This window comes from Streptomyces sp. 142MFCol3.1 (genome assembly GCF_000424945.1).
GTDB lineage: Bacteria > Actinomycetota > Actinomycetes > Streptomycetales > Streptomycetaceae > Streptomyces > Streptomyces siamensis.
The window spans coordinates 56,036-112,297 of the sequence record NZ_AUKV01000025.1 but is presented as its reverse complement, the minus strand read 5'-3'; the positions used below and the strand labels follow the sequence as shown (position 1 = coordinate 112,297).

The 56,262-nt window shown below is 69.2% G+C and carries 50 protein-coding genes and 6 pseudogenes (1 of these 56 running past the window's edge); 24 read left to right on the top strand and 32 right to left on the bottom strand.

Features of this window, described 5'->3' with window-relative positions; translation table 11 throughout:
* The 5 genes from H305_RS0131830 to H305_RS0131810 form a co-directional block, all read right to left on the bottom strand.
* On the bottom strand, positions 1 to 1,119 hold the 5' portion of the coding sequence (locus H305_RS0131830) for a glycoside hydrolase family 1 protein (protein ID WP_078629349.1). It extends 90 nt beyond the left edge of the window; only the first 1,119 of its 1,209 coding nucleotides appear in the window; the start codon lies at positions 1,117 to 1,119; its stop codon lies beyond the left edge, outside the window.
* A gap of 98 nt (positions 1,120 to 1,217) precedes the next feature.
* Positions 1,218 to 2,105 (bottom strand): carbohydrate ABC transporter permease, encoded by an 888-nt coding sequence (locus tag H305_RS0131825; RefSeq protein WP_234021177.1) that lies wholly within the window; start codon positions 2,103 to 2,105, stop codon positions 1,218 to 1,220.
* A 4-nt stretch (positions 2,106 to 2,109) separates the two neighbouring features.
* A complete protein-coding gene (locus H305_RS0131820) occupies positions 2,110 to 3,054 on the bottom strand; it encodes a carbohydrate ABC transporter permease (RefSeq protein WP_037765957.1) in 945 nt (314 codons plus the stop codon).
* 5 nt (positions 3,055 to 3,059) lie between these two features.
* Complete coding sequence (locus tag H305_RS0131815) at positions 3,060 to 4,325, bottom strand: sugar ABC transporter substrate-binding protein (RefSeq protein ID WP_028804001.1); 1,266 nt, start codon at positions 4,323 to 4,325, stop codon at positions 3,060 to 3,062.
* 429 nt (positions 4,326 to 4,754) lie between these two features.
* The gene (locus H305_RS0131810; RefSeq protein WP_028804000.1) at positions 4,755 to 5,870 is read right to left on the bottom strand and encodes a LacI family DNA-binding transcriptional regulator; all 1,116 of its coding nucleotides are present in this window, start codon (positions 5,868 to 5,870) and stop codon (positions 4,755 to 4,757) included.
* A 290-nt stretch (positions 5,871 to 6,160) separates the two neighbouring features.
* Here H305_RS0131810 and H305_RS0131805 point away from each other — a divergent pair, with 290 nt between their 5' ends.
* Positions 6,161 to 8,416 (top strand): hypothetical protein, encoded by a 2,256-nt coding sequence (locus H305_RS0131805; RefSeq protein WP_028803999.1) that lies wholly within the window; start codon positions 6,161 to 6,163, stop codon positions 8,414 to 8,416.
* Positions 8,417 to 8,517: 101 nt separating this feature from the next.
* The gene (locus tag H305_RS53600; RefSeq protein WP_158690606.1) at positions 8,518 to 8,937 is read left to right on the top strand and encodes a hypothetical protein; all 420 of its coding nucleotides are present in this window, start codon (positions 8,518 to 8,520) and stop codon (positions 8,935 to 8,937) included.
* 165 nt (positions 8,938 to 9,102) lie between these two features.
* Here H305_RS53600 and H305_RS0131800 read toward each other — a convergent pair whose 3' ends face one another.
* The 4 genes from H305_RS0131800 to H305_RS0131785 form a co-directional block, all read right to left on the bottom strand.
* Complete coding sequence (locus H305_RS0131800; protein ID WP_234021192.1) at positions 9,103 to 9,594, bottom strand: DUF1877 family protein; 492 nt, start codon at positions 9,592 to 9,594, stop codon at positions 9,103 to 9,105.
* A gap of 399 nt (positions 9,595 to 9,993) precedes the next feature.
* Complete coding sequence (locus tag H305_RS0131795) at positions 9,994 to 10,437, bottom strand: DUF2267 domain-containing protein (protein WP_028803997.1); 444 nt, start codon at positions 10,435 to 10,437, stop codon at positions 9,994 to 9,996.
* Between the two features lie 73 nt (positions 10,438 to 10,510).
* Complete coding sequence (locus H305_RS0131790; protein WP_028803996.1) at positions 10,511 to 10,906, bottom strand: DUF2267 domain-containing protein; 396 nt, start codon at positions 10,904 to 10,906, stop codon at positions 10,511 to 10,513.
* A gap of 100 nt (positions 10,907 to 11,006) precedes the next feature.
* A complete protein-coding gene (locus H305_RS0131785; protein ID WP_028803995.1) occupies positions 11,007 to 11,438 on the bottom strand; it encodes an Hsp20/alpha crystallin family protein in 432 nt (143 codons plus the stop codon).
* Positions 11,439 to 11,566: 128 nt separating this feature from the next.
* On the opposite strand from H305_RS0131785, the gene H305_RS0131780 reads away from it, so the two are divergent.
* From H305_RS0131780 to H305_RS0131775, 3 genes and pseudogenes are all read left to right on the top strand, one after another.
* The gene (locus H305_RS0131780; protein ID WP_028803994.1) at positions 11,567 to 12,199 is read left to right on the top strand and encodes a hypothetical protein; all 633 of its coding nucleotides are present in this window, start codon (positions 11,567 to 11,569) and stop codon (positions 12,197 to 12,199) included.
* Between the two features lie 185 nt (positions 12,200 to 12,384).
* A pseudogene (locus tag H305_RS55170) lies at positions 12,385 to 12,501 on the top strand (plasmid stabilization protein); the annotation flags it as partial.
* 102 nt (positions 12,502 to 12,603) lie between these two features.
* Entirely contained in the window at positions 12,604 to 14,118 is a 1,515-nt protein-coding gene (locus H305_RS0131775) for an FAD-dependent oxidoreductase (protein ID WP_028803993.1), read from the top strand.
* Positions 14,119 to 14,748: 630 nt separating this feature from the next.
* On the opposite strand, the gene H305_RS0131770 is transcribed toward H305_RS0131775, so the two are convergent.
* Positions 14,749 to 15,222 (bottom strand): carboxymuconolactone decarboxylase family protein, encoded by a 474-nt coding sequence (locus tag H305_RS0131770; protein ID WP_028803992.1) that lies wholly within the window; start codon positions 15,220 to 15,222, stop codon positions 14,749 to 14,751.
* 589 nt (positions 15,223 to 15,811) lie between these two features.
* Between H305_RS0131770 and aceE the strand changes: the two genes are divergently transcribed.
* Positions 15,812 to 18,499: a pyruvate dehydrogenase (acetyl-transferring), homodimeric type gene (gene aceE, locus H305_RS0131765; protein WP_028803991.1), complete on the top strand. Its 2,688-nt coding sequence runs from the start codon at positions 15,812 to 15,814 to the stop codon at positions 18,497 to 18,499.
* 378 nt (positions 18,500 to 18,877) lie between these two features.
* On the opposite strand, the gene H305_RS0131760 is transcribed toward aceE, so the two are convergent.
* Complete coding sequence (locus tag H305_RS0131760) at positions 18,878 to 20,092, bottom strand: serine hydrolase domain-containing protein (RefSeq protein WP_028803990.1); 1,215 nt, start codon at positions 20,090 to 20,092, stop codon at positions 18,878 to 18,880.
* Positions 20,093 to 20,370: 278 nt separating this feature from the next.
* Between H305_RS0131760 and H305_RS56475 the strand changes: the two are divergent.
* The 8 genes and pseudogenes from H305_RS56475 to H305_RS0131725 form a co-directional block, all read left to right on the top strand.
* A pseudogene (locus H305_RS56475) lies at positions 20,371 to 20,454 on the top strand (RNA polymerase subunit sigma-24); the annotation flags it as partial.
* Between the two features lie 4 nt (positions 20,455 to 20,458).
* Positions 20,459 to 20,737 carry an OsmC family protein gene (locus H305_RS56470; RefSeq protein ID WP_051371168.1) on the top strand — a complete coding sequence of 93 codons (279 nt, stop codon included), beginning with the start codon at positions 20,459 to 20,461 and terminating at the stop codon, positions 20,735 to 20,737.
* 454 nt (positions 20,738 to 21,191) lie between these two features.
* A pseudogene (locus H305_RS52765) lies at positions 21,192 to 21,424 on the top strand (FAD-binding protein); the annotation flags it as partial.
* Positions 21,425 to 21,558: 134 nt separating this feature from the next.
* Complete coding sequence (locus H305_RS47635) at positions 21,559 to 22,158, top strand: YceI family protein (RefSeq protein WP_051371166.1); 600 nt, start codon at positions 21,559 to 21,561, stop codon at positions 22,156 to 22,158.
* Between the two features lie 91 nt (positions 22,159 to 22,249).
* On the top strand, positions 22,250 to 22,483 hold the full coding sequence (locus tag H305_RS0131740) for a hypothetical protein (RefSeq protein ID WP_028803988.1): 234 nt from the start codon (positions 22,250 to 22,252) through the stop codon (positions 22,481 to 22,483).
* A 746-nt stretch (positions 22,484 to 23,229) separates the two neighbouring features.
* On the top strand, positions 23,230 to 24,123 hold the full coding sequence (locus H305_RS0131735; RefSeq protein WP_028803987.1) for an RNA polymerase sigma factor: 894 nt from the start codon (positions 23,230 to 23,232) through the stop codon (positions 24,121 to 24,123).
* Positions 24,124 to 24,477: 354 nt separating this feature from the next.
* Complete coding sequence (locus H305_RS47630; RefSeq protein WP_051371164.1) at positions 24,478 to 25,446, top strand: RNA polymerase sigma-70 factor; 969 nt, start codon at positions 24,478 to 24,480, stop codon at positions 25,444 to 25,446.
* Between the two features lie 175 nt (positions 25,447 to 25,621).
* Positions 25,622 to 26,212 carry a hypothetical protein gene (locus H305_RS0131725; RefSeq protein WP_028803986.1) on the top strand — a complete coding sequence of 197 codons (591 nt, stop codon included), beginning with the start codon at positions 25,622 to 25,624 and terminating at the stop codon, positions 26,210 to 26,212.
* Between the two features lie 290 nt (positions 26,213 to 26,502).
* Here the strand turns inward: H305_RS0131725 and H305_RS0131720 are convergent, their stop codons facing one another.
* The 5 genes from H305_RS0131720 to H305_RS0131695 form a co-directional block, all read right to left on the bottom strand.
* Positions 26,503 to 26,847 (bottom strand): hypothetical protein, encoded by a 345-nt coding sequence (locus H305_RS0131720; RefSeq protein ID WP_028803985.1) that lies wholly within the window; start codon positions 26,845 to 26,847, stop codon positions 26,503 to 26,505.
* A 541-nt stretch (positions 26,848 to 27,388) separates the two neighbouring features.
* On the bottom strand, positions 27,389 to 28,663 hold the full coding sequence (locus H305_RS0131715; RefSeq protein ID WP_037765953.1) for an MFS transporter: 1,275 nt from the start codon (positions 28,661 to 28,663) through the stop codon (positions 27,389 to 27,391).
* Between the two features lie 17 nt (positions 28,664 to 28,680).
* Positions 28,681 to 29,220, bottom strand: a complete 540-nt coding sequence (locus tag H305_RS0131710; RefSeq protein WP_028803983.1) for an ArsR/SmtB family transcription factor — start codon at positions 29,218 to 29,220, stop codon at positions 28,681 to 28,683.
* 245 nt (positions 29,221 to 29,465) lie between these two features.
* Entirely contained in the window at positions 29,466 to 30,128 is a 663-nt protein-coding gene (locus H305_RS0131700; protein ID WP_028803982.1) for a response regulator, read from the bottom strand.
* On the bottom strand, positions 30,125 to 31,249 hold the full coding sequence (locus H305_RS0131695) for a sensor histidine kinase (RefSeq protein WP_028803981.1): 1,125 nt from the start codon (positions 31,247 to 31,249) through the stop codon (positions 30,125 to 30,127). Before H305_RS0131695 ends, H305_RS0131700 begins: the two co-directional genes overlap by 4 nt.
* 218 nt (positions 31,250 to 31,467) lie before the next feature.
* On the opposite strand from H305_RS0131695, the gene H305_RS0131690 reads away from it, so the two are divergent.
* From H305_RS0131690 to H305_RS56135, 3 genes and pseudogenes are all read left to right on the top strand, one after another.
* Positions 31,468 to 31,872: a DUF6223 family protein gene (locus H305_RS0131690; RefSeq protein WP_037765950.1), complete on the top strand. Its 405-nt coding sequence runs from the start codon at positions 31,468 to 31,470 to the stop codon at positions 31,870 to 31,872.
* 476 nt (positions 31,873 to 32,348) lie between these two features.
* Positions 32,349 to 32,834 carry a GNAT family N-acetyltransferase gene (locus H305_RS0131685; RefSeq protein WP_028803979.1) on the top strand — a complete coding sequence of 162 codons (486 nt, stop codon included), beginning with the start codon at positions 32,349 to 32,351 and terminating at the stop codon, positions 32,832 to 32,834.
* 479 nt (positions 32,835 to 33,313) lie between these two features.
* Positions 33,314 to 33,565 (top strand): annotated as a pseudogene (locus H305_RS56135) (TetR/AcrR family transcriptional regulator); the annotation flags it as partial.
* A gap of 552 nt (positions 33,566 to 34,117) precedes the next feature.
* Here the strand turns inward: H305_RS56135 and H305_RS55840 are convergent.
* A complete protein-coding gene (locus tag H305_RS55840) occupies positions 34,118 to 34,543 on the bottom strand; it encodes a hypothetical protein (protein WP_028803977.1) in 426 nt (141 codons plus the stop codon).
* Between the two features lie 261 nt (positions 34,544 to 34,804).
* Positions 34,805 to 35,269, bottom strand: a complete 465-nt coding sequence (locus H305_RS0131655) for a MarR family winged helix-turn-helix transcriptional regulator (protein WP_028803976.1) — start codon at positions 35,267 to 35,269, stop codon at positions 34,805 to 34,807.
* 649 nt (positions 35,270 to 35,918) lie between these two features.
* Between H305_RS0131655 and H305_RS47620 the strand changes: the two genes are divergently transcribed.
* A complete protein-coding gene (locus H305_RS47620; RefSeq protein ID WP_078629347.1) occupies positions 35,919 to 36,617 on the top strand; it encodes a histidine phosphatase family protein in 699 nt (232 codons plus the stop codon).
* Positions 36,618 to 36,621: 4 nt separating this feature from the next.
* Here the strand turns inward: H305_RS47620 and H305_RS54135 are convergent, their stop codons facing one another.
* Entirely contained in the window at positions 36,622 to 36,855 is a 234-nt protein-coding gene (locus H305_RS54135) for a hypothetical protein (protein WP_028803975.1), read from the bottom strand.
* A 157-nt stretch (positions 36,856 to 37,012) separates the two neighbouring features.
* Positions 37,013 to 38,008 carry a DUF6215 domain-containing protein gene (locus H305_RS0131640; RefSeq protein ID WP_028803974.1) on the bottom strand — a complete coding sequence of 332 codons (996 nt, stop codon included), beginning with the start codon at positions 38,006 to 38,008 and terminating at the stop codon, positions 37,013 to 37,015.
* A gap of 1,218 nt (positions 38,009 to 39,226) precedes the next feature.
* Between H305_RS0131640 and H305_RS53595 the strand changes: the two genes are divergently transcribed.
* Positions 39,227 to 40,009, top strand: a complete 783-nt coding sequence (locus H305_RS53595) for a hypothetical protein (protein ID WP_028803972.1) — start codon at positions 39,227 to 39,229, stop codon at positions 40,007 to 40,009.
* Between the two features lie 4 nt (positions 40,010 to 40,013).
* Positions 40,014 to 41,018, top strand: a complete 1,005-nt coding sequence (locus H305_RS47615; RefSeq protein WP_037765947.1) for an SRPBCC family protein — start codon at positions 40,014 to 40,016, stop codon at positions 41,016 to 41,018.
* A 269-nt stretch (positions 41,019 to 41,287) separates the two neighbouring features.
* On the opposite strand, the pseudogene H305_RS55155 reads toward H305_RS47615, so the two are convergent.
* From H305_RS55155 to H305_RS53590, 6 genes and pseudogenes are all read right to left on the bottom strand, one after another.
* Positions 41,288 to 41,481 (bottom strand): annotated as a pseudogene (locus H305_RS55155) (cytoplasmic protein); the annotation flags it as partial.
* Between the two features lie 24 nt (positions 41,482 to 41,505).
* Entirely contained in the window at positions 41,506 to 42,387 is an 882-nt protein-coding gene (locus H305_RS0131620; protein WP_028803971.1) for an SDR family oxidoreductase, read from the bottom strand.
* Positions 42,388 to 42,461: 74 nt separating this feature from the next.
* Complete coding sequence (locus H305_RS0131615; protein WP_028803970.1) at positions 42,462 to 42,911, bottom strand: hypothetical protein; 450 nt, start codon at positions 42,909 to 42,911, stop codon at positions 42,462 to 42,464.
* A 44-nt stretch (positions 42,912 to 42,955) separates the two neighbouring features.
* Complete coding sequence (locus H305_RS0131610) at positions 42,956 to 44,560, bottom strand: phytoene desaturase family protein (RefSeq protein ID WP_028803969.1); 1,605 nt, start codon at positions 44,558 to 44,560, stop codon at positions 42,956 to 42,958.
* Positions 44,561 to 45,766: 1,206 nt separating this feature from the next.
* A complete protein-coding gene (locus H305_RS0131605; protein WP_158690604.1) occupies positions 45,767 to 47,008 on the bottom strand; it encodes a hypothetical protein in 1,242 nt (413 codons plus the stop codon).
* A gap of 229 nt (positions 47,009 to 47,237) precedes the next feature.
* Entirely contained in the window at positions 47,238 to 47,405 is a 168-nt protein-coding gene (locus H305_RS53590; protein WP_158690603.1) for a hypothetical protein, read from the bottom strand.
* Between the two features lie 115 nt (positions 47,406 to 47,520).
* On the opposite strand from H305_RS53590, the pseudogene H305_RS47610 reads away from it, so the two are divergent.
* Positions 47,521 to 47,778, top strand: a pseudogene (locus tag H305_RS47610) (IS630 family transposase); the annotation flags it as partial.
* Positions 47,779 to 47,784: 6 nt separating this feature from the next.
* On the opposite strand, the gene H305_RS0131590 reads toward H305_RS47610, so the two are convergent.
* A complete protein-coding gene (locus tag H305_RS0131590) occupies positions 47,785 to 48,549 on the bottom strand; it encodes an alpha/beta fold hydrolase (protein ID WP_028803967.1) in 765 nt (254 codons plus the stop codon).
* 168 nt (positions 48,550 to 48,717) lie between these two features.
* Between H305_RS0131590 and H305_RS51260 the strand changes: the two genes are divergently transcribed.
* Positions 48,718 to 49,077 carry a transposase gene (locus tag H305_RS51260; RefSeq protein WP_234021176.1) on the top strand — a complete coding sequence of 120 codons (360 nt, stop codon included), beginning with the start codon at positions 48,718 to 48,720 and terminating at the stop codon, positions 49,075 to 49,077.
* Positions 49,078 to 49,133: 56 nt separating this feature from the next.
* Here H305_RS51260 and H305_RS0131585 read toward each other — a convergent pair whose 3' ends face one another.
* From H305_RS0131585 to H305_RS52735, 4 genes are all read right to left on the bottom strand, one after another.
* The gene (locus tag H305_RS0131585) at positions 49,134 to 49,613 is read right to left on the bottom strand and encodes a hypothetical protein (RefSeq protein WP_028803966.1); all 480 of its coding nucleotides are present in this window, start codon (positions 49,611 to 49,613) and stop codon (positions 49,134 to 49,136) included.
* 316 nt (positions 49,614 to 49,929) lie between these two features.
* A complete protein-coding gene (locus H305_RS0131580; RefSeq protein WP_028803965.1) occupies positions 49,930 to 50,775 on the bottom strand; it encodes an MBL fold metallo-hydrolase in 846 nt (281 codons plus the stop codon).
* 8 nt (positions 50,776 to 50,783) lie between these two features.
* On the bottom strand, positions 50,784 to 50,927 hold the full coding sequence (locus H305_RS53585; protein ID WP_158690602.1) for a hypothetical protein: 144 nt from the start codon (positions 50,925 to 50,927) through the stop codon (positions 50,784 to 50,786).
* Between the two features lie 323 nt (positions 50,928 to 51,250).
* The gene (locus H305_RS52735; protein WP_028803964.1) at positions 51,251 to 51,484 is read right to left on the bottom strand and encodes an alpha/beta fold hydrolase; all 234 of its coding nucleotides are present in this window, start codon (positions 51,482 to 51,484) and stop codon (positions 51,251 to 51,253) included.
* 1,256 nt (positions 51,485 to 52,740) lie between these two features.
* On the opposite strand from H305_RS52735, the gene H305_RS0131560 reads away from it, so the two are divergent.
* Entirely contained in the window at positions 52,741 to 53,211 is a 471-nt protein-coding gene (locus H305_RS0131560; protein WP_028803963.1) for a winged helix-turn-helix transcriptional regulator, read from the top strand.
* Between the two features lie 604 nt (positions 53,212 to 53,815).
* On the opposite strand, the gene H305_RS0131555 is transcribed toward H305_RS0131560, so the two are convergent.
* Positions 53,816 to 54,715 carry an NmrA family NAD(P)-binding protein gene (locus tag H305_RS0131555; protein ID WP_028803962.1) on the bottom strand — a complete coding sequence of 300 codons (900 nt, stop codon included), beginning with the start codon at positions 54,713 to 54,715 and terminating at the stop codon, positions 53,816 to 53,818.
* Between the two features lie 123 nt (positions 54,716 to 54,838).
* On the opposite strand from H305_RS0131555, the gene H305_RS0131550 reads away from it, so the two are divergent.
* Entirely contained in the window at positions 54,839 to 55,747 is a 909-nt protein-coding gene (locus tag H305_RS0131550) for a LysR family transcriptional regulator (RefSeq protein WP_028803961.1), read from the top strand.
* Positions 55,748 to 56,262 lie beyond the last annotated feature (515 nt).

Sequence of the window (56,262 nt, the reverse complement as noted above, 5' to 3'; positions counted from 1 at the left end):
GAATGTGGTCCGGTCGACCGCGATGAGCCCGAAGGTGGGCGCGTAGCGACCCCATTCGTAGTTGTCGAGCGCGCTCCAGTGAAGGTAGCCGCGGACGTCCACGCCATCGACGATGGCCTCGTGGAGGTGCGTGAGGGCCTCCGCCGTGTAGTCGATGCGCCGGTCGTCGTCGGCGGTGGCGATGCCGTTCTCGGTGACGATCACCGGCACGTGCCCGGTGACCTTCCAGGCGTTGCGCACGCCGATCTCCAGCGCGGCGGGGAAGTATTCCCATCCGGTCAATGTCGTCTCCACTCCGTCGCGCGGCGGAAGAGCGCCGTCGGGCCCGACGAACGTACGGGTGTAGGCCTGCACGCCGACGAAGTCGTCGCCACGCGACGCCTCCAGGAAGAACTCCTCCAGCGGGTAGCTGTACGCTCGGGCGAGCTCCTCGCAGCCGGGCTCGGCGTGGATCGCCTGGGTGGCCACGGACCAGCCGGAGCGAATTCCCTCCGCCGAAAGGACCTCGCGGGAGAGATGGTGGGCCCGCACGAGCCCGTCGGAGACCTGTCGGCTGGGCCGGGCCAGGCCGTGGGCGACCAGGTTGGCCCCGCCCTCCTCGGCTCCGGCTCCGCAGGCGATGATGTTCGGCTCGTTGATGGTGCAGACCCAGGGCACCCCCTCCCGCACCACCGGCAGCACCGCCTCGGTGAACCGGGCGAAGTGCTCGGCCGCCCGTGGTGCGCGCCACCAGCCGTCCGCGTGCATCCAGCGCGGCACGGTGAAGTGGTTGAGGGTGACCATCGGCGTCAGACCGGCATCGTGACAGGCCTCGACCATCCGGCGGTAGTGGTCGATCGCGGCGCGCGACATCACACCTGGTTCAGGCTCGATGCGGCTCCATTCGAGGCTGAAGCGGTACGTGTCCAGGCCGGTGCTCGCCAGCAGGGCCATGTCCTCGCGGTAGCGGTGGTAGCTGTCGCAGGCGTCCCCACTGGGTTCCGGAACGGTGGTGCCCGGTGCGTACTCGCGCTGCCAGTAGTCGCTGTTGACGTTGTTTCCCTCGGTCTGGTGACCTGCGGTGGCGGCCCCCCAGAGGAAGCCGGCCGGGAAGGTGAGTGACTCGGGACGGTGCATCATGCTCCTGTTCGGTCGATGAGGGAGAAGGACATGGGCAGGCGGAGAGGAGGAATCGGCGGAGCGCTCGGCGGCGGGGCGGGTGTCGGCCGCGGCTCTGGCTACTTGATGCCGGTGGTGGCGATGCCCTGGACGAACCACCGCTGCAGCAGGACGAAGACCAGGACGATCGGCGTGATCACCATCACCGAACCGGCCAGCAGCAGGCCGTAGTTGGTGGCCTGCTCGCCCGTCGAGTACAGCGACAGGGCGACCGGGAGGGTGTACTTGTCCTGGCTCTGGGCCACCACGAGCGGCCACAGGAAGTTGTTCCAGGAACTCAGGAACGTCAGGATGCCCAGGGTTGCCAGCGGCGGACCGCACAGCGGGAGTACCACTTTGGCGAAGATCCGCAGCTCGCCGGCGCCGTCGATCCGGGCGGCCTCGATCAGGGAGTCGGGTACCGAGCGGATGAACTGCCGCATCAGGAAAACCCCGAGGGGAGATGCGAGGTACGGCAGGATGAGACCCGGATAGGTGTCGATCATGTGGAGCCGGCCGACGAGGACGAACAGCGGCACGAACGTCACCGTGCCCGGCACCATCAGGGTGGTCATCACCACCACGAACAGCAGGCGCTTGCCCGGGAACTCCAGCTTCGCCAAGGCGTACCCGACCATCGAGCAGAAGACCAGGTTCCCGGCGACGGTGACCAGGGCGACCAGGATGCTGTTCTCGAAGTAGCTGCCGATGTGCAGCCCACTGAACCAGAAGCGATAGTTGCCCAGCGTCGGTGAGTGCGGCAGCCATCCGTTGGGGTCGCGCAGGATCTCGCCCTGCGACTTGAACGACCCCAGTACCATCCAGGCGAACGGCATCAGGGTCAGGCACAGCCCGGCGAGGAGCGCCGCGTAGGTCAGCCACTGACCCCGGGAGACCACCGGGCGGCGTGCCGCTTCCCCGCGCAGCCGCGAGCACCGCTCCGTACGGCCGCGGAGTGTCGTCGTCACCCGCTCAGCCCTTCGGACGCAGGAAGCGGAACTGGACGAGGCTCAGCAGAGCCACGGCGACGAACAGAACGTAGCTGGCGGCGGACGCCTGTCCGTAGTTGCCGAAGCCGAACTCCTTGAACGTGTAGTACGTCGCGGACAGGGTGGAGTCGAGCGGACCGCCCTGCGTCATCACGAACGGCTCCTCGAAGAACTGGAGGTAGCCGACGGAGAGCATCACCGCTCCGAGCAGCAGAGTCGGGCGCAGCAACGGCAGGGTCACGGCGGCGAATCGGCGCACAGGACCGGCGCCGTCGATCGCCGCGGCCTCGTGGAGCTCGTGCGGCACGTTCTGCAGACCCGCGAGAAAGATGATCATCAGCGTGCCCATGTTGCGCCAGGCGGCCATCACGATCAGCGACGGCATGGCCCAAGTGGTGCTGTGCAGCCAGTCGGGCCCATGAATGCCGATCCGGCCGAGGAGGGTGTTGACCAGCCCGTCGGGCTGCAGGATGAAGCGCCACACCACGGCGACGGCCACGATGCTGGTCACCACCGGGGTGTAGAAGCCGAGCCGAAAGAGGGTGCGCAACCGGGTGATGCCGTTGTTGAGGGCGACAGCCAGAACCAGTGCCACGGCCATCGTCAGAGGTATCCCGAACAGGACGAAGTAGCCGGTGTTGAGCAGGGCACGACGGAATGCGGGGTCCTGGAAGAGCCGCGTGTACTGGTCGAAGGCCACGAAGTCGACCTGAGCGGGGGTCTGCACGTCGCTGCTGCGGAAGTCGGTGAACGACATCAGGAACGAAGAGAGCAGCGGCAGAAGCATGAAGACGCCGAAGACCGCGACGAAGGGCAGCGTGAACGTCCAGGCGACCAACGCCTGTCGGCGCTTGACCGGGTTGGTGGTCCGCCTGTCCCGGACGGGCTGCGCGGACCGGTCCCGCGGGTTGGTGAGAGAGAGCTGCACGGGGGTCAGCTCCTGGCGTTGATCGCGTCGGCTTCGGACTGGAGGGTCTTGAGTGCTTCCGCCGGGGTCAGCCCGGCGGTGGTCACCCGCTCCATCTGGGCGTCGCCCGCCGCTTGCACCTGGGACCACTGGGGGGTGTTGGGCGGAGAGGCGACGTCCTTGAGCTGCCGGCCGAACACCGCCAGTTTGGTGTCGTCGGCGAAGGCCGGGTCGTCCCAGGCGCGCTGCACCGACGGCAGGTCACCGGTCATCCGGTACCACTCGACCTGGGTGGCCGGCTCGGACAGGAACTGCAGGACCTTCCACGCCGCGGTGGGATTCTTGGAGTGCTTGAAGACGGTCAGGTCGCCGCCGCCGACGAAGGAGGTGTGCGAAACCGGGCCGGGCACGACGGCTGTGGCGTACTTGTCCGCGAAACCAGCACCTCCGGCCTGGTTCAGCTGCCCCACCTCGTAGGCGCCGCCGATGAACATCGGGACCGAGCCGTTGACGAAGGACGACTCGACGGCGCCTGTGTCGGTGTTGGGCGTCTTGTCGGCGATACCTTCGGCGAAGTAGCTCTGGTACTGGGCGACGGCCTGCCGCAGCTGCGGGGTGTCCAGCGTCCAGCCGCTGCCGTCGGCTGTAGTCAGCCGTGCTCCGTTGGACCAGGCGAAGGGCAGGAAAGCCTGGAAGTCCTTGGGGGGAAGGCCGATGCCGTACTTCGCCCCGGCCTTGGTCTGCAGCGCCTTGGCGAGCTTCTTGAGGTCGTCCCAGTTGCGCGGGGCGGTGGTGAAGCCCGCCTTGCGGGCGAGGTCGGTGCGGTAGTAGAGCACCGGGGTGTCGACGTACCAGGGGATGCCCAGGATCGCGCCGCCGACCTTGGTGGACTCCACCGAGCCGGGGTAGAAGGTCTCGGCCCCGAAGTTGGAAGGCGTGGGGGCAAACGCTCCCGCCTTGCCGAACTCGCCCATCCAAGTGGTGCCGATCTGGCCGATGTCAGGGGTGGTGCCCGCCGCGATCGCCGTCTGGTACTTGTCGTGCGCTGTACCCCACGGGATCGACGACACCTTGACCGTGACGTCCGGGTTTTTCACCTTGAACTTCTTCAGCAGGGACGGCAGCCGTTCGGCCTCCGCTCCCTGGGCCCAGATGGTGACGGTGCCCTTGGCCGCGCCCGCCGCCAGGGTGGCCCCGTTGGCCTGGGCGCCGTCCTGGCCGGTCCGGCCGCAGCCGGTCAGGGTCAGCCCTCCGCAGACAGCGATGGCCAGCATCACTCGGCTCCGTGGCATCGGGTGCCTCCTTCCTTGCTCTTCTTCGTGGGTTCCGTGGGTGATGGCGCCTGCCGTCGCAGGTGGTCCTGTCGCTGCGCGGGCGATGCCCGGCCGGTCGGTCCGTTCCGTCGCGTGTACGGGAAGACCCCGATCTAAGCGCTTAGATTTCCAGGCGCGTGCCGATGCTAAGCGCTTAGATTCACGACTGGCAAGAGCCTGGCCGAACGGGATCACGCGCCAGGCGAACGCGGACCTGCGGGCCCGGGCCGGAGCGGGCACCCGAAGGGATTGCGTGTCGCGGGCATGACCCTGCGGGCGCGGAGTGGACCGCAAGGGAAGGCGCGTCGGCGGACGCGGCCCTGCGGACCAGGACGGACCGCACGCCCGAAGAGATCCCGTACCGACGTGCGCAACCCTGCAGACCGAGAGCGGCCCGGACTCTGGCGCTCAGTACGCCCAGCGGGCGGACCGAGGCGGGCAGCCGCAGCTTTCACGGAGCACCAGCTGGACCGGCATCTCCCGCACCTCCGGGGCGCGGCCGGGCTCCTCGATCGAGGCGGCGAGGATCTCCACCACGGCCTTGCCCATCTCCACCATCGGCTGCTGCACCGTGGTCAGCGCGGGCCGCACGATCCGCCCCGCCGCGATGCCGTCGAATCCCGTCACGGCGACGGTCCCGGGTACGTCGATGCCGCGATCCGCCAGGATCTCCATGATGTCGAGGGCAACGTCGTCGGTGGCGCACACGAACGCCTCCGGCAGCGTCAGATCGGCGGGCAGTTCCACCGCCGCGCGCCCTCGTGCGTCGACCCGCGTCCCGGGTACCAGCGGTTTGCGCGGAACCCGTAGCCGGGCGGCCCGCAGCGCATCGCGGAAACCGTCGAAGCGGGCCCGCGCCTCTGCGGGGTTGAGCCCCCCGACGAACATCAGGTCCCGGCACCCGTGGACCCGCACCAGGTGTTCGGTGATCGCGCGTGTGCCGCCCCGATTGTCGACGGTGACATGGCTCAGCCGGTCGTCCGTCGGCGGCTCCGACACGGACACGACCGGGATCCGGCCGGCGATGTGCTCGAGCGACTCGGGCGGCAGGGTCTGGGGGAAGACCGCCAGCCCGTCCACCCGGCCGGCGACGTCGGTCACGAATGCGGCCGGGTTGGCATGGCTCGGCCCGCCGATCATCACCGCGTACCCGCGCTCCCAACTGGCGATCTCCATGCCGCGCCGCACCTCGTCGGCATACAGCGGGAAGTCGCGGCACATCTCGTCCGGGGCCTCGCGCACCACGGGGACCGGGCCGCCGGGTCCGGACGCCGGGCCGGCGGCCTCGGCGGCCCGGGCCTCGACCAGATAGTCGTAGGAGAACAGGCCCAGGGCTCTGGTGCGTCCGTCGGCGAGGCCGCGGGCGCTGGCTGACGGCACGTACTGCAGCTCGCGGGCGGCGGCGTGCACCAGGTCGCGGGTGGACTCCTTCACCTTGTCCGGGCGCCGGAAGGTCATCGAGACGGTGGCGATCGACACACCTGCCCGTTCCGCCACGTCGTAGACCGTCGCCGCCTTGCTCACCGAGCCCCCTAGGCCTGCCGCCGGATCGCGAGTTATGCGCTTTGATTTTGCGTCTCAACCTTACACAACGACGCCCGCGGCCTGATCGGATCGTGCCGCGCGGCCAGGCCCGGCGGGCCGGGCAGTGGACCGCCGCGTGAGGACGGCTCGTTTCCCCCTTCTTCGGTCACGAGTCTTGGCAGGGCTGAATCTAAGCGCTTAGAGTCGCCTCGATCCCGCCGGTCTAAGCGCTTAGATCGATTGCTGGACCGGCCGCTTCTCCTTCCCTTCCACACCTGAGGAGGTGGCTCGTGAAAACCCTCGGATCGGGAATCATCGCCGCAGCACTCGCCCTGCTGATCGGCGCCGGCCCGGCCATCGGAACCGCGCAGGCCACAACGGACGCGCAGGAGGCACGCCCTACGGCGGTGACCCGCACGGCGGACGGCGACGAGGTGTCACTGACCCCCTACGACCCGGCGCACTACACCGACCTCTACACCGAGCCGGACGGCCCCGTCACCGGCTCCACCTACATCTTCGACCCCACCGCCGACTTCCAGGACCGCATCGCCCGCGACTTCACGCACATGCGCGACGACCAGGGCATCAACACCATCGGCTTCTACAACCTCGTACAGATGACGGACGCCGACCGCGACGCCATCTTCAACCAGCTCGAGACCGACCACCAGAAGGCCGTGGTGCGCATCGAGTGGTACGACTCCGCGACCTTCGACTTCGACACGGACGACTCCTCGCACGCCGACGCCGAGAGCGTTCTGCACTACTACGGCAGCGACGACCCGGCACACGGCTACACCTCTCTGTTCAGCTACCTCATCCGCACCCACCGACTCGGCGACATCGCCTACTTCGCGCTCAACATGCCGGTCGACGACGGCACCGTGGCCGGGCACTTCGTCACGTCCCAGTACTCCGACGGGCGCAAGAACCCTGCCTGGGCCGCGAGCCAGGCCCCCTACGCCGACTACCTGATCTCCCGCCTGCGCGGCATCCTCGGAGCCGACACCGACCTGTACCTGAGCGTCTTCTACGGCTGGGACCAGAGCTACCCCACACCGTCCTACGCCGACATCGCGCACCCCGCCGACGGCTACTTCTTCAACAACTACAGCTACCCCGCCGCCGATCCGCCGGACGAGAACACCACCACCTCGCAGCGCATCAACCAGCCGCGGCTGCAGCGCGCCATGGATCTGATGATGAGCCAGTACCCGACGCAGTCCAAGGTGATCGAGTACGGCTTCCACACGGTCGACTACAACAACGGTGTGATTCCCAGCCAGACCGCCGGCCTCGTCAAGTCGCTCGCCGCCAAGCGGCTGGCGCTACCTGAGACAACCGCCTACTACAGCGACGGCTCGTCGGGCGGACGCCCCTTCAACGTCCGCGGCACGCTCTACTTCGCGCAGAACCTCTACAAGCAGGAGGGCAACCCCGCCGCCTGGATGGACTGGACGCTCGACTATCCAGCCACCACCGCAGTGGAAGCCGAGAACAACGCCTCCGTCCGCTACTACCGCGACGGCGCCGCGAGCACTTCCCCGGAGCTGGTCGACCACTCCGCGTCCGGCAGCCGAGCGGTCTCCCTCGATGCCCCCGGGGCGGCGATCGCCTTCTACGACCTCGGCAACGCCTCCGTGGTCCAGTTCCGTTACCGATCGTCCCGCGCGACCACACTCCTGGTATCGGCCTGCGGCTCCACACCTCGGGCGGTGCGCGTACCGGCCTCTCCCGGCTGGCGGGTCGTCACGGTCGACCTGGACGTCCCGTTCCAGGGCTCAGTCAGGCTCCAGATGGCCCACGGGCAGCGGGCCGCCGTCGACTGGCTGCGCCCGCTGGCGCACTACGAGGCGGAGACGGGCACCGCGCGCGGTGCCGTGACGACCACCGGCGGGTCGATGGTCACTCTGGCCCGCGGCCGTGCCTCGTCCGTCGCCTTCCTGCCGGTGCACGGAGGCAGCCGGGTCACCCTGCTCTACGCCGCCGAGGAGCCCGCCGAAGTGATCCTCGCCGTGAACGGCCGGTCATATCCCGTGCACCTCGCCGCGACCGGTGGTCCGGGCGAGTACGCGGACCGAACCGCAGCCGTCACCGTGCCCAGCGGCGCGCGAGTGGCCATCGAGCGCCGCGCCGCCGGTTCCGGTGCCGGGGACGTGGCTCTGGACTACCTCTCGGTCGAAGGTCAGTACGAGGCCGAGGCGCAGAGCGGGCTGTACAACGGCGCCCACGCCGTGGCGGATCCGCAGGCATCCGGGGGCGGCGTGGCGACGTCGTTCGACGTGCTCGGCGCCTCCGTAGTGGTGCCCAAGGTCATCGCCGGCAGCACGGTCACCTTCCGCTACCGCAGCACGAGGGACGCCCGCATGACGCTCATCGTCGACGGGACCGCCGTGCCCGTCCGCTTCCCCGACTCGGACGGACGGTCGGCCACGGCCACGGTCACGACCGCCGTCCCGGCGCAGGCCACGCTCATCATGCAGCGCAACGCGGGCGACACCGCAGTCGGGTTCGACCTCGACTGGGTGAAGGTGTCGGGCTGAGCTGCAGTCTGCGGGGCGGCGGCCTTGGCACCGGTGAACAGCCCGAAGGCCGTCGCCCCGCCACTTCCGACCGCACAGGTTGTCCGTGCCCAGATGCGCAGGTGGCGGATGAGCAGAAGCAGTCCGAAGAAGTCCTCGGGGCGCTGTCCGCCTGCGGCGAGCGGCGTGATCGGTTGGAGCACAGCAGGGTGGCCGGTGCCGCGGCCGGCTCCGTCTCCTGGAACCCCGGCGTTCGAGCGCCGGATCTGCATGAGGCCCGAGATCATGAAGCTGAGCGACCGGACGTGGATGCCGAAGCGCGGCTGGCCGAGTTCGCCAGACACGGCCAGGAACTCCTTCGTTCCGGAACGGCGGACGGTGCCATCACACTCGCTGAACGCCTGGCACGGCGCGGCGAACCGCAGAAGGCCGTCGCGCACCTCCTCCATCGTCAGGACGGGGCGAAGGTATTGCACGAGGAGCACCTGCGACGACTGACTTCTTGCCCTGGACCATGGGCAGCCGGATTCTTGCCGCGGTGACTTGGGAGGTGGGCAGGTTGGTCTGCCGCGCTGGTTGAGAGCACGGGCAGGTCCCGGGCGGCTGCCAGGGTGGCGTCGAGTTCGGCTTGGCGTTCCTCCGGAGCGCACCCAGGCCACCGAGCCCCGTGCCCCCTGCCATTCACATGACCGGCACGCGACCACGTCTCAAGCCCACACCACCCTGACCACGGCGTGGCCTGCCGCAGCCGCCCGCCCATAGAACCCTTGGAGGCCCCTGTGACGGTCGAGGAACTCCTGCCTGACCTGCGCTTCGTCCCAGCCGGCCCAGACGAGCTTGGCACCGGCGACGTTCCACAGCTCGTCGAACGAGACACGTGCGAGGAAGCCTGCGGCTTGTGACACCCCAGGCGGCTCCAGAATCCCCAGTGGCGGGTTGGAGGGGTCGGCATCGGCGCTGTGTGCCACTGGCCGCCCGCCGTAGATCGGCAGCTCCCAAGAGTCGTCGGCATCCGCACCGAGGACATCGGCAGCGGCATAGAGGTCATTGACGGAGCCCCAGACCTTGTCGATCGACTCGGCGATGCCCGCTGCGTACTCGGCGGTGTGGTTCTCCCAAGCCTCCCACATGAACGCTGCAAGCCAGGTGTGGTCGTCCCGGATCTCGCATTCCGCGACGGCGCGCATGTGCATGTGCATGCTCACGGCGACGAGTCCTCCCAGTTCGGCGGCCCGCCTGACGGGCCGAATGGAGAGAACTTACTCGAGGGCACTGACGGCGCGATGCCCGTCTCTTGACGCCGGGATGCCCGGCCGTGCCAGGACGCCCTCCGACATCCGAGCGCCGCGTGTCGTCGAGATCGACACTGCGGACAGGTACACATCCGTACGGACTTTCGCAACAGTCCCTACGTAGTGCGGCAGCCGTGAATAGTGACTTTGGTGGCGTCCGGTTGCTCAGCCCGTGCTTTTTGCGTTTGGCGGGACGTGACGATTGGTCGGTGCGCGTTGACGAGCGGGTGAGGGTGGTCACCTCGCGGGCCCCAGGCGCGGGGCGGACAGCGGCGCGGCGGTCGCGTCCGCCCCGCACGTCGTCGGCTATGCGGCGGGGGTGAGGTCGGCGCGGCCGAACAGCAGGGCGTAGCCGCGGGGGAGCCGGCCCAGGATGCGGGTGATGAGTTCGTGGCCGGCGTGGGCGGCGACGGCGGAGAAGACGGATCCGGTGTCCCAGCGGGTGGTGGCCACGGAGGCGCCGGTGCGGACGGCGAGGTCCTTGACGAAGGCCCAGCCGGTCAGGGGCTGGGCGTCGGGGATCTGCGCGGTCAGCACGCACGCGGCCTCCACGGGCAGACAGGCGGCCAGGTCGGCGCGTTCGTTGCCGGTCAGCTGGCGTCCGAGCCCCGCTAGGACCAGGCGGACGGCTTCGTCGGCCTTCTCGAGGGTGGAGTAGGCCCCCTCGTAGCGGACCTTCTCCAGCATCTGCTCGTACGCCCTCCCGTACGGCTGCTGGTGCTCAAGCGGTACGCGCGCGTCGGAGATCACTGCAGTGCATGCCTTTCCTGGAGTCGGGATGGGCGGGTGGGGTGGTGCCGGGGTGCGGCACCACCAGTCATGGTCAGGTGGGCTGGGGGCGCCCGAAGAGGAGGTCGTAGCCGACGGGCAGCTGGAGCAGGATCTGCCCCAGCAGGTCATCGTCGGCGGCGTCGGCGACGGTGGACAGCACGGCGCTGACGTCCCAGGCCGCGGTCTGCTCGGTGGCGCCCTCGATCCAGGCGGCGGTCGCCCGCACGAACCGCTCCGGCGACAGCGGTTCGGCGCTTGTCAGCGGATTGAGCAGGATCAGGGCGAAACCCTCGGGCAGATGCGCCGCCAGCCGGGCGCGGACGTCGCCGACCAGGTGCGCGCCGAGGAGGGCGAGTACCACACGGGCCGCGCGCTCGGCTTCCTCCAGGGTCTCGTATTCGCCGCGTTCCTTCACGTGGCCGAGGAACGCTTCGCGTCGCAGACTCATCTCGGCCGCCACCCCTTCTTCTTCGGACTGCTCACGGGGGTGCGGAGAGCGGGGTGAGGGGGAGATCAGGTGCCCGCCCTCCGCATCCGTCCGGCCGGTGTCAGCCGGTGATCTCCTTGCTGCCGGATCCGACGCCGATGGAGATCTTGCGGGGCTTGGCGCGCTCGGCGATCGGGATGCGCAGGGTGAGCACGCCCGCGTCGTAGTCGGCCTTGATGTGCTCGGTGTCGAGGGTGTCGGCGAGCACGATCTGGCGCGAGAAGACGCCCAGCGGCCGCTCGGACAGCTCCATCTGCACGTCGTCGGACTTCGCCACCGGCCGTCGCTCGGCCTTGACGGTGAGCATGTTCCGCTCGACGTCGATGTCGATCGCGTCCGCGGAGACGCCCGGAAGGTCGAAGGCCACCACGTACTCGTCGCCCTCGCGGTAGGCGTCCATCGGCATCGCCGACGGCTTCGACCAGGTGCCCGGGCCCATCAGCTGCTGCGCCAGGCGGTCCAGCTCACGGAAGGGGTCAGTGCGCATCAACATCGTGAAAACACCTCCAGCAGGTTCAGGCAGTTGCTGCCAATGCGCTTCACTGACACCGTTGTAACATGTCATCCAATGGATGACAAACGCGATGTCGTCTACGTGATGACAGAAAGAGGGAGGTGTCCGTGACCGCAGCCGACCAGCCGTCCACGACCAGCACGAATACCCACAACCCGACGTCGTTCCTCGCCGCCGCGGCGGCCCTGCACGCCATAGACGACGCCCTCCGCGACGCCAAGCGAGAGTCCCCGGACACCCCGGATGCGCCCAGCCCCGGGCCGGAGCAGGCGATGGCCTCCCTGCTGCTGCTGCGGCAGGTGCGCGAGCAGCTCGCGGGGTGGGAGACCGGTCTGATCGAAACGGCCCGCGACGCGGGCGCCAGCTGGGCGGACCTCGCCCATCCCCTTGGCGTCGCCAGCCGCCAGGCAGCCGAACGCCGCTATCTGCGCGGCCGTCCCGGCCCGGCCGGGACCACCGGCGAGCAACGCGTGACGGCCACCCGCCAGGCCCGGGCCGCCGAACGCACCACCGCCGCCTGGGCCCGCACCAACGCCGCCGACCTGCGCCGCCTCGCCGGCCAGATCACCGCCCTCACCGACTTGCCCGCCGCCGCCCGCCGCCCGCTCAACAAGCTCCACGCGGCCCTCGCCCACGACGACCCAGCCGACCTCATCGCCCCCCTGACGGCCACCCGCTCCTACCTGGCCGCCGCCCACCCCGACCTCGCCGCCCGGCTCGACGCCCTCACAGCCCCCTGAACCCACCCCTTGTCCAACCCAGGGGGGTGCGTGGGCTGGGTGGACCAGGTCGATGGGGGTGCCGAGAGCAGGCGAGATGACGAGGCCGATCGTGGCTCGGGCCGTGGTGTTGAGGTGGCTTCCCGGCCCGCGCCGGGTTCTCGCAGTGGTGAAGCACCCGGATTCTCGCGGCCATTGATCGGCCCGCGGCGCGCACCGTGAACAAGGAGCGGGCGAGGTCTGGTGAGTCGAAGACTGCCGGCAAGGCGTCCACCCGTGATTCGAAGTCCGCCTCCCAGCGGGGCGGGCAGCGGGGCCACCAGGCCACCCACCGAGTCCCCGGCCGTCACGTCCCATCCGCTGCCCCCGTCCGTACCACGGTGCCGCCCTCGCTTTGAGCACCGCGTTTGGGGAACCCGCCCTTCATGAACGAGGACCTCGCGTCGTACTGGATCGAGACGGCACCCCCGGGAAGGCCCTACCCGACCCTGGACTCGGATCTCAACGTCGACGTGGCAGTGATCGGGGCGGGGGTCGCAGGACTCAGTACCGCCTGGGAGCTGGCGCGTCGCGGTCGGAGCGTGGCGGTGCTGGAGGCCGACCGGATCGCTACCGGCGTCACTGGCCGCACCACGGCCAAGCTCACGGCCCTGCACACCCTGGTCTACGAGCGACTGAGGCGCACCCGGGGTATCGAGGGCGCGAAGCTGTATGGCCATTCCCAGATGGGCGCGCTCCGACGAGCCGCCGAGATCGTTGACGAATTGGGCATCGACTGCGACTGGGAGAGGGCGCCTGCGTTCACGTACACCTGCGACCGTGACCGGACGCAAGACCTGCGAGCCGAGGCGGAGACGGCGCGTGAGGCGGGGCTTCCCGCCGAGTACGTGACCGAGACGGAGTTGCCGTTTCCCGTTGCGGGCGCGGTGCGTGTCACGGATCAGATCCAGTTCCATCCGCGTAAGTACCTGCTCGCGCTCACAGACGACCTGCGCCGCATGGGCGCGAGCCTGCATGAGCACACGCGTGTCCTCGGGCTGAGCGAAGGCGACTACTGCCGGCTGACCACGGAGTCCGGTGGGGTGGTGACGGCCACCGATGTGGTCGTGGCCACGCACTATCCGATCTTCGACAGGGCGCTGCTGTTCACCCGCCTCTCCCCGCGCCGCGAACTTGTGCTGGCCGCGCCGATCGACGCGGCCCTGGACCCGCATGGCATGTACATCAGCCCCGAAGAAGGCACCCGCTCGCTGCGCACCGCCCCGTACCAGGACGGCAAACGGCTGCTACTCGTCACCGGCGAGCACTTCACCCCCGGCAGCCCCGACGTCGAGGAGAGATTCAAGCGCCTCGCGGGCTGGGCCACCGACCACTTCGGGAACCTTTCCTTCACCCATCGCTGGGCCACCCAGGACAACGACTCCACCGACACCGTGCCGCTCATCGGCCCCCTGCATGCGACAAGCCGCCACACCTACGTGGCAACCGGCTTCGGCGGCTGGGGCCTGAGCAGCGGAATCATGGCGGGCCAACTTCTGTCGGAACTGATCGACGGGAGCACCCTCTCCTGGGCCGAGCTGTACGACCCGCGCCGGGTGGCCAGCACCCTGCGCGAGGCCCCGGCATTCTTCAAGCACCAGGCACGCGTCGCCAAGCACTTCCTCGGTGACCGGCTGCCACCGTTGAGCGGCGGATCGGTCGACGACATCGCTTCGGGTGACGGAGCCGTCCTGCGGGTGGGCACACATGTATGCGCGGTGTCCCGGGACGCGGACGGGCAACTCCACACGGTATCGGCGCGGTGCACGCACCTGGGCTGCCTGGTCGCCTTCAACCGGGCGGAACAGGCATGGGAGTGCCCCTGTCACGGATCACGCTTCGACCCGGACGGAAAAGTCATCCAAGGGCCGGCGACACGGCCGCTGGAGCAGCGGGAGTGAGAAGGCGAGGCGTTGCCGCGGGCGGGCCACGGCTGGGCTTGTGGCCAGATCGGCTTGGCTGCAACGGCGAGCCACTGCGCGGACGCCCCATGCGCTCTCTCGGAGTCGTCGGCTGTGCACACCGTGAGGGCGCAGGCGGGCGCTGATGGCCTCACCATGTGTTCCTGGGGCCGGCTATGACGACGTTTGCGCGGCGGCGGGCGCGGGTTCGTGCGGACCCCTGGTTGCGGGAGCTGGGGCTCAGCCTTCGACTCCGGTGGCTGTGTGGGCGGCGCCGACGGGCTTGGATTAGGGGGATCCGCGTTGGCGCAGGTAGGCCGAGAGGATCGCCATTGGCGAGCATGAGCGCGGTTCTATCCGTCGACCGGCCCGAGACGACGTCCCGGGGCTCTGCACCCGAGCGGATGCGCTCTTCGAGCTCACCGACGCGGTGCTGTGCTCGGACGGGATCGTCTCTCACGCACGGCGCCACACCGTGGCATGCCGCGCCCGGTCGAGGCTTGTCACAGCGACAGGCGACACCGGCCGCACGGTTGTGTGCGGCCGGTGACGCCGGAGTCCGTCCCCTGCCAGAGGTCGGGCCGACAGGGCGCCGGACCGTGCGCGTCCGGCCGAGCCGGACGGCCTGGTTCAGCCGAACATGCCGACCTTGTAGCTGCCGGCCGGCTGCTGGTTGATGATGTTGATGCGGTTGTAGGCGTTGATCACGGCGATCTGGGAGACCAGCGCGGCGAGTTGGTCCTCGTCGAAGTGCTTGGCGACGTTCGCCCAGGCCTCGTCGGTGACCCCGCCGGCCGCGTCCGCGACGCGCGTGCCCTGTTCGGTCAGCTCCAGCACGGCGCGCTCGGCCTCGGTGAAGACCGTCGCCTCCCGCCAGGCCGCGACCAGGTTGAGCCGCACCGAGGTCTCGCCGGCGTGGGCGGCCTCCTTGGTGTGCATGTCGGTGCAGAAGCCGCAGCCGTTGATCTGGCTGGCGCGGATCTCCACGAGATGCCGGATGGTGGCCGGCAGCGTCGAGTCCGACAGCGCCTTGCTGGCGGAGACGAGGTGCTTCAGCACCTTGGTCCCGACGGAGTTGCCGTAGTAGTTGAGACGTGCATCCATGGTTTCTCCCAGGAGAGTTGTCGTGACGCAGTACTGACCGGACAGCCCGGCTAGATGTGACATCGCCGGGCTGTCCGGCTGGTCCGGGATGCCGAGGGCCGTGTCGGGCAGGCCATCCCCCCAGGGAACAGGGCGGTTGCTCTGCCTCCGACGGAGCCGCTCAGCGGCCTGGGGGCAGGCGACCACGGTCCCCCTCCCGGTGAGGAGTGCGTTCGCCGATTCGGTCTCCCCACGGACGTACGGCCGCCTACCAAGTGCCACAGCCCGGTACTGGTAGTCATCGAACTGTTCACCTCGACCAGGTGGAGGGCGGGTGTCGCGGGCGGGGGTGCTCATCGATATAGGAGCTTATGGGCGTTTCGCGGCGCGGACCGGATGGTGCTCATGCCCGTGACAGCCCGCCCCGGGCGCCGTGCGCGGCCCTCGCTCTCGCCGCCGGTGTGACAGCGGTCTCCCGCACAGAAGTGTCACAACAGTGGCACGAGCCCTGTCGTAGGGACGAGTGGCTGACTTCGCCCTCACGAACACCAGAGGGGACACCGGCCCGTCTCCCCGCCCCATCCCCACCATCCCCGACAGGAAGACCGCCATGAGTGACCCGGTCCAGTCCGCAGATGCCTTCGCGACGAGCGAGCTCGACCAGCTGCCCGACCGCGACGCCGAGGAGACCGCCGAATGGCAGGCCTCGCTCGACGCCGTCATGAAGAGCGCGGGGCCGGAACGGACGGTGTATTTGCTGCGACGCCTCCACGAGCACGCGGCCAGATCCGGAGTGCCCCTGCCCCGGCTCCTCTCCTCGGACTACATCAACACGATCCCGGTGTCGGCGCAGCCGGCCTATCCCGGGGACGTCGCCATGGAATCCCGGATCACTGCTCTGAACAGGTGGAATGCGGCAGCGATGGTGACCCGCGGATCGCACCTGGGTCTCGGCGGACATATCGCCACCTACGCTTCGGCGGCATGGCTCTACGAGATCGGGTTCCACCACTTCTTCCGCGGCAAGGACGAGGACGGCTCCGGTGATCAGCTGTTCGTCCAGGGCCATGCGTCGCCGGGCATCTACGCGCGCCTCTTTCTGGAAGGCCGCCTGCGCGAGGACCAGCTCGACGGTTTCCGGCGCGAGGCCGGCGGCAACGGCCTGCCCTCCTATCCGCACCCCAGGCGGCTGCCGTGGTTGTGGGAGTTCCCGACCGTGTCGATGGGGCTCGGGCCGCTGGCCGCCATCTACCAGGCGAGGTTCAACCGTTATCTGCACGACCGGGGCATCAAGGACACATCACGGTCGCGGGTTTGGGCCTTCCTCGGTGACGGGGAGATGGACGAGCCCGAATCGACGGCCGCGCTGACGCTCGCCGCTCGTGAGGGTCTGGACAACCTGACCTTCGTCATCAACTGCAACCTGCAGCGCCTGGACGGTCCGGTGCGGTCGAATTCCAAGATCGTCCAGGAACTCGAGGCCCGTTTCCGCGGAGCGGGCTGGCATGTGGTGAAGTCGCTGTGGGGCGAGGCCTGGGACTCCGTGCTGCAGGAGGACACCGACGGCGCCCTCCTGCACCGCCTCGGTGAGGTACCCGACGCCCAGTTCCAGACGTACGCCGCGCGGGACGCTGCCTATGTACGCGACGATTTCTTCACCGGTGACGCGCTCTCCGCCGTCGCCGCGAGACTGAGCGACGCCCAGCTCACCGAGATGTTCACGAACTCGCGCGGAGGACACGAACCCCTGAAGGTCTACGCCGCCTACCGGGCCGCGGTCGAGCACCGGGGGGAGCCGACCGTGATTCTCGCCCAGACGGTGAAGGGACACACCCTGGGGCCGGACTTCGAGTCGCGCAACGCCAACCACCAGATGAAGAAGCTGACGACGGCGCAGTTCCGCCGCATGCGCGACGTGCTGGAGCTGCCCATCCCGGACAGCGCGCTGAGTGGGGACGTGGTGCCGTTCTGGCACCCTGGCGAGGATGCGCCGGAAGTGCGGTATCTGCGGGAGCGCCGCGCTGCTCTGGGAGGCTCCGTCCCGGTGCGCAGGGCGGTCGCCAAGCCCCTGCCACAGCCGCCGTCCCGGCCCTTCGAAGCCCTGCAGAAGGGCTCCGGCAAGCAGGAGATGGCCACCACCATGGCACTCGTCCGCCTGGTCAAGGAGCTGATGCGCGACCCGGAGACGGGGCAGCGCTGGGTGCCCATCATCCCGGACGAGGCCCGGACGTTCGGCATGGAGTCCCTGTTCCCGACGGCCGGGATCTACTCGCACGACGGCCAGAACTACGCACCCGTCGACGCGGATCAGCTCCTCTACTACCGGGAGGCCAAGACCGGCCAGCTCATCGACGAAGGCATCACCGAGGCGGGCTCCATGGCCGAGTTCACCGCAGCCGCGACCTCGTACGCCACACACGGTGAACCCATGATCCCCTTCTACATCTTCTACGCCATGTTCGGGTTCCAGCGCACCGGTGACCAGTTCTGGGCATTGGCCGACCAGTTGGGGCGCGGCTTCGTCATCGGCGCGACGGCCGGCCGCACGACGATGACCGGCGAGGGGCTGCAGCACGCCGACGGCCATTCCCATCTGCTGTCGTCCACCAATCCGGCGGCGGTGAGCTATGACCCGGCCTTCGCGTACGAGATCGCGGTGATCGTCAGGGACGGGCTGAGGCGTATGTACGGCGAGGACCCCGAGGACGTCTTCTACTACCTGACGGTCTACAACGAGCCGAAGCCCCAACCGCCCATGCCTGCGGGGCCGTCGATCGAGGAGGGAATCCTGCGGGGCATCTACCGCTTCAGGCGGGCCGCCTCCCACGATGCCGGGCCGGCCGTCCAGCTGCTGGCGTCGGGAACGGCCATCCACTGGGCCCTGGAGGCTCAGGATCTCCTCGCGTCGCACTGGGGCGTCCACGCCGACGTGTGGTCGGTGACCTCATGGACGGAGCTGCGCCGCGACGCGCTGAGCGCTGACCGGGCGCGGCTGCGGGGTGAGCGGCGCGACCCGTACGTGACGCGCGCGCTGTCAGGTGTGCGGGGCCCGGTCCTCGCCGTGAGCGACTGGATGCGGCAGGTGCCCGACCAGATCAGCCAGTGGGTCGAGCAGGACTACTCGTCCTTGGGGACGGATGGCTTCGGCCTGTCGGACACCCGGGACGCGGTGCGCCGCTATTTCCATGTGGACGCCGAGTCGATCGTGGTGGCGGCGCTGGACCGGCTGGCGGGGACCGGGGCGATCGACGCGCAGACGGTCACGAAGGCCCGCGACCGCTACGGCTGGCGGGACTGATCCGGAGCCGCGAACGCCCGCCTGGGCATACGTCTTCCCGACGGCCCAGACCAGCCGCATCGTGGACATGGTGCCTTCTGCAACGAGTACGTCGCCCTGCACGTCGACGGCACGCGGCCGCCGCGGCTCACGTGGGGCCCCGCAGGCTCCCCGTCGCGTAGGGGAGCCCGCGTCAGTAACTGCCGGGCCCGTCCTCCGTGCCGACGAAGACGGAAAACCGGAGCCCGCCGCTCACCATGGCCGCACAGCGGCGCGTAGCGGCTCAGGCGACGCCGGCGCGACGGACAGTGCGCCCCCGCTCGCGGCCACAGGGCCGGTGTGCGGGGGCGCGGCGGCGTGTGACCGGAATCCCGTCACGTGCGCGTCATGGCGAACCGTTCAGTGGCGGGTCACCTGGGGCGCGATGTCCTCGGTGAATCCCTCGCCTGTGGTGTACGCGAACTTGTCGGCCTTGGCGGGGGCGGTGCCGCAGAACGCGGCCTCCAGCGTGCCGCCGAGGAGCGTGTTGACGGTTCCGTTGTTGGAGGTGTTCGCCATCGACGTCATGCTGCGCTTGCCGTCAGCCGTGGCGAAGGCGTACGTGTAGTAGCCCTGGACGGTGCCCGTGTGGCCGTACACCGTCACGCCGCAGGAGAGCTTGCGGCCGCGCAGGCCGAGTCCGTAGGACTGGGTGCCGTCCGCGTTGACCGGAACCATGCGCATCATCTCCTGCAGCTGCGCCTTGGGCACGAGCCTGCCGGAGACGAGGGAGGAGAAGAACCGGTTCAGGTCGGCCGCGTTGGAGATGACCGCTCCGGCCGACTGTGCCCACGAGACGGTCTGCTCGGTGGAGTCCACCAGCGGCAGCGTGGTGTCGTCCTGACGCAGGTAACCGCGTGCGTAGGAACCGGAGATGGTGGTCTGCGGGTGCACGTAGGAGGTGTGCTTGAGCTGCAGCGGCTCGAAGATGCGCTGCTGGTAGTGGGTGGCCATCGGCACACCGGTGACGTGCTCGATGAGCTGGCCCAGCACCACGAAGTTGGTGTTGGAGTAGCTGTAGGCGGCCCCCGGCTCGTTGTTCACCTGGTGGGCCGTCGAACGGTCGATCAGCTCCTGGTAGGTGAACACTTTGTTCCGCACGGACTCGAAGCCGGGAACGGTGGACGAGAACATCTCGTTGGTGTAGTCCCACAGACCACTGCGGTGGCTGAGCAGGTGCCGCACCGTGATGCGGTCATCCGGCAGCGGCTTCGGGAGATAGGCGTTCGCCGGGGCGTCGAGGTCGATGCGCCCCTCGGCGACCAGCTGCATGAGCACCACCGTGGTGAACGTCTTGCTGACGCTGCCGACCCGGAACCGGCGGTCGGCGTCCATCGCGGCGTGCGTGGCGGTGTCCGCCTGCCCCGACGAGATGCGATAGGTGGAGTTGCCCGCGTCGATACGGGTGAGGGCGCCTGGCGCGCCGCCGGCCATGGCCTGCTTCTGCACGGTGAGGACCGAGGCGACAGAAGGGGTGGGGAGGGAGGAGGAGGTGGCTGCGCTCGCCGGGGTGGCGGCCAGGGTGGCCAGCACGGCGGAGCCTGCGAGCACGACGCTCGCATTCTTGATGTGCATCCGGGTCTTTCTGGTCTGGGATCGGGCGTGACGCCGTGGTCCGGTCCGATGGAGTGGACGACCGTCACTGGAGGAGAAACTGAGTGACCGTGATGCCGCGCCCCAGTACTCACGCGGGGGCGGACGGTGGTGCGGCGCCACCACGTGGGCGGCGCCGAATGCATCTTAATACTGTGACAGTGTTGCGTGGTTCGGTGGTCATGCGCGCCGCTGATGCCCACTCGTTGGTCACACTGTCCTGGGGCATTCGGGCACGGCCCGCTCGGACATCGTGACTGGCAGGGTTCCTGGCCACCGTCACCGCCCGTCTGGCGATCAACGTCGCCCAGTCCGCCGGGGTGCGGCGCGAGTCCCACGCGGGGACTGGTGCTCGCCGCGCCTGGGGCCTGCACCTCGGTGACGCGGCACGCCTACGCGAGTCGGCGCGGCTGGCAGCTCCACCACATTGACGTGGACGTACAGTTCGACCCGCCAGGACAGATCGTCAGGAACATCACGCTCACCCGGGATCTGGAGCCTGCCCAGATCGAGAGGCTGCTGGCGTCGGCCGGCCGTTGCCCGGTGCACAGCCTGCTCACGGGCGACGCGGCGATCGTCACGGTGCCGACGGTGGTGACGCCGCAGCGCCGGCCTGAGGCCTCCTGAAGATCGTGGCGTCGGCGTCGTCTCTCCTGCGCGGCACGGTCCGTGGAGCCTGGCCGGCGTCGGGCGCCGGTGTGAGGGGCGCGTCGTCTTGCGCTGCGATGTCGCGGAGCGCAGGTTCATGGCCTTCTGGATGGACGGGAACCGCGTGCTCGCGGGCATGAACGTCATTGTGTGGGACGTCGTCGATCCGATCCGTGCCCTGGTCCTGTCCGGGTCCGACATCGACGCCCGCCTCACCGTCCCGATGTACCCCGGGGCAGCCTTCTCCCCTGACGCAACGGTCGCCGGGGGCCGAACGACGGGATCGCAGGTCATCCCCGCCTCTCACCCCGTATCGGCCGCTCGCCGACGTTCCCGTCACCGGCATCCGAGCCGGTGGCGTCCGCGCCGCCTGTCACAAACACCCGCGGCGTCCGGTCGTACTCAATGACCAACCAAGGCTTTCGGAGCAACCGTGTCAATCAGTCAACGACAAATCTCCACCACGGTGCTGGTGACCGGCACGGGGGAGCGGGCCCGCGGGCGGCGATCGAGCGGTCCGAGGCAGGCGTCGGCGTCCTGGCCGTCGGCAAGCGTGCCAAGGAGGACGGCCACACGGCGCTCGCCGCCGGAGGGATCAACGCGGCCCTGGCCAACGTGGACCCCGAGGACAGCTGGCAGCAGCACGCCGCCTGCACCCTCAAGGAAGGCCCGCACGGCGCCAACCGTTCCGGCGGCAACAGCCTCATCGAACCGCTCGTCTTCGGCCGCATCACCGCACGGGCCGCGCCGACGTCTCCGTCCCACCCCGACAGCCATCACACAAAGGAAGTGGCCTCGCCATGCTCAGGAACCGCCAGCAGAAGACCCGCTCCGGAACCAGCCGGTACGCGGCACTGGCAGGTGTGTACACCGTTGATCCGGTACACAGCAGGATCGGCTTCTCCGTCCGACACGCCATGATCACGAATGTGCGCGGGACGTTCGGGGCTTTCGAGGGGATCCTCCAGCTCGACGGGGCGCGACCTGCCCGGTCCAAGGCCTATCTGAGTGTCCAGACCGACAGCCTGGACACGGGCATGCCGGAGCGGGACGCGCACCTGATGGGCCCCGACATCTTCGACTCCTCGACGTTTCCCCTGATGACCTTCCGGTCCACCGGACTCGTCCCTGTCGGTGACGACGGGTTCCGTATGTCCGGGGACCTCCGGATCAAGGATGTCGAACTACCCGTCACCGTCGACCTCGCGTTCGGCGGGGCCGGCCGGGACCTCCACGGGAAGAACCGGGTCGGGTTCGAGGGCACGGCCACCCTGCAGCGTTCCGACTGGGGGCTCACCTGGAACGCGGCACTGGAGACCGGAGGCGTTCTCGTCGGAGACAAGGTGAGGCTGGACCTCGACATCTCGGCGGTGCAGGTGGGCCTGGCAACCGCTGCGTGACGACGGACCCCCTGCTGGCACATCGGACTCCCACCCTGGGAGTCCGATGTACCCCCGATGCTTTCCGGACTCTTCCGAGAGAGGACGTCTGATGACCATGGCATCCGAGAACCGACTGGCCTTCAAGGCCACGGTCGAGGCGCTGACCGCCACGGCCACCGAGCTCGAAATCCGCGTCCACGACCTTCACCGGGCGCTCGCCGATCTCAACCTGCAGATGCAGGAGGTGTCCAACGCGCTGCACCACGCCTCCCGTTCGGCCGCCCCGTCCGACGACTCCATCGACGGCGAAGCCGAAGACCATCTCCCAGATACGGCACCGTAATCAGCACGCGCCGCGTGGACGGGAACGGACAGACGCTCACCCCTTTCTGGCCCGTATGTGCTCTCGCACCTCGGCCGAACAGGTGGGAGGTTCCTCCGGCCGGTCCCGCCGCGGGCTCTTCCTCGTCACGCTCACCTTTGCGATTGCGGTGGTGCTCGCCGTGGCGGCGCCCGCTGCCCTGCACGCTCCGACGTCGACTGAACAGTGGTCAAGGCAGCCCTTACCGCTACTCGCGCGCACGTCGGCCTCAGGCAGATCAGCCGGCGTGGTGGCGACCGATGGGACTGCCGAGGGCACGGCTCTCCGTTCGTCCTGGCCGCATGCCCGAAGCCCGGGCCGGACAACGGCACCGAGATCAGCACCAGATGCCTCCTGTTCGGCGCGCGGACGCCAGGCGTGCCCTTGCTGCGAGCGATATCTCATCGTCCAGTCCTATGTGGACGTGTGCCTGGACGGCTGCCTGGACAACGAGGATCGCTTTCCGGAAGCCCGAAAAGTCCAGTTCGCCAAAGAATTCATCAGAACCACGTCCGACTGGCGGGCGCCCTGGTTCAACGACCGGATCGGTCGGTAGACGTTGTCACATCTTCTGCGGCTGTCCGGTCTGTAGGAGTGAGCGCACGAAGATGTGGCGCGATCATCCTGCCGACCAGGTGTCACGTCTGCTGAAGCCTTCCCGAACACCCTGGAGGTCGATCAGTGCGGCGGCTGCGTCGAGTGGTGCCGTGTGAGATGGAGGATGCCGTATGGACCGTGCGGATGACGCGGTGCCGATCGTGGAACTGCTCGACGAGCGGCGGCATCTGCTGGATGTCGCGCAGTGGATGCTCGGCAGCAGCACCGAGGCCGAGAGCGTGATCGACGAGACCTACCGGCGGTGGTACGGGCTGCCTCGCCCGGCGCGGGCACAGATTGCCGCGCCCCGTTCATGGCTCGCACAGGTCGTCGGCGGCATCTGCCTGGCCAGGCTGTCCCTGCCCGGAGTGGGGAGGAGCGAAGCCCGGAACGACGGGGAGACGTGGGCGGGTGCGGAACGTCCTGACGGAATGCTTCAGGAGGCGGTAGGCGAGGTTCTGCGGGGTGCGCTGGTCTCGTTGTCTCCGGCCGAGCGGGCGGCGTTGATCCTCAATGACGTCTTCGGCCCGGCCCGGCGCCGGGCCGAAGACGCCGGGGAGCAGTCGGAGCGCGCCGACCCGGCCGACCACGTACTGCGCAGCCTCGGAGCACGACGCCTGCAGCGCACGGCACCGAACCATCACGACTCGGTGGCCCGTGCCTTCCGGCAGGCATGGCTGACGCAGGACGCGGCACTGCTGACCTCGTTGCTGGCACCCGATGCGGCAGCACTCTTCGACGGCGGCGGCAAGGTCCGGGCCCTGGTCACGCCCGTACACGGCAACCAGCAAGTCGCCCGCAGCCTGCTGTCACTGCTGCCCGGTTCCCCACGCACCAGCCTGGACACCCGGTCCGTCAACGGACGGACCGGTCTCGTGGCGACCTGCGACCGCCGGGTCGCCGCGGTCATCAGCCTCGACACCGCCGACCACCGCATCACCCACGTCTGGGCCACCCTCAACCCGGACAAACTCCGCCGATGGAATCGGGCACGCACCCCTCCAGGCCCGCCGAACGACTGGTGACGACGCCGCCGAGCACGCGAGGAACGAGGCGTGAGACCATGGTTCACACGTTGGTGCACGGTGGGTCGAGACGGTACGGGCAGTGCACGCGGCTGGACGATGAACATGGGATCGCACCCGCCACGATCTGCGGATACTGCTCCGCGGGTAACCGCTTGGAGATGCCGGAACCTGTCACACCACGTGGACTGTTCCGGTCTAGAGATCAGATGCGACGGGAGCAGCCGTGACCACACGAGACCACAGCACCTGGGGCAGCCGGGCAACCGACGACGGAGCGTGCCATCGCGCGGCAACCGCATCACCACGCCGCTCCACCGCACCGACACCCGGAAAATGGGAGACAGCAGGACCATGCAGCAGGAGACGTCCCGCTCGGAAAGCACTATCAAAGAGGCCGTTTCCGTGTTCGTGGAGCTCCGTCCGCGTCTCTTCGGTATCGCATACCGAGTGCTGGGAAGCGCGGTCGAGGCAGAAGATGTGATTCAGGAAGTGTGGCTACGCTGGCAGAAGACCGACCGTTCGACGGTGGTCAGCCCCGTGGCTTTTCTGTCGAGTGCGACCACCCGGCTGGCCATCAACGTGGCTCAGTCCGCCCGTGTGCGCCGCGAGACCTACATCGGTCCTTGGCTGCCCGAGCCCCTCGACACGAGCGCCGACCCGGAGGCGGGGGCCGAGCGTGCGGAGGCCCTCGAACTGGCGCTGCTCCTCCTGATGGAGAGACTCAATCCCACCGAGCGCGCCGCGTACGTGCTCCGCGAGGCGTTCGACTACGCCTACGCCGAGATAGCGGAGATCCTTCAGCTCAGCCTGGTCAACGTGCGGAAGATCGTGAGCCGGGCCCGCCGGCATCTCTCGGACGACCGGCGAGTCACCGTGGACACGGACGAGCACCGCAGGCTCCTCGAAGCTTTCGTCGCGGCAGCGCAAACGGGAAACGTGGCCGCGCTCGAGGCCCTCCTCACGCCGGACGCCGTCAGTCTGTCCGACGGCAACGGCCTGCGAGGCGCCGCTCGCATGCCCGTTGTGGGCCGCTCCCGCGTGGCGAACCTGGCGACGGCCACCCACCAGTTCTGGCGCGACGCGGAGGTCCGCGCCGTGCAGGCCAACGGACGGCACGCCGTGGTGATCTACCGCAACGGCCGGCCCACGACCTTCCTGGCGATCGCGGCGTCGCAACGGGGCATTCACCAGCTGATGTGGGTGTTCAGCCCCAGCAAGATCGCCGCGTTCTTCGACTCGCACTCGCGTTCCACGTCGGCACTCGGCATTCGGCCTCCACGTCGGCACTCGCCGCTCGGCGCTCTCAGGGACGCATCGTAGCCACGACGTGGTCGCACCGACGGCACCGTGTTCCACGCTGTCGGTTTCACCTGTGTTCCGGAGTGCACTCCTGCATATGATGGCTCGGGGGTACCCCTCCCGGCGCTTCGGCCGAACAGCACCGCAAGCGGGTCGGCAGGGGCGTGACACGAAGGGTCGAGGATGAGAGGAACACATGGCCTCCGGCACCCGCGCTGCGCACAACATTGAGATCACCGCTGAGAGTCTCCAGGAGGAACTGGCACGCCTGGAGATTCAGAAGCAGGCGCTGGAGAGGGAACTGGCCGCGGTCGTAGCGCACCTCGGCTCCGTCCAGCGGGCCCTCAGCGCGATCGAGGGCCTGATACTCACCGCGCCCGACTCGGTCCCCGTGGGCGCTCCCCACGTTGCGGCCGCCGACGTGGACCAGGCATCGGCGCCCGCGAAGCCACAACCGGATCCGGCCTCCTCCGCGCCGGCCGATGGCGCGCCGAAGAAGGCCGCACCGCGGATCCGTCAGCCCGAGAGCCGGCAGGACGCCAAGCAGCGTTCCGCCTCCGAGACCGCAGACGGACAGCGGAAGTACGGGGAGCTCACCGAGCAGATCCTCGAGTATTTCGGCACGGTCGGCCAGGCGGACGTGCGTGCACGCGATGTGGCCGCGGCGCTCGGCCGCGATGCCGACAACGGGAGTATCAACGCGGTCCGGAGCACACTCGATCGCCTGGTCGGCACGTCGCGTGTCCGCCGTACCGGTCGGGGGCTCTACCGCGCCACACGCTCCTAGCGTCCGGCGGAGACGTCACCAACCAGCAGGGAGACTCGACCGGCGCGGCGGCTCCCGCACCGCGAGCAAGGTCCGGGCGCCACCCAAGGTGGGGTGGCGCCCGGGACGGGTCATCTGCTCGGCTCCAGGCGGCAGGTGACAACGCGCTCCGGAACCCTTCACAGGGGATCGTGTGACGCCAGGACCGAAACGCTGTGTTCAGCATATCAATACTTTGTTCCAGTCCGCACAAGCCCCTCCTGGCGGCGAACATGTTGTGTCGGCAGACGACAGTGTTACGGTGCGGACGGTCAGCCGGCGGTGCCGACGAGCACCGCGATGCACAGCCCGAACATGACCGCGGTGATGACGGTCGCCGCGCCGTACACAGCACGGCGCAGCTGCGCGTAGCGCTTGGCGTGGTGCTCTTCCACCGCAGTGATGTGGTCCGTCATGTGCTGCGTCATCTTCCGGCACATACAGATCTGCTCCTCCACGTACCACCACTCGATCTCGGCCCTCTGCCTCTCGCTCAGCCCGGTCACGCGTGCGGCGAACTCGGCAGCACGGCAGTGGGCGGTACGGCGATGGGCTTCCCAGTACAGGAATCCTTCGATGTCGGTCAGGCCGCGTGCGGCCTCGTCACTGGCGTCCACAGGGTCCTCACGGCGGGGAACGGGTCGTCGATGGGCGCAGCGGAAGCGCCCGCGCCGCGACAACACAGTGTGTACGGCCAAGGGCGTCCGCGCCTCAACGATGGATGGCGGAACTGCGTCGGTTCTGACCCTCACTGGGCACCGGATCAACTCCGCAATTCAGCATATCCCGCTCGCGATTTCGGCAGCGGGCGGGGTCCCCGCGTGTGCTCGCTGGCGTGTGACGTGCGACTGCGCACATGTCACATGTTCAAGGGGTGGTTGGTGCGCGGTGCGGGGGCTGACCTGATGTGTTGTCGAGATCGGGCGGCGGTTGGGTAAGCCGGTGCCGATGGATCCGGAGGGCGGCTGTGGCCATCCGGTACCGGGCTTCGATGTCGAGGCCGATCGAGGCCGTCAGCCCTCGTCGTCCTCGGCGGCGTCCGGGTCCCGGAGGAGGCGCAGGCCCTGGCAGGTCCGCCGGCTTCGATGTCGAACACGTAGCGGCCCAGGAAGTCCAGGGCCTGGCACCCGGCTCGTTGTGCCGCCTTCGCGGCAGGTGTCACAACAAGTCGGGTGCACTCTCGTGGGCGGGGGGCTTGGATGCCGCGTGATCCGGATCGTCGGCCGGGGCGGCGGCACGCAGGGCCGCTTCGACGCGGCGGTTGCCGGTCATGGATGCCGTGACGATCGTCATCGTCAGCAGGAGGCCGGCGGCGGCGTAGAGCGGGGTGCGGATGTCGTAGGTGGTGGCCAGCCAGCCGCCGGCGAAGGCCCCGATGGGGGCGGCGCACATGGCCAGCATGCGGGAGGTGGAGGCGACCCGGCCCATGAGGTGGGCCGGGACGATCGCCTGACGGAGGGAGGGCCCGAGCACCATCGTGGCGCCCATGGCGGCCCCGCAGACGGCGAGCGCCAGCCCGGCCAGGTACGGGTTCGGGGCAGCGGCTAGGCCCAGAATGGCGAGTCCTTCGACTGCGGCCGTGCAGGTCAGTGCGGTGCCGGTGCCGAGTCGTCGACCAAGGGAGGAGGCGACGCCCGCGCCGAGCAGACCGCCGGTGGCCTCCGCCGTGAGGAGCAGGCCGAAGCCGTAGGTGTCGATGCCGAGGCGGTCGTGCGCGAACAGGGCGAGGACGGTCTCCACGGCGAGGAAGGCGATGTTCCCGACCGCCGGGCGGAGCGCGAGCCCGAGCAGCAACCGGTCCCGGAAGACGTACGAGGCTCCGGCCCGCGCCTGCCGCAGCAGCGACTCGCGGACCTCCGGCACGGGCCGGGGCATGACGGGAAGCGATCGCACGAGCAGTGCGGAGAGCAGGAACGACACCGCGTCGGCGAGCAGCGGAACCGCCCGCCCGAGCGCGAGCAGCGCACTGCCCGCAGGCGGCCCCGCGAAGCCGGACATGGCGGTCTGGGCTCCGCGCAGGCGCGAGTTGGCTCGCTCCAGGAGTGCGGGGTCGCGGCCGAGCAGCTCCGGCAGGTAGGCCGTGGCGGCCGTGTCGAAGAAGAGCCCGCCGAGGCCGAGGAGGAAGGCGACGGCGGCGAGCAGCGCAATGCTCAGCACGTCGAGCGCGGCTGCTGCCGCCGGTATCGCGAGCAGCACCGCACGTGCCGCGTCCGTGACCCACATCGCGCGGCGACGGTCCCAGCGGTCCACCAGCGCACCGCCGAGGACCCCGAAGAGCAGCCACGGCAGCGTCCCGGCGGCTGTGACGACGGCGAGCGCCATCGGATCCCGTGTCAACGTCAGCGCGATCAGCGGCAGCGCGGCATGCGACACTCCGTCACCGAGCGAGGACACGGTCTGCGCAGTCCAGAGGCGTCCGAATTCGGTCGGCAAATTCCGTATTTCTGCGGTCACTTGGCGTCGTCCTCCGCCTGGTCGCGCGGTGCCGGGTGGAACAGTGCGAAGACGAGTGACGCGTCCGGCAGCGACGGATCGGACAGCTCCCGGTACTCGTCGGCCAGGGCCTGCAGTCGCGCCCCCAGCTGCGCGAACTGCTCCTCGGTGAGACGCAGATGCGCCATCCGTACGTGCCGCTCGCCATCCTGTGGCGACGCCTCCAGGTCCGCCACCGCATGCCGCATCAGCACATCCGGGCCTCCCTCGCCCGGATCCGGCAGCACGATCGTCCGTGCGGCCATCGCGTAGTACCGCTCGGTGACGCCCCGTACCTTCCGCGTCCGTACCACCTTCACCAGGCCCGCCCGTTCCAGCAGCCGCACGTGGTAGCTGGAACTCCCCTTGGCGAGGCCGACCCGTTCGGCGATCTGCGTGATCGTCGCCGGCTCGAAGCGGAGGACGGCCATGATCCGGTGGCGCGTGAGATTGGAGACGGCGCGCAGTTGCTCGTCCGTGGTGACGTGAAACGTCTCGGGAAGATCATCGGTAGGCATACGAACAATGGTCAACGATTCTTGACCATTGCGCAAGGAGATTTCCCACATCGGGCCACGCGGACACGCTCGCCGACGAGCCGCCCGTGCGCACCGAGACCAAATCGGGTACGCCCCGGTGTCGACCGGTGGGCGAAAAACTGGAGCGGCAGCTCGACTCGCTCACCGCCGCCGGGGGCCGGAAGATCTTCGCGGACACGACGGCCTCAACCTGAGTTGCCCAGGCAATCCGCAGGGCGCGCGCGTCAGGAGTTACGCGGGGCCACCAGGCCGGATTCGTAGGCGAGGACCACGAGGTGGGCGCGGTCACGGGCGTGGAGCTTGACCATGGCCCGGTTGATGTGGGTCTTCGCGGTCAGCGGGCTGATCACCATGCGGTCGGCGATCTGGTCGTTGGACAGGCCATGGGCGACCAGGACCACGGCTTCGCGTTCGCGGTTGGTCAGCTTCTTCAGCCCCGCGGCGGCACCCGGGTGGAGCGGCTGGCTGACGTAGCGGTTGATCAGCTTGCGGGTGATCGACGGTGCCAGCAGGGCGTCACCGCGTGCGGCGACGCGGACGGCGTGGAGGAGGTCCTGCGGCAGGATGTCCTTCACCAGGAACCCGGCGGCGCCGGCGCGCAGCGCCTCGAAGACATATTCGTCCATGCCGTAGTTGGTCAGGATGACCACGTGCACCCGGCTCAGTGTCGGGTCCGCGGCAATGCGCCGGGTCGCCTCGATGCCGTCGACGACCGGCATCTGGATGTCGATGAGCACGATGTCGGGCAGGTGCTGCCTGACGAGAGCGAGGCCCTCCTTGCCGTCGGCGGCCTCGGCCACCACCTCGATGTCGTCCTCGAGGTCGAGGAGCGCGCGGAACCCGCTGCGAATGAGCGGCTGGTCGTCGATCAGCAGGACGCGGATCATGGCGTTCGCTCGACGGGGAGCTCGGCTCGGACGGTGAAGCCGCCCTCGTCGCGGGGCTCGGCGTGCAGTCGGCCGCCGAGGGCGGTGACGCGTTCGTGCATTCCGAGGAGCCCGATGCCGGGCAGCGGGGGGTCACTCGCCGTGGCCTTGCCGTCGTCGTCGACGCGTACGCCAAGGGCGTCCGGGCGGTAGTGGATCCGGACCGAGACCGTGGTGGCGGCCGCGTGCCGGGCGACGTTGGTCAGGGACTCCTGAACGATGCGATAGGCGGTCCGCTCCACCGCGGCCGGCACGTCGCATCGCTCACCTTCGATCGTCAGTGTCGTCTCCAGTCCGTTCGTGCTCGCCCGCTTCACCAGCTCCGGTACGTGGTCCAGGCCGTGCGGCGGGGTGGTGTCGTCGTCGCGGAGCGCCTCCAGGGTCGCCCGCAGCTCCCGGGACGCCTCCCGGCCGGCCTCCTGGATCGCCAACAGGGCCTCCGGCACCTGCTCGCCGCGCTTGCGGGCCACATGAACGGCGACTTCGGCCTGCACCTTGACCACCGAGATCTGGTGCGTGAGCGAGTCGTGCAGCTCCCGCGCGATGTGCAGCCGCTCCTCGTCGGCCCGGCGCCGCGCGGTCTCTTCCCGGGTGCGTTCGGCCTCGTCCGCCCGCTGCTCGGCCTGCCGCAACGCTTCACCTGCGGCACCGGCCGCGATCAGCCAGGCGATCTCAAGGGCGCCCCGGGCCTGCGTGAACGCCTTGCCCAAGTCGTGCAGGGAGACCAGGATGCCGAGCGGGAGAGCGGCCAGCATGATGACACTCGCCACCGCCGTGAGCGTGCGGTGCCCCTCGCGCACCGCGGCGTACACCGCGAAGAGGTACGCGACGGCCGGCACGTCAAGCCCGGCCGCCTGATAGCCAACTGCACACAGCCCGGTGACGGCCAGGACGGGAATCGGGGCCCGGCGGCGGGCGACCAGCGTCAGGCCGCCGGCCACCAGCAGTGCGTACCCGAGGAGATCGAGGCCCGTTGCGGGGCGCTGCTCGGACAGCCCGGTCACCAGGAGTGCCGCCGCCATGCCGACGGCGATCGCCCAGTCCTTGACGCCCGCCCGGCCAGCGAACCGCTGACTGTTCATGCGTGCACCCTATTCGGGTGCCGGCGCGGGGGAGTCCGGCCTGGGGACGATCTGGCGGCTACTGCACACGCGGTACTTCCTCGGCTCCTGCGGCGTTCGCGGTAGCAGGCTGCCGCATCGGCGGCAGCGCGAAGTGCCTGCGCCTGCTGGACGACCGGCGGGGGGTCCGGCGGACATGCTCACCAGGTATTCAGTCGCAGGAGGAGAAGGAGAACCTCATGTCAGTCCGATACGCGGTTGCCGCACCGGCAGCCGTGCACGCTTCGGCCCAGGCGGCCGGCGTCGATGCGTATACCCTGACCGCCGCGCGATTCTGGGCCACGTCAGTCGCGCTGCTGGGGTTGGCCGGCCTGGTCATCGGCAAGATGGCGCTGACCCGTTCGGCCCGCCGTATCGGCGACGGCGGGAGAAGGCAGGCCATCGTGGCCCTGGTGGCGGGGCTGATCGCCGTGGTCGGCGGCGCACTGAATCTTGCCGTCGCGGACGGTGGTCCCGGCACCGGCAACGGAGTGGTCGGCGGCGCCTTGGCCCTGGTACTGGGGCTGATCGCCACGGTCCTCGGCCGGCTTGCCCTGGCCCGCTCCCGCCGCACCACCGCACCAGCCGACCAGCCGACCGGCTGACCGTCGCGCGTGCGAGCGCGTGTCGGGACTGCCTGTCAGGCACCGCCACGCCGGCTGCGACCCTGGTGGGAGACTCATCCCAAGCCCGGCACCCTGGCCCCGCGCAACCGTTCAGCAGAGGTTCCGTGCCCGCGTACCGCACTCACCAGGGAGGCTGCGGCGGCAGCCGGTGGGCAGGCGGGTCTCGTGCAGGACGCGGCGTCGGCGGATCGGCAGGTGATCCACGAGGATTTGGGGCGGGCCCGTACGACGTATCACCGGCTGCTGGACGGAGCCAGGGAGAGCAGCCGTCGGCCACCCCGGTCTCCGGCTCCGCCGCATCGGCTCGGGCGTCCAGTCGCTGCTGGCGGGCGGCCGCGGCAGTGACGTGTCCGATCGGGGCCTGGGTGAAGGGTTCCCGGGAGCGGTGCAGGAACGCCTGCCCGTGCAGCCGACCCGCTGCACGAAGGCACTCCGCGGTGCGAAATACTCTTCCGATGAGTTCACGCACTTCCCCGATCAGCCGGCCGATCATGATACGGAGGGCCGTCGCGCGGGACGCCAAACGTCTCACGCGGCTCGTGCGTGGCTCAGGCGCCTACGAGGGCAAGTATGCAGCCGCAGTCGCGGGCTACCGGGTCGGTCCTGATTACATCGAAGCCCACCGCGCCTTTGTGGCCGTCGGTGCCGACGAGCATGAAGGCCGGGTCCTCGGGTTCTACTCGCTCGTCCTCGCTCCAGCGGAGCTCGACCTGCTCTTCGTCGCCGACGATGTGCAAGGACGCGGTATTGGACGGCTGCTCGTGGCGCACATGCAGTCCGAGGCCCGTGCCGCCGGGATCGACCGTGTCAAGGTCGTGTCGCATCTCCCCGCCGAGGACTTCTACCACCGCGTCGGTGCGGTGCGGACCGGGACCGCGTTTGCGAACCCGCCCGCCGTGCCGTGGGACCGTCCCGAATTCGAGTTTCGCATTCCTTCGTGATGACACGGTGCGCCGATTGGCGGGACACCGGCTTCGCCTGCACGGTAACCGGCTTGCAGGAGCGGCTGGACGCCGCGCGCTCCGTGTGTGCCGTCTCCTCTGCCCTGGCGTGGTGATCGCCTGCGCCGGCGGCCTCCCTCCGGCGAATTCCTCACCTCCGGCACTCCCAGAGCCGTCGCAATCGGCACACATTCCCTGCCACCTGTCGGGTCATGGTGCTGGTGAGCCGTCTTCCGCCCCGCGCTTCGACACGCACACCCAGGACTACTACGAACGCCGCATCAAGTAAGGCGAGACCCGACGCGAAATCCGGGCCGCGTGGCGTTCGAGGCATCGGACGGAAGCCCTCCGCCCGATCAGTCCGACACAGTCATGCCCGCGTCATACGAGGTGCGGCCTTCCGGGGTGGCAGCGGACCTGATGCGGTGACCAGGGCAGGGCACACGGCCGGGAGCCGTCATTCGGCGGAAGACACTCCGGATCGCCTCCGCCTCGGCGCCGAAGGCGCGCACCGGCCCGCCGCCCTCATGAACGCCGGCCTCCATCCCACCTGCCAACAACGGCTGATGGAACTCCACCTGGAACAGGTCGAACCGTTCCGCGCCGCCGTCCGGCAGCTCGGCGTTCCCGAGCCCGCGCTCACGGCCGACCTGATCGCCGGAATGCTGCACACGGCCCTCGCCGCCGTCGAACACGGCACACCCCTCACGACGTCGCACTGTATTGCCTGACGCGGACCGGCGCGCTGCTGATGATCTGCCGGGACGGTCTGTTCGTCGTCGGGCTCGGCGTGGCTGTGCTGGGCCTGCTTTTGGTCTGCTTCACCGTGGCGATGCCGTGAGCTGTCCTGGCCCCGCCCTTCGGGGCGTGGCGCTCGGCAGGGTGCCGGTCGGCCGGGTGATGGGGTGTCCGTGTCGCTCGGCTCGCGGGCGGTGGTCGGCGGTGCTGTTCACAGGGTCGGCCGCTGCCGTGTCGTATCGAGGGTTCCGGTGCTTCGCGCCACGGGGCGTGCGGGGCAGGGGTTCGTCGGGCTGTCGGCCTGGCGGGGTGGGTCGTGTGGAGCCGTGTCAGGCGGACATGGGCAGGGCGAGGGTCTCGGTGCGGCGGTGGCGGCCGCTTGCGGGGGCGTCCAGGGCGGAGGGGCGCTCGGGGGAAGGTTGCCCGCGGTGCCGGCCGGTACCGGGGTCCGTGACCGGACGAAGACGGCGAAGGGTCCTGATGGTGCGGATCGAGAGCGTCATGGTGTTCTCCGGGTGGGGGTTCCGGGCGGTTCGGGCTCGGGCTCAGATGCCGCGGGGGCCCTCGATGACGCGGACGGTCCAGAGCTGGTCGAAGTGCCAGCGGTCGAAGGCGTAGGCGTGCTCGTCCGCCTGGGCGACGGCGACCCACCGTCCGTCGTGCCGGTGGTAGACGCGGTGGCCGTCGTAGCGGAGCTGGTGGCCGTTGTCGTCTGAGCGCCAGTACGCGTAGCCCGAAGCGTCCCGCACGCCGTGCCATTCACGCTGCCCGTCCGAGAGGGACCATCCCTTGCCGATGCGGGAGAGATCGCTGTGCTTGGTCACGGTGACGACGGCGGTGGTGGGGTGAGCGCTGTGCTGGGCTGCGGGCAGGGTGGCTGCCGAGGCGGGGCCGGTGACGGCGACGAGGGCGCTGCCGGTCATCGTCACGGTGGCGGCTGCGAGGGCGACGCGGGTCATCAGCTTCTTCATGGTTCTGTCTCCTTGCTTCGCCCGCTTTGTTGTGCGGGCCGTGAACGATCGACGTGTCATGCCGAGGGCTCGTGGCCGAGGCTGAGCGACGTCATGCGTTGACGCTAACAGATCGTTGAGACGCATCAATGAATGAGCGGGTGTGACTGTCGACTCACCGAAATGAAACTGCCCGGGATGCCGCGGATTCGCGGAAGGAGGGCACGGCAAAGGGCCACGGGAATACCCGTGGCCCCAATCTGCCTGGTGGTGGCGGGTCGGTCAGGTGCAGACGGAGTCGCTCGTGGACGTCCTCATCCGGACGAGGAGGTTGCGCAGCGTCGAGAGCTCCTCGGGGGTGAAGTCGGCGAAGAGTTCCTGCTCCACGGCGGTGATGGCGTCCTGGGCCTTGACCAGGGTGCGGCTGCCTTCGTCGGTGAGTGCCACGATGTGGCGGCGCCGGTCGGCCGGATCGCGCCGGCGCTCGACGAAGTGCGTGTCCTCGAGATCGTTCAGGATCCCGCACAGGATGCTGGGATCCACCTCCAGGACCTCCGCCATGCCCTTCTGGCTCATGTGCCCCGACTCGCCCAGCAGCACCAGCGTCGCGCCTTGGCGTGGTGTCAGTCCGCACTGCTTGAAGGCGTGCTCGGTGCGGGCGTAGGCGATGGCGCCGTGCCGGGCGAGCAGGAAGCCGAGGCGGTCGAGGGGTTCGGCCTCGACGGTGCCGGTCGGGTCCGCAGTCATTGTCACCCCACTTACCTTGCCTGTCGGCAAACTATTACCCGGATCAAATCATCTATCGGTATCGATGGTAGCAGGGGCTCAAAGATATGGGGGCTGTGGCGGGAGCAGGGCTGGCAGGGGCGGGGCCGCGGTGACGGGCGGACAGGCTGGTCGGCGGCTCCGCCATGGTGTCTCGGACCGCTCGGGCGGGCTGCTCCTCGCCCGGTGACCGGAGCCGGTCCGCGATCCGGCGGCCGGGGCGTTGCCGGCAGGCTGCGGCGGCCTCGAGGTCTCGTCGGGCCCGCGGCCTTCTGCTGCCGCGCCTCATGGCACCGGCCGCCGGTTGGGAGGGGTGACCTGCTCGCAAAGGCTCACCGCTTGCTTCGAGGCTGGGCGGCTGGGGCGGTGCGGTGACGGGAGCGCCCGCGGCCAGGTGGCCCTCCACGGCCCACTCGGATGAGCGCCGCGCCATTGCCACCGCTACTCGGAGTAACACAGTACGGCGCAACCGGTGACCCCTGCCGGGTTCGGCTGAGTGGTGGGTGCCGCCGGCCGGTCGGCGGGCATGGTTCCGGCCGCCTGACGGATGTTGTGGCGGGAGGCTTTAACGGATCCTGGAGCGCATGAGTCACGGCGTAACGCCGGGCCGGGCCGGGAGGAGGTTGGTCTTATGACGATCCGCCTGACGTTGGTGAGTGCACCCCGCGGTGACGCCGCCGTGGATCGACTCCTCGGTGACGCTCCGCTGAGTGAGCGCGGTGTGCGTAGGGCCGGCGCCGGGGGAGCAGCGCTCCCTCTCCACAGGATGGCCGTCCGGGCGCCCTCGGTCCGCTGCGCGCAGACCGCGGACGCCTTCGGCCTGGTGGCAGCGGTCGAACCCGCGCTGCGGGATCTCGACCTGGGCACATGGTGCGGTCGCACCGTCGACGACATCGCCGCAGCCGACCCCGACGGGTTCAGCGCCTGGCTCACGGACCCGGATGCCGCGCCGCACGAAGGCGAGTCGGTGCGCCGGCTGTGCCGCCGCACAGCCGACTGGATGAACAGCGTGGCGCCCGACACGGGCCACGTAGTGGCCATCACCGAAGCAGCCGTAGTCCGGGCCGCGCTCGTTCATGCTCTGGCCGCACCGGCAAGAGCCTTCTGGCGTCTGGCCGTGCCACCCCTGTCCCCGGTCTCTCTCACCTGGCGAGGCGGCCACTGGGACGTCCGGCTCGGCTACGCCACCGGCCGGGAGAACCAGCGGCGGTTCCTCGCGCCGTCAGCGACGCTCGCGCGAGGCGATAGTGATCAGTTCGAGGCGGCCCACCTGAGCGCCCCGAAACGATCAAGTTCGTTCCGGGGAACGGTCTTCGCCGGCTGCGGGTAGGCCCTCACCGGCGCACTCCGCCGTTCCCCCAGGCGATCCTCTCGGTCACGATTGCCTCGGCGGTGATCGACGGGCAGAGCCCATGATGCGGCTGGCCGCCGGCCCGCGCAGACGGAATTCGAGCGCGGTCCGGCGGCCCGTAGGGCCACTGCGGATCCACCTCGCCGCCGACGAGACCGGGCACGTCCACGGGCGGCAGTTGCCCCTGGCGCTCCAGCGCATAGGTCAGCTCCCGCACCTGCTCAGCGATCGCGTGGGCCTGTGTGAAACGCGAGGGCCTGTGTGAAAGGCGTCGCCCTCCGGGTGAGCTTCCGATGCCAGAGCTGCCGACCATGGGGCAAAGGGGGGGAAGGCCACGGTCAGCGGTCAGCGCAGTCCAGGAGGATTTCGATGTCTCATCGGGCAGGCCGTTCGGGGATTGTCGGAAGAACCTTCTCAGCGATGTCGAGGAGAACACGGTCGTCCGGGAGGGCTCCGGACGTGCTCCACACGGTGATGTCGCAGTAGCCGCCCCGGTCCTTACGGTCGAGGGCCACGGTCAGTGTCCTGGCCAGGGGACCTTGTTCGACCGGTCCGCCGGATCCGCCGCTCCCGAGGTTGATCTCGAGCTTCATGGTGTGATCCGAGGAGAAGACCGCGGGCCTGTCGAGAACCGTGAGGGTTTTGATGTCCTTCTCATCCCCGAACTTCATCAGCTTCACGTACTGGTCAGTCGTCAGTTCGTTGTAGGTGGCCGAGACGTTCACGGTGTACGTGTCGAGCGTGACCTCGGCCTCCGGCTGGGCGACCTTCCCATCGGTCAGGGGAGCGGTGTTGCTGGTGCCGGAAGCGGTGGTCGCGGTTTCTCCGGGAGTGCCGAGGAGCTTGGCCAGGTCTGGCCGGTTGAGCGCCTTGCACAGCTCTTCACCCGTCACGGCCTGGGGCGTCGTCTTGTAGGCCTTCGGCAGCTCCTCGTGTTCTTCGCCCGAGCACGAGGCGGGCTGCGGGGTGCTGTCGTCGGACGGCGTCACGCGTGGGGCCACCCATAGCGCGGCCGCGAGTGCGCCGACCACGGCCACGGCGGCGACGGCCTGGCCCCACGCGCCGGGTTCCTTCTCCGGGGTGTCCGGGGCGGGACGCGGCCCAGCTCCGGCCTGGGTCCGGGAGACAGCATCGACCGCTGCCCCGTCTGCCGAGGCCGCCGGCGGGGCCCGGCGTGCGCGCAGGGCCCTCACCACCCCGTGGACGCGGATCGCGGTGAACACGAGGAACAGCATGCCGAGACCGGCCGCGATGCGATCGTGATCGCGGACGGCGAGATACATGATGCGTACGCCGAGGACGGAACCTACCGCGATGAGCAGGGGCTCGCGGACCCAGAACGGCAGGAGACGGAGGAGGAAACCGAGCATCCGGCGATCTCATCAGGACAAGACCACATCCGCCGTGGTGGAAGCCACAGTTCCGGGTACCTGCAGGGTCTGCCGAAGCAAAAGCCGCCAAGCCGACCATCCCCAGATCGCTATCGGGACGGCATCGGGTGCAGGCGCTGGGGGCCAGGTCCTCGCCTTCGGCGTCCTCCTCGACCTGCCCGCGCTGATCGTCTTCGCGCTCTTCCAGGGATGGTTCGGCCACGGCGTCGCCGGCTCTGCTGTCAAGTGCTGAGCCAAGGCTGCCTGAGGTTCTGGACCGGTCCACTGCCCAACAACAAGAGGGGGAAGGCATGCCGGGCCTGGAGGCCAGCGGTCTTCTCGCAGGACCGAAGAAGGCGACGGGGGAGGGCAGTGCGTACTCGCAGAAAGCAGCCTCCGCCAACTCGTCAAGCCACTGCCCTCACCTTCGCTGCCGCCATCACAACTGCCCTGGTCGCACTGAGCCAGTGATACTCCAGCGGTAGGCCGGCCAGTTGCCGGCCAGGCCGACTGCGACGCTCGGAGCAGCCGCGTTCTGGAAGGCCGAACGTCGCTCCGTGATGCCGAGAGGCGGCAGCTGACGCTCTGCTACTGCCCGAGAGCCGTCAGGCAGCCGGCTCCTGAATCGGATCAGCGACTTCCATCTCCGGGGGAGGAATCATCGGGATTGATGCCGGTGAAAGCTGACGGGTCCTTCGTCCCACTAGGACGCTGAGACCTGCCGCGGCGCCCGGCTTCGTGCATGCCTCGAGACTTGCCCTTTGCCTGGTCTTCCGCGCTTGTGCTCAGGCTCTCTGAGGGGGTACCCGCGCCCGATGCTTCTTTCTCCCTCAAGGTGGGCGCCAACAGCTACCCGGGCTGAGGCGCTGAGGGCTGTTCCCCGGACCGGCTGCGCGGCCTGAGGCAGCCGAAACACGCCCTTGAGGTCTGTCGGGTACTCCGCGCTTCCTCAGCAACAGGCAGCGTCCCCTTAGCAGTTGGGAGTCCGTGTGCCCTTGCATGCAGGAGGCGAATTCCGCCATTCATCCGGTAATTCGGGGATGTCCTGCTCTCGGCGTGCGCCTGCTGATGACACCGCCCAGACTGGGGAGAGGCGGAGTGATGAGCGCAGCCCACCGGCTGTCCTCCAGCCCGGGCCTCTCCTGAGACGGCGAGGGCCCATTCGCGGGCAGCGCCCGCCGGCCGAATCTGCCCGGCATCCCTCTGAAGGGAAATCTGATGGCTGAGGTACCCAAGATCGCTCTTGCCGCCGCGGTTATCGGCGGGTACGTCCTAGGCCGCACGAAGAAGGGACGGGTCGCGTTCGGGGCGGCGACCTACCTCGCCGGCCGGCGGTTCGGACTGGAACCCCAGCAATTGCTGGTGGAGGGGGCCAAGAGGGTGCGCGAGCTTCCGCAGTTCGCTGACCTCAGCGAGCAGATCCGCGGTGAGGCTCTTGACGCAGGGCGCATGGCCCTGAGCGCGGTGGCAGATCGCACGTTCGCCGATCTGGCCGACTCCTTGCAGCAGCGCACAGAGCGCATAGGAAGCAAGGGCGAGGAGCGGCGGCAGGAAACGGACGAGGAGCCGGAGGAGGAGTACGAGGAAGAGCCGGAGGAGGAGGGCGAGGACGAGTACGACGAGGACGAGGAGGAAGAGCCGGAGGACGAGGAAGAATCTGAGGAAGAGGCGGAGGAAGAAGAGGCGGCCGAGGAGGAAGCGCGAAAGCCCCCTCCTCGCCGACAGGCAGCCCGGAAGTCGGGCGAGCACCACGACGGGAGCGGTTCTCGACGCCGTCATGAGCGTGGTCCCAAGAAGGCCGCCGCCCGCAAGGCACCTGCCAAGAAGTCGGCGCCTGCGAAAAAGACAGCCGTGAAGAAGTCGGCCCCTGCGGATGAGGCGGCTACGAGGAAGACATCAAAGGCGAGGAAGTCCACCGCTCCGCCCAGGAAGGCCACCGCGAAGAAGACCGCCGCGAAGAAGACGACGGCAAAGAAGGCGTCATCACGGCGGCGGAGGTAAAGCCATGACCGACAGGGCGCGCGACAACGGAAGCGGCCAGGACTCGGGATTCGACCAGCTGCAAGGGGCACTGAAGAGCTTTCTGGGCGCCCAGATCGGGAACCTGGCGGACAAAGCCAGCGACAAACTGGGCGACATCACCGATGGCCTCACGGATGTGACGGAAAACGGCGGCGTGCTTCCCAAGGCGGGATCGCGCATGCTCCAAGGTGACTCACCGGTCAAAGCTCTGATCGGAGAAAAGGCGAAGAGCTTCAAGGACAGCGCAGTGGGCAAGGTCAAAGAGGTGTTTGGGGGTGGAGGCGGCAAGGGGCGCGGGTCCGGCACTTCGAAAGTCATGAACATCATCGAAGTGCTGGACGTAGGAAAGTCGATCCGCGAAACCTACGACTTCTGGACTCAATACGAGAAGTTCAGCAGCTTCACCAAGGGCGTCCGAAGCGCTTCGAAGGGCAAAGACGCCGAAAGTGACTGGAAGGTGAAGGTCGGGCCCTCCACTCGAGGATGGAAAGCCACAACCCAGGAACAGATACCTGATGAACGCATCGTGTGGACATCAGAGGGCGCCAAGGCCACCACGCGAGGATGCGTCAGTTTCCACGAACTGACTCCCACGCTGACACGTATTGTCCTGGTGGTTGAGTACTACCCCTCCGGCCTCTTCGAGAAGACCGGCAACATCTGGCGCGCTCAGGGCCGCCGTCTGCGATTGGATTTCAAGCACTTCCAACGCTACGTCACGTTGACCGACGAGGAACCGGAAGGCTGGCGCGGCGAAATCCGCGATGGTGAAGTAGTCCGCACCCATGAGGAGGCTGTCGAGGAGGAAGAAGCCGCCGCCGACGAGGAATACACCGACGAGGAAGACGCCGAGGACGAATACCCCGAAGGTGAGGAGGAAGACGAGGACGAATACCCCGAAGGCGAGGAGGAAGACGAGGAGGAGTACCCCGAAGGTGAGGAGGAAGACGAGGAGGACTGGGATGAGGAGGCCGAGGACACCCGGTAAGTGCTGGTTCTCATGTCCGCCGCACACCAGAGGCGGGCCGTCCCGTTCTGCCTCACATGAGGTGTTGCACACATGCCGCCATCACCGAGGCCGGCGCGCCTTCGACTCCGCCTGGCACTCACACCGACGGAGCACGTCACATCACGCCTCACCCGCCCGCGTACAACAGGCACCGCTGCTCACCACCGCGTCCACGGCAAGGGTGCCCCTTTTCTCGGCTGCTGACCGGTGGGTGACGTCACCCTGAGGAGGCGTCAGCGAAAGAAGGCGCCAAATCGGAGGAGCGCCTCCTCGTAGCGGATCCACATCCGTGCGGCGGGACGCCGACGCCATCCGTACCCCGGAACTGTCAGTCACCGCAGTACTTTCACCGCCTCGATGCGTTGCTTGCCGGCCGGAAGCGGTCCCGGAGAAGCGCCCACCGCATGAAGCCTGCGCCCGGCAGGAACGTCTGCGTGGGCATACCCCTGGTCCGTGCGTGCCGAAGTCAGGCCCGCGGCGGCGCGGCCGCACGGTCGGCTCGGCCGCCGGCGCCGAGCGGGCCGGTGGCCTGCCATGGTGCCATCGCCTGCAGCCGCGGCAGTTCATGCCGGGACACGCGCAGCACCACGGGGGGCAGGGCGGCACGCACCGGCTGTGTCAGGCGCAGCCAGCCGGGTGCGTAGACAGCGGTGCGGCGCCGCTCCACGCCGCGGATCAGGCGCGCCGCCACGGCTTGCGCCGTCATCACCCGGCGGGCCGGCGGCGGCATATGGGCCCGTAGTTCGCGCAGTACGGCGTGTTCGTCGGCGTCGCGGACCATGTCGGTGTCGATCCAGTTGAGGTAGGCGATACCCACGCTGACCCGCTCGTGCGCCACCTCTGCGCGCAGCGCGTGTGCAAAGGCTTCGACGCCGGCCTTGGAGGCGCAGTAGGCACTCATCAGGGGTGCCGCGCCGATGGATGCCAGGGAAGCCACCTGGAGGAAGTGGCCAGCCGTCGCCACCAGATCGGGCAGGAAGGCGCGAGCGGTGTGGGCGCTGCCGACAAGGTTCACGTCGATGACACGGCGCCAGGTGGCAGGATCCGATGTGGCGAAGGGACCGCCCTCGGCGATGCCGGCGTTCGCGATCACGACCGACGCGGGCCCGAGCTGACGACGTACTTCGCGGGCAGCCGTGTCGAGTGCCGCAGGGTCCGTCACGTCGGCAACGAGGGGCAGCGCCGGGGTGGGAAGGGTCTCGCTCACCGCGCGCAGGGCGGCAGACTCATGCCCGAGCAGGGCGATTCGGGCGCCGCGACCGGCCGCCTCGCGTGCCAGCGCCGCGCCCAGGCCGCGAGCGGCTCCTGTCACCACCACCGTACGGTTGTTGAGCGGACTGCTATGCATGACTTTGCCTTCCCGTCCTGCCACGAACCCGCTTCGCCACTGATTCTCGCCCGGCGACGGGGACGGATGCGCGGTCACCCCTGTGTCGGGGACGGTCCCGCCGTGTGGTCCGGGTGGCCGTGGGTGCGGCGCTCTTCCTTCAGTCGCGCCTCGTACAGATGGTTGCGGCTTCCCGCGAGCTCCCGGCGCACGTCGGCTTCCAGTTCACGGAAGGGCTGGTAGTAGGTGTCGTTGTAGGCCTCGACGATCTGGAACGTCCAGTGGTCCGGGATGACGTTGCGGCCGAGGATCTCCGAACGGACCTTTTGAGCCCAGTGAGGGTGCCCGGCGTCATCCAAGAGCTGGACGGCGTCGTCCAGTTGGAGATCGGCGGTACCGGTGAGCTGGTGGAAGTCGTACAGACGTCCCCTGGCCCGTTCGGTCGTCTCCAGCGCCTTCGACAGCGCCCCCAGGGCCCGCACGGTCTTGTTGTCGGGCCCGGCGGAGGGCTGGTCGTTCGGCTCGGGCTGCTCTGAGGGGTTCATGTGTCCTCCGTGTGGTGCGGGCGGGGCTGGGGCGTGCCTGGAGGTCATCGCCTCGTTCCGGTGCGGTCACGGTCGGCGAGGCGTCGCTGGGAGCGGGCCAGTCCGGGGGGCCGATGCCGGCGCAGGGCCGCCCTGGCGGCGTTGGCGCCCGGCGCCCCGTGCACGCCGCCACCTGGGTGAGCCCCGGCGGAGGCGAGGAAGAGGCCCGCCACGGGTGTCTCGGGCCGCCCGGCGCCCGGCAAGGGCCGGAAGACGAGCTGCTGATGGATGGCGGTGGCGCCGTCCTTCAGATTGCTGTCGAGTGCCTGGAGCGTGGGCGGCGCCAGGACACGGCGGGCGCGGACCAGCGAGCGGAATCCCGGCGCGAACCGCTCCACCTGCTGTTCCACCCGGTCGGCCATGAGGTTCTGTTCATCTGCACTCCACGTGCCCGTGATGCCCTCGTCCCCGGCGTCCCCGGTGATCGTGTGCGGCACGTGGGTGTAGGCCCAAGCCGATTCTGTGCCGAGGGGGGAGCGAGAGGGGTCAGCCAGCGTCATCTGACCGAACAGCAAGAAGGGGCGGTCCGGCAGCTGGCACATGGCGATCTGGGCGGCGAAGCGTGTGAGCTCGTCCAGACCGTCGGCCAGGTGTACCGTACCGGCGCGCGCTGTCTGCTCGGTTTGCCAGGGCACCCGGCCGTCCAGTGCCCAGTCCACTTTGAAGGTGGCGAAGTCCCATTGGAAGCGCTGCAGGTCGGCGAGGAGTTGGCCGGGCAGATGCTCCGAGGCGACGAGCTCGCCGTAGAGGGCCGGCACGGACACGTCAGCGAGTACCGCCTTGCGGGCCGACACGCTCTCGCCGCCTGCCGTACGCACGCCCGTCGCCCGCCCGCCCCGGATCACAACGGACTCGACCCGCTGCTTGCAGCGCAGCTGTCCGCCGAGGGACTCCAGGCGCCGGACGAGTGCCTGGGTGAGGGCTCCGGAGCCGCCGACGGGCACGGGAAAGCCGTAGGTCTGTCCCAGCATGGCCATCAGCCAGCCGAAACCTCCGCTGCCGGCCGATTCCGGGGCGAGGTCGGCGTGCAGCGCGTTGCCGGCCAGCAGCAGTCGGCCGCCCTGCCCGTTGAACTCCTCCTCACCCATGCGGCGCACAGGCAGGGCGAGCGTGCGCGCCAGGCGCAGCCCGCCCGCAGCCCGCAGCCGGGCGGCGAGCCGCGCTGTCGCCCTGACCGGGGGGAACGGGGTGAACAGCGCGTCCAGGAGATCCGCGCCCACGCGGGCCCAGGTTTCGTGCAGCCGCCGCCACGCGTCCCCGTCGCCCTGCGCAAAGGCGTCGAGGGAAGCGGCGGTGATGTCGATACGGCGGTCGAGTACGGCGCACCCTCCATCGCTCAGAGGATGCGCCAGCACACACGGTGCTTGGCTCCAGCGCAAGCCGTGTTCCTGGAGCCTGAGCCCGGCCAGCACAGGCGAGGCGGCTGCCAGAGGGTAGAACGAACTGAAGAGGTCGTTGACGAATGCGGGGTCCACGCCCCGGTCGTGGCGCACCGCGCCACCGGGCTCGGGCTGCTCCTCCAAGACGAGCACGTTCCACCCGGCGTCGGCGAGGAGGTTGGCGGCAACCAGTCCGTTGGGACCTGCACCGATCACCACAGCATCCGTCATGGCCGGCCCTCCCATCCCGTCACGGCGGCAGCGGCGGGTGTACGGCCTCGCTCCCACCCGTGCAATGAAGCGTCGGCTGTGTGCACCCGGGGCAGACGGTTGGGCCTCGTGCGGTGGCGCAGTCGGATCAGCGGCACGATGGTCACGTGGTCCAAAGGGGCAGCGGCTTGCCGGTGTGGGTGCTGCTCGACCAGCACCAGGCAGTGCATGCTTGCCGGCGGCGACTCGACCGCGCTGCGCGTGGTGGCCAGGATGTGCGCGTGGATCCTCGGCTTCGGCCGGCGGCCCTCCTCGCAGCGGGGCAGGGGCGTCCGGTGTGCCTGACGCAGAGGTCCGGAAGGACTTCGAAGCGGTTGGAGACGACGCCGTGGGGTGGCCTGTGCCGGGCGCAACGAGGTCGCCCGCACCAGACAGTGTGGGTTTTGGAAGCCGTCGTTCTGGACGGCCCACACGTCCCTTGAGTCGGCTTCGGGCAGGTGATGGCGAATGATCACGCGTGTCTCCTGTCTCTTTGCCGCTCGTTGCGCGTCAGCAGTCCACGAGTGCCCTGGATCGGGGTGGCCCAACCAGCGGCGTTTTCACCTGCGACTTTGTGACCGAGCGCAGACCTGCGATCACGTTCCGAGCCCGGTTTGCTCGTGCTGCGGTGGTCGGTGTCTGTGTCCGATGGCCCTGGGTCGTGTTCGGCCTGCCGCATCCGACCTGGTGTGGGCCGTGGCGTTGGCGGGCGGCGCATGGAGCGGATCGTGCACATGCTGTCGCGCATCTCTTGGTGGCGGGCGCGCCGGTTGGCGCCGTCGGCTGAGCGAGGTGCCCAGCATCCACAAGTGGCCTCGGTGACGGCGCACCGGGGAGTTGATCACGGTCCGCAGCCGGCCCGTCGTGGTGGCGGCTGCGATGCCTCGCCCGGCCACATCGCCGACGATCAGCGCCGTGTGCGGCCCGACCAAGGCGCTGGAGTCGAACCACGCGCTGCTGTCCCCGTAACCGGGCGGGTGCAGGTGTGAGAAGTCCACCGGGGAGGGCACCTCCGGCCGCTGGGGGAGCAGCCTGCGCTGCACGGTTGCCGCGATGGTCGTTCCCGGGCGGAGCGGCGGGCAACCTGGCCGCTTCGACGGTGTCGAGGGTCGACGTGTCCGGTGTGACGCTCACGGAAGCCAACCTGGACCCGAGCGGCACTCAAGCAGGCCGACCTGCCAAGCCGTGTCAGCCTGCCCCGGGCGTGTACCGGGCCACCACAGGGCGGTGGAAGAAGTACTGGATGTGCGGAGCCGACGTGATGCTGCCGACCGCCATCACCTGGCGCGTGCCGGGGATCGGTGTCATGTCGGTGACGGCCAGCGCCTGGTCCCGGTCGCGTGCAGTCACCTTGGACGAGCGGCCGGGCACGGGGGCGGGCCGGCGTAGCCGGTGCCGGCCGTGGTCGGCGGTCACCCGCAGTTTGCCGTTGAGCAGGACGCTGCCGTGCGCGTCGGGTGCCATCGGCCCGGTGCAGCAGGGCACGGTGGCGGTGCGGGACCAGCGGTGGCCGTCCCAGTGCAGCATGACGATCTCGGTCTGTGGCGTCTCCTCGCCGTCGGAGCCGATGCGCGAGGCGTCGTAGCGCACCTGTGCCCATGCGTCGTCGGAGGCCCGAACGGCCGCCTGGGCGACTACGGCGTCCTCGGAGAGCGTGTTCGGCAAGGTGTGATGGATCTCGGGCATGGCGAGCGATCGCCAGCCGTGGCCATCCCAACGCATCGCCGCCGGCTGGGTCTTGTGCTCCGCGACGTGGTGCGCGCCGAACGCCCAGAGGTCGCCGGCCGGTCCGGTGGCGAGCGTTGAGGCGGAGGCGGGCAGCTTCACATCGTGCCAGGAGCCCCCGTCCCAGTGCCGGGCCGTGCTGCTGCCTGCCACGGCCCATACGTCGTCGGCATCCAGCACGGCCGCACCCCGGACGGGGCCTGACAGCCCGAAGGCCGCGGGCGCGTCCGCGGGGGTGCGTTCGTACGGCGCGGGCACAGTGCGCCATGCCTTGCCGTCGAAGCGGCGGGTCTCGGTGCCGGCGAAGAGCCAGACGTTCTCCGGACCGGAAGAGCGCAGCAGGGCCGACTCCATCGGCAGCTCGGCGAGGCCGCGGGCCGCGCGCCGGTCCGCCCATCGGTGGCCGTCGTAGTGCAGGACGAGGTTGCGGGGGGCGCCGGTGTCGCCGTCCACCGTGCCGACCGCCCAGGCGTCGTCCGCCGCGGTGGCGGTGACGGCGGTGAGGCGTGCGCCGCGGGAGGCGCCCACGTAGTCGTAGTGCCAACCGCTGTCAGGGGCAGCGCGCGACGGCTGAGCGGCGGAAGCTTCCGCGCCGCTGTCCTTCGGCGGGCCGCCCTCGAAGCTGCAGCCGGCCGCCCCGAGGGCGAAGACCGCGGCGGCGGCGAGCCCCGCCAACTGTTTTGGATGCAACAGATCATTCAGCATGTCCCCGCCATCCAACCTCTCCAGGGGCGGCCGGAGAAGCCGCACAAGCAAAACGATTCCGGTACAGCTGCGACGGCTTACTGGACGATTTCGGCAACAGAGCCTCTACGTCATCCGGGTGAGGACGATCGCGCGGCTCGGTGTCGAGGTCCGGGGTCCGGGACTGCATCGGACAGAGCATCACGGTCGCCGCGACCGCCGCCGCTCACGTACCTCGCCCCGGCGTGACTCAGTGACTCGTACGGCGGCGGTGGCGACGGATCACCAGGGCAAAGGCCAGGACCAGCAAAACCACCCAGATGAAGACTTCCGGCGATCCGGCGGCGCCTCCGACCAGGCTGAGCACGGCGACGAACGCGAGGAGTACTGCCGCGAGTTGGAGAATGAGCCGACCCATGTCGGAACTCGTCCCTTCGGAGTGATGCTGGCGTGTGATCGGATCGTATAGCTACTGGCTGAAAGGCGACCGTGTCCCCTCCTGGATCATGCGGTCCGGGAGACGCTCACCGGGAACCAGGAGGTCGTGGGCCAACCCGATCGAGGCGCACTTCGGGCCACTGCGGCAGTTCACCCTCGCCAACTCGTACCACCCCGACCACACCGTCCAGACACGCGAGCTGCACCACTACCTGCACTGGCGCAACACCAACGCGCGGCATCCCGACGTCCTGGCCGCCCAGCGCCGCGATGGGACCCGCATCCGAGGCGAGAAGGGCTTGCGCTGGGGCGGGCGCCCCCTCCTTACCGCCGTATGGCAATACGTGCCGTGAGCAGGCTCAGGCGATGGGGATTCGCTCGCGCAGATAGGCGACGAGCAGGTCCGTGATGGCGGAGGGCCGCTCCAGGCTTGGCAGATGACCGGCCCACGGCAACTCGACATGGCGGGCGTCGGGGAGCAGGCCGGGCAGTTGCGCGGCGATCTGCCGGAAGTCCGGCAGATCGTGTGTGCCCGACAGGACGAGCGTGGGGGCCCGGACCGCCGTCACGTCGACCTCGGGCTCGATGGGCTCGCACTCCTCAGCGGCGGCCAACTGCACCTCGAAGGCCAACCCTTGCATCCGGCGCACCGCCTCCCGGGCAGCATCATTGGCCTCCGGGCCCAGCCAGGTGTCGACCATAAGTTCCACCGCTCCGGCGATGTCCCCCGCCTCGATCAGCGCGTCCTCGCGCTCACCGAGTTCGACCAGTTCGGCGGAGGGTACGTGCCCCGGCAACGCGGAGCACACCAGCACCAAGGCGCTCACCAGGTCCGGCCGTAGTGCGGCGACCTCCAGTGCGACCTGCCCACCATAGGAGGCGCCAACCAATGCCGCCCGCTCGATACTGATGCCGTCCAGAAGCTCCAACACATCTTCGGCATTGCTGTACGGCCGGTCAGCCACGGAGGTTTGCCCAAAACCCCGGAAATCGCAGCGCACCACGCGATACCCCGCAGCGACCAGAGCCGGCCACTGCGCATCCCACATCCGCCGGTCACACACCCCGGAATGCAGCAGAACCAGTGCAGGACCGTCGCCCGCCACGTCATGAGAAAGAGTCATCCGACAGACCCTACGCAACGGACACGCAAGACGGTTCTCCAAGGGTGGCGTCTTCGCCGAGCCCGACGACCACGGGCTCGGACGCTCCCGGGGCGGGCTGAGCACCAAGCTCCACCTGGCAGTCGAGCAGGCCCAGAAGCCGATGTCACTGGTGATCACGGCCGGACAGTGCGGGGACTTCCCGCAGTTCCAGGTGGTCTTGGGCCGTATCCGGGTGCCCCGGCTCGGGCCCGGCCGGACAAGGTTCGTGCCGACAAGGCGTACGCCTCCCGCGCCCGCTACCTTCGCAAGCGCGGTATCCGTTGCACGATCCCTAAGAAGCGCGGCCAGATCGCAAACCGCAAGAAGCGCGGCTCCCACGGCGGTCGGCCGCCGAAGTTCGATGCCGCGGATTACAAAGAGCGCCATGCGGTGGAGTGCGGCATCAATCGCCTCAAGCGCCACCGAGCAGTGGCAACGAGATACGGCGAGGTCGCTGTCCGCTACGAGGCGACCGTGCTGGTCGCGGCCATCAATGAATGGCTGTGACCTGCACGGTGGCGGGGACCTCGCGAGGAAGGGACGAGCTCAGGGCTGGTGACACATCACTCGATTCCGAGGGGTCCGATGCCCAGGTCCTCACGCATGAGGCGACGCATCTGCGCCATAGCCTTGCGTCGCCGCTCTATCAGGGGCGCGTCGTCGGCGGAGCCGACAGCCACTCCACGGGCATAGGCGTCGCGGATCGCGCGCAGGCGGTGGAACGCCTCGTTCCCCGCCTGCACGACCTGCGGGGGGCCCACGAGCCAGAGGCGTTCGCTGGCCGTGTAGATGCCGGTGCCGCGCACGGCTTCCCGCACCGCCGCGTCGCGTGCCGACTCGGACATGTGATCGCCGAGGGCGACGGCCCGTATCTCCTCACCGGCGGCTTTGAGGGCGGAAACGTACTCGGTGTAGACCTCGCGCCGTACTTCCAGAGCGTGCCTGGCTTCCTCCCGCCGCCACCGGTTGCGGTCGGCGATCAGAGTGGCTGCGATGCCGATGACGGCACCGGTCAGTGTGGAGAGCAGGGGCGTCCAGTCCATGTGTCGCAGCTTGTCGAAACCGGCGCGCTGGCACCAGTGCTTTCGCTACGCATGGCTGTGACCAGCACTTTCGAAACACGCCCAGCTGGGCACCAACCCGAACAGGGCGCGCATGCGTCTCGCCTGCATGAAGAGGTCAGCGTCAGGGCGATGAGAGTGGACCATGCCCGGGACCGGTGTGTCCGGGCCGCGGGGCCGAGGTGGGGTCGCTTCGGCCCCGCGTCATGTCGCCTGCCCTGGCGCCGGGGTGGCTGGCCGAGACACCGCCGCCGTCGGGCGACGTGGCGTGTCGCGCCGTGCCGATTCTGGTGAGCAACTATGCGTACAGCGCGACCGCTCCGCCCCAGAGGGCGCCCGGGTTCAGGCGGGCGGGGAAGCGTTCCAGCATGGCGTTGAAGAAGCCGAGCGCGTCCTCGTGCTTGACGAGCAGTTCGTCGACGGTGTCGAGGTAGAGGCGAGTCTCGGCAATCGCGCGGTCGGCGTCGTCGTCGAGTTCCTTGTTCTTGTGGCCGGTCACGATCCACCGCGGGCGAAGGCCCTCGACAATGGTGATGGCCTTGCGCCAGGCGTCACGGCCGCCGTTCCCGGATTCGGCAAGGTACTGGTGCACACCGTTGTAGATGACGTCACCGGCCACGACGAGCCCGAGGTCGGGTACGTGCAGGATGCTGGTCTCGTCGGTGTCGCTGTGGCCGACCTCCACGATGAGCAGTTCGTGCCCTTCGAGGGTGAGCCGGTTGCCGGGCACGGTGACAGCGGTGACGGGCGCGTCCGGGATCTGTCCGGGGAAGAGCTTGTCCCAGAACTGGGGGCGAATGGAGACGTTGCGGTGCATCTCAGCGATCGTGCCCTCGGCGGCGACGACCTGCGCGCCGAACCGTTCCGCCAGCGCGCCGGCGGTGAACCAGTGATCACCGTGCCCGTGGGTTGCGAAGATGTGGGTCAGGTTCTTGCCCGTGAGCTCGACCCAGTCCCCGACCGCCTCGGCCTGGGCGGAGGTCAGTGGCGGGTCGATCAGGATGGCGTCCCGTTCTCCGTGGATGAGAGTGACGGCCAGAGGCGAGAACATCCGCCGGTCCCCGTTGGGCACCAGTTCAGAGACGTTTTGCGCGATCGGGTCGGCGACGAAGACGTCGTAGGCGAGCGGACTGGTGGTAGGCATGTGCATTCCTAACTGATGTGGTTGTTGTGGTGGACGCGGTCGGATGACCGGTCGGCAGCGGCGAGGGCGGCGCAGTAGGCCGGACCTCGGATGATCGAGACGGCGCCCCGGTCCGACGGCTTGGCGCGATCTTCACGGAAGTCGAGGTGCAAAGAACCGTTCCCTGACGGTCGCGTCGAGCGATGACGCCATCTGTGCGTGCGTCGATGCGGCGGGACGCACGCCCGGTCCGCGGCACGTCCGGAACGCATCTATGTGACGTCCGAGGATCTGTCCGATGCCTGCTGGGGTGCGGATGTCACGGTGCTGACCCGACCGGGTAGGCCCTGGCCTGTCAGCAGACGGGGGATTTGGGTCAGCGGTTTCGGATGTGGAGCTGGGTGTAGTCGAGTGTGAATGAGGTGGGTCCGCTGATGAGAGGGCCTTCGGGAGTGCGGCGCACGACGCGTGGCGCCGGCCGGTGGATCGATCGCGGTCAGCGAAGGCCGCCATACGATGAAGTCGAGCACCGCCCTCGAGGGGCTTCCGGGTACTGGAACAGTGAGCCGTGGCCCGAGTCGGGGTAGAGGATGAGCTGCGCGTTGGGGATCTTCTGCGTCATCAGGAACGAGTTCGGCGTCGGGACCATCGCGTCTCGGATGCCGTTGACAATGAGCGTGGGCTGCTTGATGTTGTGCAACTCTTCCAGCGTCGATCCCTGGCGGCCCACCAGTCGGTGATCACCTTGCGAAGTGCGGCTCCGGCCTCGTCCGTGACGTCGGCACGCTCGGGTCGCGCGGGCGTGTAGATGCGCCCGAGGTGGTTCGCGGTGGCGGCCTTACCGGTCTCGGAGCTGCTGAACCAGATTGCCTCGTACGTCTCCTGGGCGCTCTGGGCGAGCTTGATCCACTCCTCATTCCGGGGCCCTGGAGGACTGCTCCTTCGCCGGCGCCTGCGCCCGTGCCGACAAGGATCAGATTGCGCACGAGGTCCGGCCGCGAGAGCGTCCGGAATCGACTGAACAGGATGAGCGGTACGCCCATGCGGTCGCCGAACTCCCGGTAGGCGAGGCGCGCGCCGTCGACCTCGGCGTGCTGGATAGGCGTATCGGCAAAGAGTTTTGACATCTGAAGCCTCTCGGGATCATGCGTGTGCTCCGGGCGTCGCATGGACAGGTCGACCACCATTTGACTAGTGAAGACGCTAGTCAGCCTACACCTGACTGCAGTGGACGCAAGTCAGCTAGGAGGTCAGAGGTCCTGGGTTGTGAAGGTGCAGTTCTTCCGGGGCGACCGCGAACCGCGCGGCCGTCTCTGCGCAGAAGGTCACACGCACGGGTTTGCCGACCGGGTCGACCAGACCCACAAGTGCTCGGGCACCCTGCGGATAGCGGCCGCACCACTGCATGAGGGCCAGCGGAGCCGGGGGTGAGAGAACATCGCAGGAGCGGCTGTGCGGGGCTCGACGGACGGTGCATCCGCATCCGTCGAGCTGAACGCCGGGGGAGTGGTGACCGCCTGGAGCATCGACGCGTGTGACCTGCTCGGATACGAAGAGGGGAGACGGTCGGGCGACAGGCCGTAGAGCTGTTGGCCGAGGCTGTACCCGGCGAAACGCGGATCCACTGGGACGAGCGGACTCCAGCTGCCTCTGCTGGAGTCAGCAGCCGACGGCGCCGACTGGTGAAAGTCAGCGATCGCCAAGATCACCCGAAGCCATCTGCTGACCGGGGGCGCACCGCAGCTGCGCCGGACTGCTGACCGGTACCGCCACCAGCTGCCGCAGTCCAGCCCGAAGTCCTTGCTGCCGCGGCGCCCGGCCGCCGAGGCGTGCGGCATTTCGCCGGGAGCGGTGCGCCGGTCGGCGACACGCCGGCTCAACCGGGCGTGCCGAGTCTGCGAGCAGGTTGTGGTCCTTCAGACGGGCCTGACAGCGACGAAGTGTGACCTGACTCCGGGTTCCTGTGGTCAGGCGTAGCATGGTTTTATGGCTCTGACTCTTGACGGACGGCTGACGCCGCTCGATTGGTCTCCCGAAAACTGCTCGATCAGGCGCACTCTTGATCTGCTCGGCCCCGCTTCCTCGATTCTCATCCTGCGCGAAGCCTTGTACGGCACGAGGCGCTTCGATCGGTTCGTGGAGCGCCTGGGCATGTCGGAGACGAGTGTCGCCGCGCGGCTCAAACAATTGACGCAGGCGGGAGTACTCGAGCGCAAGCAGTACCGGGAGCCTGGCAGCCGCCCGCGTGAGGAGTACGTGCTGACCCAGCGCGGGGAGGACCTCCTTCCGGTTCTCATGGCCCTCATGCAGTGGGGCAACCACTACCTGCAGGATGATCCGGCCCCCTTGCACCTGGTCGACGGTGCCGGCAGGCCCGTGCACCTGGTCTTTCAGCGGGAAGACGGCGCCACCGTGGCAGCGGAGGATCTGCACCTACGCTCCGCTCAGGACCTCTGACTCCCCGGCTGCCTTGCGCCCCCTGTCGCCACGTATGCCTTGACTGGCGCCATCACTGGCCGGGTGGCGTGCGAACTGTCGTTGTGAGGAGCAGCCTCAACCCTCGTTCACCCGCTGCCGGGCATGCCGCGACAAGGGGGCTGCCCGCCGAGTCCGGCGTTGAAGCGAAGGCTGCCGGCGCGAAGTTCTGCGGCGTGGGACGCCGCCGGATGCACACCCGCTCCCATCGCGCCGCGAACCGCACCCCGCGCACCGCCGTCCCGGTCCGCCGCGCCGCGCACAGGCTGCAGCCGAACGCCGCCGGGTCGGCCACCGTGCTCCCGATCCGCCAGGGCGCCGCCGGCGCGTCAGCCTCCCGGGGCCGGCAGTCCGGCATCCCACTCCTGCCCGAAAAACGGCAGCGCCCGCCAGCACGTCCTGCTTCACGCCGTACAGCCCGGCCATCACCTGCCGTCCCGCCGCGTTCAGCAGCGTGTCGGCATCGGCCCGCACACTCCCGCTCTCGTGATGCGGCACAGAGCCCCGCCACTGCCAACAGGGCCTGAGCGCCTGCGCGTTCATCTTGTAGCGGGCCCCGATCCGCTGCTGGAACGAGGACGTCAACTCATCTTCCAGTGGCGGGATGCGGACGGGCGGCCGGCTTGAGGTTGTCCTGGCACCACTGGCGGAAACCAGTGGCGGTGACAGAGCCCGGGTTGCCGGGTTCGGCGTCGTAGATCCCGTTGTTCTGCGCCTCGACCATGTCCGCCATGTCCTGCGCCAGTGCCGGGCTCGCGCCGCGCCGCACCATCGCCGCTTGGAAGTCCGCGAGCGGGACCTGGCGATAGCGGACGGTGCGGCCAACGGTGTCGGAGATGACCTCGGCCATGGCGTCGGGGGTCAGATTGTCGGGGCCGGCCAAGGGAACGCGGACCTGCCCGCTCCAGGAGGTGTCGAGGAGGAGCGCTGCCGCCGCGGCGGCGACGTCCCGGGTGGCGACGGTAGGCAGCGGCCGGTCTGCGGCGTTCGCCATGGAGAACGTCCCCTGTTCCTTGATCGCCGAAGCCTGGAGGAGCAGGTTCTCCATGAAGAACGGCAGGGCCAGCGCCCGGTAGGGAACGCCGCTTGCTTCGATCAGCTCGTCCATGGCCAGCGCGGCCGAAAGAAGCCCGGCCTCGCCCTGGTACCCGCGGCCCAGGGAGGTGACGCCCACCATCCGCACGCCCCGGCTCGCGGCTTCCTGGCAGGCGGAGCGGGTGAAGTCCAGGTAGTAACGCCTGGCGCTGTCGGCATCGCGGAATCCGGCCGGGGGCACGAGCCAGAACATCCGGTCGGCGCCCTCGAGCGCCTTCGTGATCGTGTCGGCGTCGCCGTGGGAGCCCTGCACCACCTCGGCCTGTCGGCGCACGTGCGCCGACAGCCGGGAGGGGTCACGGACGATCACACGGACCGCCTCGCCGCCATCCAGGACGCGGTCCACGACCTGTCGCCCGATATGACCGGTCGGTGTGGTGATGACGATCATGAATTCCTCCGTTATAGACGATCGACGGCGGAAGCCGGGGGGCCTTGCCGATTGCCTCCGAGTCAACCTGGCGCGAACGTGCAGGTGAAGGACTGTTCTGGTCGCCATTGATACCCTAGGGATATGAATGACCTTGAGGTGCGGCAGCTGCGGTACTTCGTCGCGGTCGCGGAGGAGCTGCACTTCGGACGCGCCGCCGCCAGGTTGGGTATGGCGCAGCCCCCGCTGTCCCGAACCATCCGGGACACCGAGCGGCAGCTCGGTGTGGCGCTGTTCGAACGGACCACCCGGCAGGTAAAGCTCACCGCGGCCGGGGAGGTCCTGCTGCGCGATGCCCGCACCGCCCTGGAGGCGGTCACCGCCGCCGCCCACCGGGCCCGGCAGGCAGGCAGCGCGTCGCCGCGGCTGCGGGTCGCTCTCAAGGCCGACGTCGACGGCGGTCTGCTGCCGCAAGTCCTGGACACCTACGGCGCCGACGACGCGTCCTTGCCGCCCGAGCTGGTCCTCGGAGGGTTCGGCGAGCAGCCGCAGGCACTGCGCGACGGCCTCGCTGACGTGGGACTCGTACTGTGCCCCTTCGACAGCCGCGGCCTCGACAGCGAGCCGCTGCTGACAGAGCCGGTCCTGGTCGCCCTGGCCGCCGCCGATCCGTTGGCCGCCCGGACCCGGCTGTGCCTGGACGACCTGGCCGACCGCAAGCTCCCCGGCGGCTCCCCGGCCGGTCATGGCCGGCCCGTCGAGCACACCCCTCAGCCCGGGGCGACGCGGCCGGCGTCGAACCTGTCGGAGATCTTCAGTCTCGTCGAGACGGGCAGCATCGTGTTCTTCGCGCCCGCCTCGGTAGCCCGACGCTACCCGCGACCCGGCATCTCCTACCGGCCGGTCAGCGATCTTCCGGACGCCACGCTGGCCGTCGCCTGGCCCCAGGACGCGCGCTCACCGGCCGTCGCCGCCTTCGTGCGCGCCGCCTGCACCGTCGCAGCCGCACAGCACGCTCAGGTAGAACCCCTCGTGCAGAGCACCACCACCTGAGCCGCGTCCGCCTCGGCTGGTGCCACCGGCGTCAGGTTGTCCGTTGTCCTGACGGGCTTCAGAGGAAGACCAGTGGGGCACGCTTCATGGCGCACAGCCGTAGGGCATCAGCCAGTCGGCGGGCGTCCTGCTTCGGGTCATGACCAGCAATCCCACCGCACCCGAGGGCAGTGACGAACGGACCGGTTTCACCACCGCGAGCGAGGGCGCCGCTACGAGGGCTCTCGGCCTTTGCCACCCGACGGCGTTGTACCCGCCCGCGCCCGGCGGATCGATGATGGAAGTACGTTGCAAAAGAGTGGATCGGCGATGCCACCGCACGGTGACCCTCTCGACGGGCCCGTCGTGACGGCCGCACGCAAAGCCCTGGAAGGCAGGGATATCGACGCCCCCCGGCCCGGCAGCTCGGCGCGCTCCGGACCGGTGCCTGCCTTCAAGACGTCCCCGGCCGTAGCCGCGCTGTGAGGGGCCGGATGTTACGCAGAGTGTCGGCGAGAACGTAGAGGGGCGTCTGC

What these genes read in the sequence shown, in the direction of transcription:
- H305_RS0131815 (WP_028804001.1), bottom strand. Translation starts at nt 4,325, where the DNA reads ATGCCACGGAGCCGAGTGATGCTGGCCATCGCTGTCTGCGGAGGGCTG.
- H305_RS0131800 (WP_234021192.1), bottom strand. Translation starts at nt 9,594, where the DNA reads ATGCACATGCACATGCGCGCCGTCGCGGAATGCGAGATCCGGGACGAC.
- H305_RS0131790 (WP_028803996.1), bottom strand. Translation starts at nt 10,906, where the DNA reads ATGAGTCTGCGACGCGAAGCGTTCCTCGGCCACGTGAAGGAACGCGGC.
- H305_RS0131785 (WP_028803995.1), bottom strand. Translation starts at nt 11,438, where the DNA reads ATGTTGATGCGCACTGACCCCTTCCGTGAGCTGGACCGCCTGGCGCAG.
- H305_RS0131775 (WP_028803993.1), top strand. Translation starts at nt 12,604, where the DNA reads ATGAACGAGGACCTCGCGTCGTACTGGATCGAGACGGCACCCCCGGGA.
- H305_RS0131770 (WP_028803992.1), bottom strand. Translation starts at nt 15,222, where the DNA reads ATGGATGCACGTCTCAACTACTACGGCAACTCCGTCGGGACCAAGGTG.
- aceE (WP_028803991.1), top strand. Translation starts at nt 15,812, where the DNA reads ATGAGTGACCCGGTCCAGTCCGCAGATGCCTTCGCGACGAGCGAGCTC.
- H305_RS0131760 (WP_028803990.1), bottom strand. Translation starts at nt 20,092, where the DNA reads ATGCACATCAAGAATGCGAGCGTCGTGCTCGCAGGCTCCGCCGTGCTG.
- H305_RS47635 (WP_051371166.1), top strand. Translation starts at nt 21,559, where the DNA reads ATGCTCAGGAACCGCCAGCAGAAGACCCGCTCCGGAACCAGCCGGTAC.
- H305_RS0131740 (WP_028803988.1), top strand. Translation starts at nt 22,250, where the DNA reads ATGACCATGGCATCCGAGAACCGACTGGCCTTCAAGGCCACGGTCGAG.
- H305_RS0131735 (WP_028803987.1), top strand. Translation starts at nt 23,230, where the DNA reads ATGGACCGTGCGGATGACGCGGTGCCGATCGTGGAACTGCTCGACGAG.
- H305_RS47630 (WP_051371164.1), top strand. Translation starts at nt 24,478, where the DNA reads ATGCAGCAGGAGACGTCCCGCTCGGAAAGCACTATCAAAGAGGCCGTT.
- H305_RS0131725 (WP_028803986.1), top strand. Translation starts at nt 25,622, where the DNA reads ATGGCCTCCGGCACCCGCGCTGCGCACAACATTGAGATCACCGCTGAG.
- H305_RS0131710 (WP_028803983.1), bottom strand. Translation starts at nt 29,220, where the DNA reads ATGCCTACCGATGATCTTCCCGAGACGTTTCACGTCACCACGGACGAG.
- H305_RS0131700 (WP_028803982.1), bottom strand. Translation starts at nt 30,128, where the DNA reads ATGATCCGCGTCCTGCTGATCGACGACCAGCCGCTCATTCGCAGCGGG.
- H305_RS0131695 (WP_028803981.1), bottom strand. Translation starts at nt 31,249, where the DNA reads ATGAACAGTCAGCGGTTCGCTGGCCGGGCGGGCGTCAAGGACTGGGCG.
- H305_RS0131690 (WP_037765950.1), top strand. Translation starts at nt 31,468, where the DNA reads ATGTCAGTCCGATACGCGGTTGCCGCACCGGCAGCCGTGCACGCTTCG.
- H305_RS0131685 (WP_028803979.1), top strand. Translation starts at nt 32,349, where the DNA reads ATGAGTTCACGCACTTCCCCGATCAGCCGGCCGATCATGATACGGAGG.
- H305_RS55840 (WP_028803977.1), bottom strand. Translation starts at nt 34,543, where the DNA reads ATGAAGAAGCTGATGACCCGCGTCGCCCTCGCAGCCGCCACCGTGACG.
- H305_RS0131655 (WP_028803976.1), bottom strand. Translation starts at nt 35,269, where the DNA reads ATGACTGCGGACCCGACCGGCACCGTCGAGGCCGAACCCCTCGACCGC.
- H305_RS47620 (WP_078629347.1), top strand. Translation starts at nt 35,919, where the DNA reads ATGACGATCCGCCTGACGTTGGTGAGTGCACCCCGCGGTGACGCCGCC.
- H305_RS0131640 (WP_028803974.1), bottom strand. Translation starts at nt 38,008, where the DNA reads ATGCTCGGTTTCCTCCTCCGTCTCCTGCCGTTCTGGGTCCGCGAGCCC.
- H305_RS53595 (WP_028803972.1), top strand. Translation starts at nt 39,227, where the DNA reads ATGGCTGAGGTACCCAAGATCGCTCTTGCCGCCGCGGTTATCGGCGGG.
- H305_RS47615 (WP_037765947.1), top strand. Translation starts at nt 40,014, where the DNA reads ATGACCGACAGGGCGCGCGACAACGGAAGCGGCCAGGACTCGGGATTC.
- H305_RS0131620 (WP_028803971.1), bottom strand. Translation starts at nt 42,387, where the DNA reads ATGCATAGCAGTCCGCTCAACAACCGTACGGTGGTGGTGACAGGAGCC.
- H305_RS0131615 (WP_028803970.1), bottom strand. Translation starts at nt 42,911, where the DNA reads ATGAACCCCTCAGAGCAGCCCGAGCCGAACGACCAGCCCTCCGCCGGG.
- H305_RS0131610 (WP_028803969.1), bottom strand. Translation starts at nt 44,560, where the DNA reads ATGACGGATGCTGTGGTGATCGGTGCAGGTCCCAACGGACTGGTTGCC.
- H305_RS0131605 (WP_158690604.1), bottom strand. Translation starts at nt 47,008, where the DNA reads ATGCTGAATGATCTGTTGCATCCAAAACAGTTGGCGGGGCTCGCCGCC.
- H305_RS53590 (WP_158690603.1), bottom strand. Translation starts at nt 47,405, where the DNA reads ATGGGTCGGCTCATTCTCCAACTCGCGGCAGTACTCCTCGCGTTCGTC.
- H305_RS0131590 (WP_028803967.1), bottom strand. Translation starts at nt 48,549, where the DNA reads ATGACTCTTTCTCATGACGTGGCGGGCGACGGTCCTGCACTGGTTCTG.
- H305_RS0131585 (WP_028803966.1), bottom strand. Translation starts at nt 49,613, where the DNA reads ATGGACTGGACGCCCCTGCTCTCCACACTGACCGGTGCCGTCATCGGC.
- H305_RS0131580 (WP_028803965.1), bottom strand. Translation starts at nt 50,775, where the DNA reads ATGCCTACCACCAGTCCGCTCGCCTACGACGTCTTCGTCGCCGACCCG.
- H305_RS0131560 (WP_028803963.1), top strand. Translation starts at nt 52,741, where the DNA reads ATGGCTCTGACTCTTGACGGACGGCTGACGCCGCTCGATTGGTCTCCC.
- H305_RS0131555 (WP_028803962.1), bottom strand. Translation starts at nt 54,715, where the DNA reads ATGATCGTCATCACCACACCGACCGGTCATATCGGGCGACAGGTCGTG.
- H305_RS0131550 (WP_028803961.1), top strand. Translation starts at nt 54,839, where the DNA reads ATGAATGACCTTGAGGTGCGGCAGCTGCGGTACTTCGTCGCGGTCGCG.